59 protein-coding genes and 1 tRNA gene (2 of these 60 only partly in view) are annotated in these 55,146 nt (G+C 69.6%); 35 read left to right on the top strand and 25 right to left on the bottom strand.

From position 1 onward, the window contains the following. Together AB4078_RS05775 and AB4078_RS05770 are read right to left on the bottom strand one after the other, a co-directional pair. A protein-coding gene (locus AB4078_RS05775) for a CU044_5270 family protein (RefSeq protein WP_441976314.1) crosses the window boundary here: on the bottom strand, nt 1-652 show its 5' portion. 353 nt of this gene lie to the left of the window's left edge; 652 of the gene's 1,005 nt are visible here — the first part of the coding sequence; it begins with the start codon at nt 650-652; its stop codon lies off the left edge, out of view. Further along, on the bottom strand, nt 618-1,184 hold the full coding sequence (locus AB4078_RS05770; protein ID WP_440734633.1) for an RNA polymerase sigma factor: 567 nt from the start codon (nt 1,182-1,184) through the stop codon (nt 618-620). Before AB4078_RS05770 ends, AB4078_RS05775 begins: the two co-directional genes overlap by 35 nt. A 107-nt stretch (nt 1,185-1,291) precedes the next feature. On the opposite strand from AB4078_RS05770, the gene AB4078_RS05765 reads away from it, so the two are divergent. From AB4078_RS05765 to AB4078_RS05750, 4 genes are read left to right on the top strand one after another with little or no spacing between them, the layout of a single operon-like run. Then, nucleotides 1,292-1,924 (top strand): class I SAM-dependent methyltransferase, encoded by a 633-nt coding sequence (locus tag AB4078_RS05765; RefSeq protein ID WP_441976313.1) that lies wholly within the window; start codon nt 1,292-1,294, stop codon nt 1,922-1,924. 57 nt (nt 1,925-1,981) lie between these two features. Continuing rightward, nucleotides 1,982-3,577: a methionine--tRNA ligase gene (gene metG, locus AB4078_RS05760; RefSeq protein WP_441976312.1), complete on the top strand. Its 1,596-nt coding sequence runs from the start codon at nt 1,982-1,984 to the stop codon at nt 3,575-3,577. A gap of 54 nt (nt 3,578-3,631) precedes the next feature. Continuing rightward, nucleotides 3,632-3,952, top strand: a complete 321-nt coding sequence (locus AB4078_RS05755; protein ID WP_441976311.1) for a hypothetical protein — start codon at nt 3,632-3,634, stop codon at nt 3,950-3,952. 26 nt (nt 3,953-3,978) lie between these two features. Continuing rightward, nucleotides 3,979-4,860 (top strand): TatD family hydrolase, encoded by an 882-nt coding sequence (locus AB4078_RS05750; protein WP_441976310.1) that lies wholly within the window; start codon nt 3,979-3,981, stop codon nt 4,858-4,860. On the opposite strand, the gene AB4078_RS05745 is transcribed toward AB4078_RS05750, so the two are convergent. Continuing rightward, nucleotides 4,842-6,122, bottom strand: a complete 1,281-nt coding sequence (locus tag AB4078_RS05745; protein ID WP_441976309.1) for an MFS transporter — start codon at nt 6,120-6,122, stop codon at nt 4,842-4,844. The genes AB4078_RS05750 and AB4078_RS05745 overlap by 19 nt on opposite strands. 36 nt (nt 6,123-6,158) lie before the next feature. Between AB4078_RS05745 and rsmA the strand changes: the two genes are divergently transcribed. After that, nucleotides 6,159-7,007: a 16S rRNA (adenine(1518)-N(6)/adenine(1519)-N(6))-dimethyltransferase RsmA gene (rsmA, locus tag AB4078_RS05740; RefSeq protein ID WP_441976308.1), complete on the top strand. Its 849-nt coding sequence runs from the start codon at nt 6,159-6,161 to the stop codon at nt 7,005-7,007. A gap of 133 nt (nt 7,008-7,140) precedes the next feature. Here the strand turns inward: rsmA and AB4078_RS05735 are convergent, their stop codons facing one another. Further along, complete coding sequence (locus AB4078_RS05735) at nt 7,141-7,824, bottom strand: hypothetical protein (protein WP_441976307.1); 684 nt, start codon at nt 7,822-7,824, stop codon at nt 7,141-7,143. A 224-nt stretch (nt 7,825-8,048) separates the two neighbouring features. On the opposite strand from AB4078_RS05735, the gene mgrA reads away from it, so the two are divergent. The 11 genes from mgrA (at nt 8,049) to AB4078_RS05680 (ending at nt 20,732) form a co-directional block, all read left to right on the top strand. Continuing rightward, nucleotides 8,049-9,116 carry an L-glyceraldehyde 3-phosphate reductase gene (gene mgrA / locus AB4078_RS05730; RefSeq protein WP_441976306.1) on the top strand — a complete coding sequence of 356 codons (1,068 nt, stop codon included), beginning with the start codon at nt 8,049-8,051 and terminating at the stop codon, nt 9,114-9,116. Nucleotides 9,117-9,120: 4 nt separating this feature from the next. Then, the gene (locus tag AB4078_RS05725; protein WP_441976305.1) at nt 9,121-10,107 is read left to right on the top strand and encodes a 4-(cytidine 5'-diphospho)-2-C-methyl-D-erythritol kinase; all 987 of its coding nucleotides are present in this window, start codon (nt 9,121-9,123) and stop codon (nt 10,105-10,107) included. Nucleotides 10,108-10,186: 79 nt separating this feature from the next. Then, nucleotides 10,187-11,200, top strand: coding sequence for a LacI family DNA-binding transcriptional regulator (locus tag AB4078_RS05720; protein WP_441976304.1), 1,014 nt, complete (start codon nt 10,187-10,189; stop codon nt 11,198-11,200). 164 nt (nt 11,201-11,364) lie between these two features. Beyond that, a complete protein-coding gene (gene mmsA / locus AB4078_RS05715; RefSeq protein ID WP_441976451.1) occupies nt 11,365-12,885 on the top strand; it encodes a multiple monosaccharide ABC transporter ATP-binding protein in 1,521 nt (506 codons plus the stop codon). Nucleotides 12,886-12,890: 5 nt separating this feature from the next. Further along, complete coding sequence (mmsB, locus tag AB4078_RS05710; protein ID WP_440734741.1) at nt 12,891-14,210, top strand: multiple monosaccharide ABC transporter permease; 1,320 nt, start codon at nt 12,891-12,893, stop codon at nt 14,208-14,210. A gap of 74 nt (nt 14,211-14,284) precedes the next feature. Then, nucleotides 14,285-15,400, top strand: a complete 1,116-nt coding sequence (locus AB4078_RS05705) for a substrate-binding domain-containing protein (RefSeq protein WP_441976303.1) — start codon at nt 14,285-14,287, stop codon at nt 15,398-15,400. 162 nt (nt 15,401-15,562) lie between these two features. Beyond that, nucleotides 15,563-16,843, top strand: coding sequence for a phosphopyruvate hydratase (gene eno, locus AB4078_RS05700; RefSeq protein WP_441976302.1), 1,281 nt, complete (start codon nt 15,563-15,565; stop codon nt 16,841-16,843). Nucleotides 16,844-16,898: 55 nt separating this feature from the next. Further along, on the top strand, nt 16,899-17,429 hold the full coding sequence (locus AB4078_RS05695; protein ID WP_441976301.1) for an FtsB family cell division protein: 531 nt from the start codon (nt 16,899-16,901) through the stop codon (nt 17,427-17,429). A gap of 34 nt (nt 17,430-17,463) precedes the next feature. Next, entirely contained in the window at nt 17,464-17,985 is a 522-nt protein-coding gene (locus tag AB4078_RS05690; protein WP_441976300.1) for a DUF501 domain-containing protein, read from the top strand. Between the two features lie 10 nt (nt 17,986-17,995). Next, the gene (locus AB4078_RS05685) at nt 17,996-19,303 is read left to right on the top strand and encodes a S8 family serine peptidase (protein ID WP_441976299.1); all 1,308 of its coding nucleotides are present in this window, start codon (nt 17,996-17,998) and stop codon (nt 19,301-19,303) included. Between the two features lie 13 nt (nt 19,304-19,316). Next, nucleotides 19,317-20,732, top strand: coding sequence for an NAD(P)/FAD-dependent oxidoreductase (locus AB4078_RS05680; protein WP_441976298.1), 1,416 nt, complete (start codon nt 19,317-19,319; stop codon nt 20,730-20,732). Between the two features lie 161 nt (nt 20,733-20,893). Here the strand turns inward: AB4078_RS05680 and AB4078_RS05675 are convergent. The 6 genes from AB4078_RS05675 to AB4078_RS05650 all read right to left on the bottom strand — a co-directional run bounded on the left by AB4078_RS05675 (nt 20,894) and on the right by AB4078_RS05650 (nt 24,007). After that, nucleotides 20,894-20,966: transfer RNA gene (locus AB4078_RS05675), tRNA-Leu, on the bottom strand. A gap of 40 nt (nt 20,967-21,006) precedes the next feature. Continuing rightward, a complete protein-coding gene (locus AB4078_RS05670; RefSeq protein ID WP_441976297.1) occupies nt 21,007-21,174 on the bottom strand; it encodes a hypothetical protein in 168 nt (55 codons plus the stop codon). Between the two features lie 33 nt (nt 21,175-21,207). Continuing rightward, nucleotides 21,208-21,372 (bottom strand): hypothetical protein, encoded by a 165-nt coding sequence (locus tag AB4078_RS05665; RefSeq protein ID WP_441976296.1) that lies wholly within the window; start codon nt 21,370-21,372, stop codon nt 21,208-21,210. Beyond that, complete coding sequence (locus tag AB4078_RS05660; RefSeq protein WP_441976295.1) at nt 21,369-22,460, bottom strand: fatty acid desaturase family protein; 1,092 nt, start codon at nt 22,458-22,460, stop codon at nt 21,369-21,371. Before AB4078_RS05660 ends, AB4078_RS05665 begins: the two co-directional genes overlap by 4 nt. A 98-nt stretch (nt 22,461-22,558) precedes the next feature. Beyond that, nucleotides 22,559-23,296, bottom strand: a complete 738-nt coding sequence (locus tag AB4078_RS05655) for a GAF and ANTAR domain-containing protein (RefSeq protein ID WP_441976294.1) — start codon at nt 23,294-23,296, stop codon at nt 22,559-22,561. A 36-nt stretch (nt 23,297-23,332) separates the two neighbouring features. Next, entirely contained in the window at nt 23,333-24,007 is a 675-nt protein-coding gene (locus AB4078_RS05650; protein WP_441976293.1) for a GAF and ANTAR domain-containing protein, read from the bottom strand. Between the two features lie 229 nt (nt 24,008-24,236). Here AB4078_RS05650 and AB4078_RS05645 point away from each other — a divergent pair, with 229 nt between their 5' ends. The 4 genes from AB4078_RS05645 (at nt 24,237) to AB4078_RS05630 (ending at nt 27,685) form a co-directional block, all read left to right on the top strand. Continuing rightward, a complete protein-coding gene (locus AB4078_RS05645) occupies nt 24,237-24,377 on the top strand; it encodes a hypothetical protein (protein WP_441976292.1) in 141 nt (46 codons plus the stop codon). A gap of 86 nt (nt 24,378-24,463) precedes the next feature. After that, nucleotides 24,464-25,714 carry an alanine racemase gene (locus tag AB4078_RS05640; protein ID WP_441976291.1) on the top strand — a complete coding sequence of 417 codons (1,251 nt, stop codon included), beginning with the start codon at nt 24,464-24,466 and terminating at the stop codon, nt 25,712-25,714. Then, nucleotides 25,711-27,024, top strand: coding sequence for a D-arabinono-1,4-lactone oxidase (locus AB4078_RS05635; RefSeq protein WP_441976290.1), 1,314 nt, complete (start codon nt 25,711-25,713; stop codon nt 27,022-27,024). Before AB4078_RS05640 ends, AB4078_RS05635 begins: the two co-directional genes overlap by 4 nt. Nucleotides 27,025-27,106: 82 nt before the next feature. Continuing rightward, complete coding sequence (locus AB4078_RS05630) at nt 27,107-27,685, top strand: LemA family protein (protein ID WP_440734609.1); 579 nt, start codon at nt 27,107-27,109, stop codon at nt 27,683-27,685. A gap of 112 nt (nt 27,686-27,797) precedes the next feature. On the opposite strand, the gene AB4078_RS05625 is transcribed toward AB4078_RS05630, so the two are convergent. Beyond that, nucleotides 27,798-29,126 carry a winged helix-turn-helix domain-containing protein gene (locus AB4078_RS05625; RefSeq protein ID WP_441976289.1) on the bottom strand — a complete coding sequence of 443 codons (1,329 nt, stop codon included), beginning with the start codon at nt 29,124-29,126 and terminating at the stop codon, nt 27,798-27,800. 139 nt (nt 29,127-29,265) lie between these two features. Between AB4078_RS05625 and AB4078_RS05620 the strand changes: the two genes are divergently transcribed. Beyond that, entirely contained in the window at nt 29,266-30,462 is a 1,197-nt protein-coding gene (locus AB4078_RS05620; protein WP_440734607.1) for an AI-2E family transporter, read from the top strand. Further along, the gene (gene ilvA, locus AB4078_RS05615; RefSeq protein WP_441976288.1) at nt 30,459-31,712 is read left to right on the top strand and encodes a threonine ammonia-lyase; all 1,254 of its coding nucleotides are present in this window, start codon (nt 30,459-30,461) and stop codon (nt 31,710-31,712) included. The genes AB4078_RS05620 and ilvA overlap by 4 nt, the downstream gene beginning before the upstream one ends. Before the next feature lie 78 nt (nt 31,713-31,790). Here the strand turns inward: ilvA and greA are convergent, their stop codons facing one another. Together greA and AB4078_RS05605 are read right to left on the bottom strand one after the other, a co-directional pair. Beyond that, entirely contained in the window at nt 31,791-32,279 is a 489-nt protein-coding gene (gene greA, locus AB4078_RS05610) for a transcription elongation factor GreA (RefSeq protein ID WP_440734740.1), read from the bottom strand. Nucleotides 32,280-32,373: 94 nt separating this feature from the next. Beyond that, nucleotides 32,374-32,760 (bottom strand): DUF4307 domain-containing protein, encoded by a 387-nt coding sequence (locus AB4078_RS05605; protein ID WP_441976287.1) that lies wholly within the window; start codon nt 32,758-32,760, stop codon nt 32,374-32,376. 93 nt (nt 32,761-32,853) lie between these two features. Here AB4078_RS05605 and AB4078_RS05600 point away from each other — a divergent pair, with 93 nt between their 5' ends. Then, a complete protein-coding gene (locus AB4078_RS05600) occupies nt 32,854-33,114 on the top strand; it encodes a hypothetical protein (protein ID WP_441976286.1) in 261 nt (86 codons plus the stop codon). 73 nt (nt 33,115-33,187) lie between these two features. Here AB4078_RS05600 and trhA read toward each other — a convergent pair whose 3' ends face one another. Then, nucleotides 33,188-33,925, bottom strand: a complete 738-nt coding sequence (gene trhA / locus AB4078_RS05595; protein ID WP_441976285.1) for a PAQR family membrane homeostasis protein TrhA — start codon at nt 33,923-33,925, stop codon at nt 33,188-33,190. A 93-nt stretch (nt 33,926-34,018) separates the two neighbouring features. Here trhA and AB4078_RS05590 point away from each other — a divergent pair, with 93 nt between their 5' ends. The 3 genes from AB4078_RS05590 to AB4078_RS05580 all read left to right on the top strand — a co-directional run bounded on the left by AB4078_RS05590 (nt 34,019) and on the right by AB4078_RS05580 (nt 37,534). Beyond that, nucleotides 34,019-34,804 (top strand): isoprenyl transferase, encoded by a 786-nt coding sequence (locus AB4078_RS05590; protein WP_440734602.1) that lies wholly within the window; start codon nt 34,019-34,021, stop codon nt 34,802-34,804. 60 nt (nt 34,805-34,864) lie between these two features. After that, on the top strand, nt 34,865-35,989 hold the full coding sequence (locus AB4078_RS05585; protein ID WP_441976284.1) for an aminotransferase class V-fold PLP-dependent enzyme: 1,125 nt from the start codon (nt 34,865-34,867) through the stop codon (nt 35,987-35,989). A gap of 201 nt (nt 35,990-36,190) precedes the next feature. Beyond that, on the top strand, nt 36,191-37,534 hold the full coding sequence (locus AB4078_RS05580; RefSeq protein WP_441976450.1) for a PhoH family protein: 1,344 nt from the start codon (nt 36,191-36,193) through the stop codon (nt 37,532-37,534). Between the two features lie 47 nt (nt 37,535-37,581). Here AB4078_RS05580 and AB4078_RS05575 read toward each other — a convergent pair whose 3' ends face one another. Together AB4078_RS05575 and AB4078_RS05570 are read right to left on the bottom strand one after the other, a co-directional pair. Further along, complete coding sequence (locus AB4078_RS05575; RefSeq protein WP_441976283.1) at nt 37,582-37,905, bottom strand: hypothetical protein; 324 nt, start codon at nt 37,903-37,905, stop codon at nt 37,582-37,584. Between the two features lie 2 nt (nt 37,906-37,907). Further along, nucleotides 37,908-39,875 (bottom strand): hypothetical protein, encoded by a 1,968-nt coding sequence (locus AB4078_RS05570; RefSeq protein ID WP_441976282.1) that lies wholly within the window; start codon nt 39,873-39,875, stop codon nt 37,908-37,910. Nucleotides 39,876-40,051: 176 nt separating this feature from the next. Here AB4078_RS05570 and AB4078_RS05565 point away from each other — a divergent pair, with 176 nt between their 5' ends. Continuing rightward, nucleotides 40,052-40,465 carry an ASCH domain-containing protein gene (locus AB4078_RS05565; RefSeq protein WP_441976281.1) on the top strand — a complete coding sequence of 138 codons (414 nt, stop codon included), beginning with the start codon at nt 40,052-40,054 and terminating at the stop codon, nt 40,463-40,465. 121 nt (nt 40,466-40,586) lie between these two features. Here AB4078_RS05565 and AB4078_RS05560 read toward each other — a convergent pair whose 3' ends face one another. The 5 genes from AB4078_RS05560 to xseA are packed head-to-tail and all read right to left on the bottom strand — an operon-like array spanning nt 40,587 to nt 44,992. Then, nucleotides 40,587-41,981, bottom strand: a complete 1,395-nt coding sequence (locus tag AB4078_RS05560) for a class II fumarate hydratase (protein WP_441976280.1) — start codon at nt 41,979-41,981, stop codon at nt 40,587-40,589. Between the two features lie 40 nt (nt 41,982-42,021). Continuing rightward, nucleotides 42,022-42,675, bottom strand: coding sequence for a carbonic anhydrase (locus AB4078_RS05555; protein WP_441976279.1), 654 nt, complete (start codon nt 42,673-42,675; stop codon nt 42,022-42,024). Further along, on the bottom strand, nt 42,672-43,325 hold the full coding sequence (locus AB4078_RS05550; RefSeq protein ID WP_441976278.1) for a DUF4245 family protein: 654 nt from the start codon (nt 43,323-43,325) through the stop codon (nt 42,672-42,674). The genes AB4078_RS05555 and AB4078_RS05550 overlap by 4 nt, the downstream gene beginning before the upstream one ends. Beyond that, a complete protein-coding gene (locus AB4078_RS05545) occupies nt 43,322-43,606 on the bottom strand; it encodes an exodeoxyribonuclease VII small subunit (protein WP_441976277.1) in 285 nt (94 codons plus the stop codon). Before AB4078_RS05545 ends, AB4078_RS05550 begins: the two co-directional genes overlap by 4 nt. A 9-nt stretch (nt 43,607-43,615) precedes the next feature. Beyond that, nucleotides 43,616-44,992, bottom strand: a complete 1,377-nt coding sequence (xseA, locus tag AB4078_RS05540) for an exodeoxyribonuclease VII large subunit (RefSeq protein WP_441976276.1) — start codon at nt 44,990-44,992, stop codon at nt 43,616-43,618. Between the two features lie 131 nt (nt 44,993-45,123). Between xseA and AB4078_RS05535 the strand changes: the two genes are divergently transcribed. Then, nucleotides 45,124-46,137 carry a 4-hydroxy-3-methylbut-2-enyl diphosphate reductase gene (locus tag AB4078_RS05535; RefSeq protein ID WP_233312104.1) on the top strand — a complete coding sequence of 338 codons (1,014 nt, stop codon included), beginning with the start codon at nt 45,124-45,126 and terminating at the stop codon, nt 46,135-46,137. Continuing rightward, the gene (locus AB4078_RS05530; RefSeq protein ID WP_441976275.1) at nt 46,134-46,688 is read left to right on the top strand and encodes a DUF6264 family protein; all 555 of its coding nucleotides are present in this window, start codon (nt 46,134-46,136) and stop codon (nt 46,686-46,688) included. Before AB4078_RS05535 ends, AB4078_RS05530 begins: the two co-directional genes overlap by 4 nt. 71 nt (nt 46,689-46,759) lie before the next feature. Here the strand turns inward: AB4078_RS05530 and AB4078_RS05525 are convergent, their stop codons facing one another. Further along, the gene (locus AB4078_RS05525) at nt 46,760-47,353 is read right to left on the bottom strand and encodes a DUF4822 domain-containing protein (protein WP_441976274.1); all 594 of its coding nucleotides are present in this window, start codon (nt 47,351-47,353) and stop codon (nt 46,760-46,762) included. 219 nt (nt 47,354-47,572) lie between these two features. Here AB4078_RS05525 and AB4078_RS05520 point away from each other — a divergent pair, with 219 nt between their 5' ends. Then, entirely contained in the window at nt 47,573-48,076 is a 504-nt protein-coding gene (locus tag AB4078_RS05520; RefSeq protein WP_440734591.1) for a sigma-70 family RNA polymerase sigma factor, read from the top strand. Beyond that, nucleotides 48,073-48,726 (top strand): anti-sigma factor family protein, encoded by a 654-nt coding sequence (locus tag AB4078_RS05515; RefSeq protein ID WP_441976273.1) that lies wholly within the window; start codon nt 48,073-48,075, stop codon nt 48,724-48,726. The genes AB4078_RS05520 and AB4078_RS05515 overlap by 4 nt, the downstream gene beginning before the upstream one ends. Before the next feature lie 98 nt (nt 48,727-48,824). Here AB4078_RS05515 and fbaA read toward each other — a convergent pair whose 3' ends face one another. Further along, nucleotides 48,825-49,853, bottom strand: a complete 1,029-nt coding sequence (gene fbaA / locus AB4078_RS05510) for a class II fructose-bisphosphate aldolase (protein WP_440734589.1) — start codon at nt 49,851-49,853, stop codon at nt 48,825-48,827. 183 nt (nt 49,854-50,036) lie between these two features. On the opposite strand from fbaA, the gene glpX reads away from it, so the two are divergent. After that, nucleotides 50,037-51,029 (top strand): class II fructose-bisphosphatase, encoded by a 993-nt coding sequence (glpX, locus tag AB4078_RS05505; protein WP_441976272.1) that lies wholly within the window; start codon nt 50,037-50,039, stop codon nt 51,027-51,029. A 162-nt stretch (nt 51,030-51,191) separates the two neighbouring features. After that, nucleotides 51,192-51,404 carry a UDP-N-acetylmuramyl pentapeptide phosphotransferase gene (locus AB4078_RS05500; RefSeq protein WP_440734587.1) on the top strand — a complete coding sequence of 71 codons (213 nt, stop codon included), beginning with the start codon at nt 51,192-51,194 and terminating at the stop codon, nt 51,402-51,404. Here AB4078_RS05500 and AB4078_RS05495 read toward each other — a convergent pair. Both AB4078_RS05495 and AB4078_RS05490 read right to left on the bottom strand, forming a co-directional pair. Then, nucleotides 51,379-52,734 (bottom strand): DNA recombination protein RmuC, encoded by a 1,356-nt coding sequence (locus AB4078_RS05495; RefSeq protein ID WP_441976271.1) that lies wholly within the window; start codon nt 52,732-52,734, stop codon nt 51,379-51,381. The genes AB4078_RS05500 and AB4078_RS05495 overlap by 26 nt on opposite strands. 65 nt (nt 52,735-52,799) lie before the next feature. Further along, nucleotides 52,800-53,402, bottom strand: a complete 603-nt coding sequence (locus AB4078_RS05490) for a 3'-5' exonuclease (RefSeq protein ID WP_440734585.1) — start codon at nt 53,400-53,402, stop codon at nt 52,800-52,802. Between the two features lie 79 nt (nt 53,403-53,481). On the opposite strand from AB4078_RS05490, the gene AB4078_RS05485 reads away from it, so the two are divergent. Next, nucleotides 53,482-54,222, top strand: coding sequence for a class I SAM-dependent methyltransferase (locus AB4078_RS05485; protein WP_441976270.1), 741 nt, complete (start codon nt 53,482-53,484; stop codon nt 54,220-54,222). Nucleotides 54,223-54,253: 31 nt separating this feature from the next. Continuing rightward, nucleotides 54,254-55,146 carry the 5' portion of a redox-regulated ATPase YchF gene (gene ychF, locus AB4078_RS05480; RefSeq protein WP_441976269.1) on the top strand. The gene runs 181 nt beyond the window's last position, so only the first 893 of its 1,074 coding nucleotides appear in the window; its start codon is at nt 54,254-54,256; its stop codon lies beyond the right edge, outside the window.

The following is a 55,146-nucleotide window of genomic DNA, read 5'->3' as shown; positions in this document are numbered from 1 at the left end:
CCTCTTCGCGGCTCGCCGATCCGCCCTGGTACTGCGCATCGAAGTACGCAAGCGTCTCCGCCCCGGATCCGGTCGGGATCGCGCTCAGATCCTGGCGCGCCCAGGGGCCGCCGTAGAACTCACCGCGTGGCGCGTGGATAGTCTCGGTCTTGAAACCGCTGTCGCCGGCCTCCCCGTGCTCCCAGTCCCGGTACAGCGCCCAGTCGGCGCCCGCGTCGGACGGGATGTAGACGTCGATGTTCTGGATGTTCGAGGGCATCCGCGTGGTCGTTCCGTCGCCCCCGCCCTGGTAGCCGGCCCAGTCCGCCCGGATGTGGAACTTCAGGTACTGCCCCGGCCCCGCCGCAGGGTCGCTATATGTGATCGCCTCGGCCGCCGCCTTGCGCAGCACGATCGCGGCGGCGCTCGCCGATTCCGGATGCGGCGGGGCGAGCACGCCGCCCACCACGACCGCCGCGGCGACGGCGGCTGCGGCGGTGAGGCCGACGGCAGCCCAGCGGATCGGGTGCCGACGACGCGGCGCGCGGGACGCCGGCGTCTTCTCGGCGGCGTGGATCGCGGTCTCGAGCTTCAGGTACGCGGGAGCGAGTCGAACCGCGTCGGGCTCGGCGACGTCGTCACGCAGACTGCGGAGCAAGGTCAGGTCGTCCATTTTCACCCTCCTCAGGTGTGGAGCGGAGCAGGCGCCGGGCGCGGTTCAGTCTCGACTTCACCGTGCCGACAGGGATGTGCAGGGCTTCGGCGATCTCGTCGTACGAGAGCTCGGCCCAGGCGAACAGCAGCAGGCAGTCGCGGTCCCCGGCGGAGAGCCGGCGGATCCGCCCGGCGAGACGTCCGACCGCGAGCTGCGCGTCCAGCGCCTCGTCGGGATGGTGTGTCGTCGCCGGCTCAGGCGCGCTGCGCTCCATCGCCTTCAGCACGCGCGCGGTGGCGATGCGGTGGCGGTGGATGAGGTTCGTCGCGATGCCGAACAGCCAGGGTCGGGCATCCTCCCGTGCGGGGTCGAACCGGGCGCGGCGCTGGAACGCGATCAGGAAGGTCTCGCTCGTGACGTCGTCGGCGACGACGTCACCGGCCCGTCGGGCCGCGTAGCGGTGCACCGATCCTGCGTAGCGGTGGAAGATCTCGCCGAAAGCCGACGGATCCGTCACCGATCTCGCGATCACCGTGTTGTCGTTGTTCACATCCTGTATTCCTCGGAGGGGTCGATCGTGTTCACGATTCTTCCGGTTTCGCGCTCGACCGGGTGGCGAACACCGTGAGACGGCACGTGAGAGGCAGGATGCTCGTCGTGGATGACGAGACGGTGGCCGCCGCCTACGACGCACGCGCAGCGGAGTACATCGCGCTGATCGGGAGCATCGACCAGATGGAATGCGCCGATGTCGCGATGATCGGCCGGTGGCGGGATGAGACCGCGGGCGGGTTGCTCGACGCCGGATGCGGACCGGGGCTGTGGACGGCGTTCCTGGCCGAGCCGGGGTCGCGACCGGGATCCGGCCGCGATGTCGTCGGCGTCGACCTGTCAGCGGAGCTCCTCACCGCCGCCCGCGAGCGGCATCCCGGGGTGCGATTCGAGTCGGCGTCGTTCCGTGACCTGCCTTTCCCGGACGGATCCTTCGGCGGAGTGCTCGCCTGGTATTCGCTCATCCATCTGCCGCCGGACGAGCTGCCAGCGGTGCTCGGCGAGCTCGCCCGCGTGCTCGCGGTCGGCGGCCGGATCCTGATCGGCTACTTCGACGGCGAGCCGCGGGAGCGGTTCGCACACGCGGTCGCCCCGGCGTACTACTGGTCCGCGGAAGCCCTGGGCGTCCTTCTCCGGGATGCGGGCTTCGCGGTGACCGACGTCGAGCGCCGCGAACGGGAGCCCGGCACCGCCGGCAGCGTGCGCCCGCACGGCGCGATCATCGCCGAGCGGTGCTGAGGGCCTGCCGTCGTCATCGTCCGAACCGGCCCTCGCATCCCGCCTAGAATCGAACGCATGCCCGCAGGCGAGTCCTTCTACATCACCACGCCGATCTACTACCCGTCGGACGTGCCCCACATCGGGCACGGCTACACCAGCGTCGCCGTGGACACCCTCGCGCGCTGGCACCGCCAGTCGGGTGACGACACCTGGATGCTCACCGGCACCGACGAGCACGGCCAGAAGATGCTGCGCGCGGCAGCGGCGAACGGCGTGACCCCGCAGGAGTGGGTGGACAAGCTCGTCAGCGAGAGCTGGTTCCCGCTGCTGACGACCCTCGACGTCGCGAACGACGACTTCATCCGCACCACCCAGGAGCGGCACGAGACCAACGTGCAGGTCTTCTTCCAGAAGCTCTATGACGCGGGCTACATCTACGCCGGCGAGTACGAGGCGCTGTACTGCGTGGGCTGTGAGGAGTTCAAGCCCGAGTCCGAGATCGTCGACGGCACCGGTCCCTTCGAGGGCCTCAAGGTCTGCGCGATCCATTCCAAGCCGCTCGAGCTGCTGCAGGAGAAGAACTACTTCTTCAAGCTCAGCGAATTCCAGGACCGTCTGCTGGAGCTGTACAAGACCGAGCCCGACTTCGTGCGCCCCGACTCGGCGCGCAACGAGGTCGTCTCGTTCGTCTCGCAGGGGCTGAAGGATCTGTCCATCTCGCGTTCCACGTTCGACTGGGGCATCCCGCTGCCGTGGGACACCTCGCACGTCATCTACGTGTGGGTGGACGCGCTCCTGAATTACGTCACCGCGGTCGGATACGGTGCTTCGACAGGCTCAGCAACCGGGTCGGCGGAATTCGATCGCCGCTGGCCCGCCTACCACGTGGTCGGCAAGGACATCCTGCGCTTCCATGCCGTGATCTGGCCGGCCATGCTCATGGCTGCGGGCCTCGAGGTGCCGAAGGGCGTCTTCGCGCATGGCTGGCTGCTCGTCGGCGGCGAGAAGATGTCGAAGTCGAAGCTCACCGGTATCGCCCCGACCGAGATCACCGACGTGTTCGGATCCGACGCGTACCGGTTCTACTTCCTCTCCGCGATCGCCTTCGGGCAGGACGGATCCTTCTCCTGGGAGGATCTGTCGGCGCGCTACCAGGCCGAGCTGGCGAACGGCTTCGGCAACCTCGCCTCGCGCACGATCGCGATGATCGAGCGCTACTTCGACGGCGTCGTGCCCGCGGCAGGGGAGTACACGGCGCAGGACCTCGCGGTGCAGCAGCTCGTCGCGAAGGCCGCCGCCGATGCGGACGCTGCCGTCGAGCGATTCCGCATCGACGAGGCCATCGCCGACGTGTGGACCATCGTCGACGCGCTCAACGGCTACATCACGGAGAACGAGCCCTGGGCACTGGCGAAGGACGAGGAGCAGCGCGAGCGCCTCGGCACCGTGCTGTACACCTGCGCGGAGGGTCTGCGCGCGCTCGCCGTGCTGCTGTCGCCGGTGATGCCGCAGTCGACCGCGAAGCTCTGGAACGCTCTCGGGGCCGAGAGCGGCCTCGGCGCGCTCACGGCGCAGCCGCTGCGCGAGGCGGGACGCTGGGGCCAGCTGCCGGCGGGCACCACCGTGCAGACGCTCGCGCCGCTGTTCCCGCGCATCGAGGCCACGGCCTGATCCGGAGGACGCAGCGGATGCGCGCCTCGGGCGTGCGTCGGACAGGGGGATGAGATGGGATTCGAAGCGCAGGAGAGCGTTGAGGTGGCCTCGGCCGCGCCCGTCGTCGGCCAGCGGATCGCCGAGGTCCTCGGCGCCGAGAAGGCGACTGTCACCGCGGCCTCGCCGGACGGGCTGACCGTCGACTTCACGACGCGCAAGACGCTGCTGTCGTGGGAGCTCGAGGGCCGGATCGCGGTCACCCCGCTCGCGCAGGGCAGCCACATCGGCCTTGTGCTCAACACGCATCACAACCGTCCGGCGGCGGCGCTGGACGGCGTGAAGAACGCGAAGAGCGCGAAGAAGCTGATCGACAAGATCACCGCCGGGCTCTGACCCGGCGCCGAAGGGCGGAGGCCGCAATGGGCGAACCGGACACCTACGTGCGCGAGCGCGCGACCGAGGGGCGCAAGGACCTGCGCTATCCGGCCGCGCCCGAGCCGCTCGCAATGCCCGTCTACGACAACCACTGCCACCTCGAGATCACCGATGGGGAGTACTCGCTGACGCTCGTCGAGCAGTTGGACCGGGCGCAGGCCGTGGGCGTCGTCGGCGTCGTGCAGGCCTCGGGCGACATCGAGTCGTCGCGCTGGGCCGTGGAGGCCGCGGAGTCGGATCCGCGCGTGCTCGCCGCCGTCGCGATCCACCCCAACGACGCCCCGGCCTATGCCGAGGCCGGACGCCTCGACGAGGCGATCGCCGTGATCGATGAGCTCGCTGCACGCCCGCGCACCCGGGCGATCGGCGAGACCGGGCTCGACTACTTCCGCACCGAGGAGCCGGGGCGCGCCGCCCAGCACGCCTCGTTCGAAGCGCACATCGCGCTCGCGAAGCAGCACGGGATCGCGTTGCAGATCCATGACCGCGACGCGCACGACGACGTTCTGGAGACGCTGCGCCGCGTCGGCGCACCGGACCGCACGGTGTTCCACTGCTTCTCGGGCGACGAGGCGATGGCGCGGATCTGCGCCGACGCCGGTTACTACCTGTCGTTCGCGGGCAACGTGACGTTCAAGAACGCGCAGAACCTGCGCGACGCGCTCGCGGTCACGCCACGGGACCGGATCCTGGTCGAGACCGATGCGCCGTTCCTGACGCCGGTGCCGTTGCGAGGGCGCCCGAACGCGCCGTACCTGATCCCGCTCACCCTGCGCTTCATGGCTGCCGAGCTCGGTGCGGGCGCCGACGAACTCGGCGCGCAGATCGCCGCGAACACCGTCGAGGTCTACGGCTCGTTCGCCTGAACCTCGTCCAGAACGGGGCGCGCGGAGACGATCTGCGAGATCGGGCGCCAGACGAACAGCAGGGTGAGCGCCGCACCCGCGAAGGCGAACCACCACGGCGCCGTGAGGCCCCAGGTCTGCGCGATCACGCCGCCCAGCGCCTGCCCGATCACCATGCCGCCGAACACGCCCACCGAGTTCACCGAGGACACCCTGCCCTGCAGTTCGTGCGGCACGAGCCGCTGCCGCACGGTCGTCGAGATCGTGCCCCAGACGAACGCGTAGAACCCGAACACGAACATGATCAGCAGCGCGATCCAGCCCTGCGTCGTCAGTGCGAACGCGAGGTGCATCATCACCTCGAGCGACAGGCAGACCCGCATCATCGTGGCGAAGGACACGTGGCGCTCGAGCCAGCCGAAGCTCAGAGTGGCGAGCAGACCGCCGGTCGCGGAGGCCGTGGTCAGCATGCCGTAGCCGACGGCGCCCATGTGCAGGTGCTCGGTCGCGTACAGCACCAGCACTCCCCACGGCGCTGCCCAGGTCACGTTGAACAGCAGGATGATCAGCACGAGCATCCGCACCGGAGGATTGCGCCACAGCCAGCGCAGGCCCTCCGCGATGTCGGTGTGCACCTTCGTGCCGGCGGCGGAGGATCCGGTCGTGCCGGTCGCGTCCCGCGGCGGTATCGGCGTGCGCGCGATGCGGGAGATCAGCACGATCGCCAGGCTCACGCACACCGCCTCGAGGAGGAAGGGCCACGCGTGCCCGGCCGCGAACAGGAACGCGCCGAGCGGGGGGCCGGCGAACTGGTTCGCGACGAGATACCCGGCCTGCAGGCGGGCGTTGCCGAGTCCGAGATCGGCGGGCTTCAAGAGCATCGGCAGCAGCGTGGATCCTGCGGTGTCGACGAACACCTCGGCGGTGCCGTAGAGGAACGCAGAGGCCAGCACGATCCAGATGTTCGCGACGCCGGTGATCAGGAACGCGCATAGCGCGAGCAGCACCACGGCACGCGCGGCGTTCGCGACCATGACGAGCCGGCGGCGGTCGAAGCGGTCGGCGATCGCCCCGGCGTGCAACCCGAACACCAGCCAGGGCAGGAACTGCAGGATCGCACCCGCCGCGACGAGGATCGGCGACGACGTCATCGACGCGATCAGCAGGGGAGCGGCGGCCAGGGCCACTCCGTCGCCGACGTTGCTGGTCCAGCTGGAGGCGAGCAGCCAGCGGAAATCCCTGCCCATGCGCCGAGGCGCGACGAGTTCACCGATCGAGGGCATCCGAGAAGACTACCGACGGTAGGGGACAATGGTCAGATGACCGTCTCCCTGCTCGGCGCCGCCGACATCCGCCGGCTCGCGGCCGAACTCGATGTGACGCCCACCAAGAAGCTCGGCCAGAACTTCGTCGTCGACGCGAACACGGTGCGCAAGATCGTCCAGGCCGCCGATGTGCAGCCGTCCGAGCGCGTGGTGGAGATCGGGCCCGGCCTCGGATCCCTCACCCTTGCGATCCTCGAGACGGGGGCGACGGTTACGGCCGTCGAGATCGACCACCGTCTCGCCGCGCGCCTGCCGCAGACCGCCCTCGAACGTGGCGTGCCCGAGGGGGCGCTGACCGTGGTCGATGCCGACGCGATGCGCGTGACGGCACTGCCGGGGGAGCCGACGGTGCTCGTCGCGAACCTGCCCTACAACGTGTCGGTGCCCGTACTGCTGCACTTCCTCGAGACGTTCCCGTACCTCCAGCGCGGCGTCGTGATGGTGCAGGCCGAGGTCGCCGAGCGGCTGGCCGCGAAGCCCGGCTCGAAGATCTACGGCACGCCCAGCGTCAAGGCCGCCTGGTACGGTCCGTGGAAGCTCAGCGGCACGGTCTCCCGGCAGGTGTTCTGGCCGGTGCCGAACGTGGACAGCCTGCTCGTCGGGTTCCACCGGGATCCGCAACCGCGCGGATCCGAAGAGGAGCGCCGTCGCACATTCGCGATCGTCGACGCCGCATTCAACCAGCGTCGCAAGATGCTGCGTCAGGCGCTGTCCGGCATCTTCGGCAGCTCGGCCGAGGCATCGGCCGTGCTCGAGGCGGCGGGCGTCGCACCGACCGCGCGTGGCGAAGACCTCACCGTCGACGACTACCACCGCATCGCGCTGGCGGCGCCGGTCGCCTGACCTTGTCGAGGTCGCCCCAGGGCAAAGTTGTGCCCTCCCGGGATCGGGTTCCCGAGAGGGCACATTCACTTCGACTGGAGGTACCTTCATGTCGGCCGAGTCCCCAGTCCCGGTCGACATCCTCAGCTGAGGACTAGACAGTAACACCGGATGGCCTTGTCCCCCAAATGGGGGACAAGAACAAATGCTGAGAATTTGCCGTGAATGGCGCGGCGGGCACGCTCGGGAATCGCTTCGCGCGTGTCTCGAGGGCATGCAGCCAGGTGATGACCGAGCCGAAGGCGAGCGCTTCGAACACCGTCAGAGTGAGCAGGCCCGCGACCAGACCGGCCATGCCGAGGGACAGCACGACGACCGCTCCGATGGCGATGCGGTCCAGACTCCGCGACAGACCCCGCAGGTAGCGGCGATGCAGGAGCAGCAGGCCCGCGGAGGAGGCGAGTGCTCCGTTCGCCGCGCGCTCGTGCGCGAAGATGTTGAACGAGAGCGGCAGCGCCCCGATCAGGATGAGGCTGAGACCGAGGGTCGCGATGAGCAGCGGCACGAGGGTGGGAGCAGCACTGTGCGCCCGGAATCCCGCGGCGGAAGCGGCACGGAGGCCGCGCATCACGGGCAGCGCGGAGAGCGCGATCACGATGCCGGTCAGCACCATGCCGCCGTTGAACAGCAGGCTGGAGGCGTCGTCCATCGCGCCGAGTCGGCTGAAGCAGGACAGCCACCAGCGCGGGTCGGACGTCGTCACCGCGGCCGCGGGGATGCTCGCGCAGAGCACGCCTGCCGCGATGAGGACGAGCGGTAAACGCCGGTGCCGGTGCATGACGATCCTGTCGCCGCACGCTCGGGCGAATGCACTGGCCGGGTTTGGATCCGCACTCGGGCGAGCGTGATCGGACGCGGATCGGGCTCGGTCCGCGGTTGGCGGATCATCATAGCGATCCTGGGATGCCACGGCGAGCGGTGCGGCCGCGGGGAGGCGTCGTCTCCTGCGCCCCCTCGCGTCGGACCAGCGTCGAGAAGGACCGGCGACGCTAACCTGGGACGGTGACCGAGCCGCGCTTCCGCCCAGACGTCCTCGACATCCACCGCCCTTACACGGCCGCGGCGGACCGCTATGAGGGAGCCCATTTCCGGCAGGTCGGAACCTCGGGTCTCTACTTGCCGGCGATCTCGCTCGGGCTGTGGTGGAACTTCGGCGACAACATCCCGCTGGACGACCAGCGCGCCCTGTTGCGGCACGCCTTCGATCGGGGCATCACGCACTTCGACCTGGCGAACAACTACGGTCCGCCCTACGGATCCGCGGAGAAGAACTTCGGCCGCATCTTCGCGGAGGACTTCCGGCCCTATCGCGACGAACTGATCATCTCGTCGAAGGCCGGCTGGGACATGTGGCCGGGACCCTACGGCGACCTCGGCAGTCGCAAGTACATCCTGGCGAGCGCCGAGCAGTCGTTGACGCGGATGGGACTGGACTACGTCGACATCTTCTACTCCCACCGCGTGGATCCGGTCACCCCGGTCGAGGAGACCATCGGCGCCCTGGACACCCTGGTCCGCCAGGGCAAGGCCCTCTACGTCGGGATCTCCTCGTACAGCGCGGAGCGCACCGAGGCCGCGATGGACATCGCCCGGGAGCTCGGCACGCCGCTCGTGATCCACCAGCCCTCGTACTCCATCCTGAACCGCTGGATCGAGGACGGCCTCACCGAGACGCTCCGCGAGGAAGGGATGGGTGCGATCGCGTTCACGCCGCTCGCACAGGGGCTGCTCACCGACAAGTACCTGGGCGACGGCACCGCCGCACGCGCCCAGAAGCGCGGCTCGCTGCCGGACAAGCCCCTCAGCGATGAGGGGCTCGCCGTCCTGCGCGCCCTGAACGACCTCGCGAGAGAACGCGGGCAGAGCCTCGCCCAGCTCGCGCTGCAGTGGGTGCTCCGCGACGGCGTCGTGGCCTCGGCGCTCATCGGCGCCTCGCGTCCGGCGCAGCTCGACGAGAACCTCGCCGCCCTGGACGCGCCCGAGCTGACCGCGGCGGAGATCGCCCGCATCGACAGCATCGCCGGCGCGGGCCTCGACGTGAACCTGTGGTCGGTCTCATCGGAGCTGTGAGCCGATGAGCATCGCAGAGGAGCAGTCGGACGAGCAGCCGCTGCAGCGCGTGCACGTGCGCGCACCGGGGAAGGTCAACCTCTTCCTCGGAGTCGGAGATCTCGACGAGGACGGCTATCACGAGCTCTCCACGGTGTTCCAGGCGGTGTCGCTCTACGAGGATGTGATCGCGACGCACGCCGACGACTTCACGATCAGCGTGTCGGGCGTCGCGGATCCGTCCACGGTCCCGCTCGACGACCGCAACCTCGCCATGCGCGCGGCCAAGGTGCTCGCCGCGGCCACCGGCTACGACGGCGGTGTGCATCTGGACGTGCACAAGACCGTGCCCGTCGCGGGCGGCATGGGGGGAGGGTCCGCCGACGCCGCCGGCGCTCTCGTGGCCTGCAACGAACTGTGGCGCACGGGGCTCGACCACGGTCGCCTGCACGAGCTGGCGGCCCGCCTGGGCGCTGACGTGCCCTTCTCGCTCATGGGCGGCACCGCCGTCGGCTCGGGGCGCGGCGACGTGCTGACGCCGGCGCTGTCGCGGGGCCGGTACGAGTGGGTGCTGCTCCTCGACGACGAGGGGCTGTCCACGCCGGCGGTGTACCGCGCCTTCGACATGGTCATGGCCGAAGACCTGCAGAGCGACCCGGAGGGCCACGCTCAGCGGCGCCGGCTGGACCCCGTGCAGGTGCCGCCGTCATTCTTCGAGTCCCTGCTGTCCGGCGAGGCGTTCGAGCTCGGGCAGAGTCTGCGCAATCAGCTGGAGGCCGGATCCTTCCGGCTGCGGCCGTCGCTGGAGGAGCTCATCGACGAGGTGGTCGGCGGGGGCGGCGCGCCGGTCGTCGGAGGGATCGTGTCGGGTTCCGGCCCCACCATCGCCTTCCTCTGCGAGACCGCCGAGGGCGCGGACGCCACGGCCGAGCGACTGCGCGGATCGGGGCGCACGGCCCTGCGCGCGCACGGGCCGGTGCGCGGGGCGCACGTGGTCTCCGCTGACGACTGAGCCGGGCAGCGTGCGCGCCGAGGGCTGCGACCCCATAATGGACTCATCCATGTGACCGTGCACATCGAGGAGGCTATGCATGTCGACCTCCTCCGAGCGTGCCCGGATGCCCAGCATCCGCGACGTCGCGCGGCTGGCCGGCGTCTCGCATCAGACCGTCTCCCGCGTGCTGAACGATCACCCCAGCATCCGGCCGGAGACCAAGGACCGGGTTCTCGACGCGATCCGCGTGCTGGATTACCGGCCGAACATCGCGGCGCGAGCGCTCGCCACGAGCCGGTCGAACCTGCTGGGCATCCTGTCCGCGACGACGGGGGAGTTCGGCCCGACGTCCTCCATCGCGGCGATCGAGGATGCCGCGCGGGCCGAGGGCTATTCGGTGAGCACGCTCAATCTGCCCGACACGACGCCCGAGGTCATCGGCGCGGCGGTGCGCCAGCTGGTGCGGGAGTCCGTCGACGGGATCGTCGTGCTCGCGCCGCAGGTGCGCGTGTTCAACGTGCTGCGGGGGATGGCGGTGTCGGTGCCGTTCGTCAGCCTGCAGACCGCGTCCGGCTCCGACGGGTTCAGCCACTCCGCGGATCAGCTCGCCGGAGCGCGAATGATCACCGAGTACCTGATCCGGCTCGGGCACAGCGACATCCTGCATCTGGCGGGGCCCCAGGACTGGATCGAGGCGGAGTCGCGCATGCGCGGCTACCTCGACGCGATGCGCGATGCCGACCTGCCGACGATCCCGCCCATCCGCGGCGACTGGACGGCCGACTTCGGATACTTCGCGGGCCAGGAGCTCGCCCGGCGACGCGACTTCTCGGCGGTGTTCGCCGCGAACGACCTCATGGCGATCGGGCTCATGCACGGCTTCCGAGACGCGGGGTTGCGGGTGCCGATCGATGTGAGCGTCGTCGGTTTCGACGACATTCCGGTGGCCGCACATGTCGCGCCGCCGCTGACCACGGTGCATCAGGACTTCGCCGAGCTCGGCCGACGTGCGGTGCAGATCCTGCTGGCGCAGTTGCGCGGGGAGACGGTGCCGACGTTCGGACCGGTCGTCCCGGTGCTGTGCGGACGCGAATCCGCCGCGTCACGGTAGGGACACGAAATGGGCGGTGTGACTTGACACTGTCCGCCCGGGCGGTGCACGATGTATCCCGATGTGAACGGTAACATTGACCGTAACATCACCGGACCTGGTATCGAAGGAGATCCGTGAGCGAGACGACGACGCTGCCCACTGTGGCCGGACCGATCCTCGAGATGCGCAGCATCACGAAGGAGTTCCCGGGTGTGAAGGCCCTCTCCGATGTGTCGATCACTGTTCGCACCGGCGAGGTGCACGCCATCTGCGGTGAGAACGGCGCGGGGAAGTCGACCCTGATGAAGGTGCTGTCGGGCGTGTACCCGTACGGCAGCTACGACGGCGAGATCCTGCTCTACGGACAGGAGCAGCGCTTCAAGGACATCGCAGCCAGCGAACATGCCGGAATCGTGATCATCCACCAGGAGCTCGCGCTCATCCCCGAGCTGTCCATCACCGAGAACATCTTCCTCGGCAACGAGATCCGCCGCGGCGCCCGCATCGACTGGACGGCGCAGAAGCAGCGCACGGTCGAGTTGCTGGCCCGCGTCGGCCTCCGGGAGGACCCCGACGTCGCGATCAAGCACCTCGGCGTCGGAAAGCAGCAGCTCATCGAGATCGCCAAGGCGCTGAACAAGGACGTCAAGCTGCTCATCCTCGACGAGCCCACCGCGGCGCTCAACGAGAACGACTCGCAGCACCTGCTCGACCTGATCCTCGGCCTGAAGGCGAAGGGGATCACGTCGATCATCATCAGCCACAAGCTCAACGAGATCGAGCAGATCGCCGATGAGATCACGATCATCCGCGACGGACGCACGGTCGAGACGCTCGACGTCGGCCGCGGGGAGATCAACGAGGACCGCATCATCCGCGGCATGGTCGGCCGTTCACTCGAGAGCCGCTATCCCGATCGGACCCCGGAGATCGGCGACGTCTTCTTCGAGGTCAAGGACTGGTGGGTGCGCCACCCCAGCGTGTCCGAGCGCATGGTCGTGAAGGGCTCCAGCATCGAGGTGCGCCGCGGCGAGGTCGTCGGCATCGCGGGCCTCATGGGCGCAGGCCGCACCGAGTTCGCGATGAGCATCTTCGGGCGCTCGTACGGCCAGTTTCTCTCCGGCACGATCATCAAGGACGGCCAGGAGATCACGTTGCCGGACGTGCGAAGCGCGATCAGGCATGGGCTCGCCTACGTCAGCGAGGACCGCAAGGTCCTGGGCCTCAATCTGCTGGACACCATCAAGCGCTCGATCGTATCGGCCAAGCTCTCCAAGATCTCCCGCAACGGCGTCGTGAACGACGTCGAGGAGGCGCAGATCGCGGAGCGCTACCGCAAGTCGCTTCGCATCAAGACGCCGACCGTCGACCAGGGGGTCGGGACGCTCTCCGGCGGCAACCAGCAGAAGGTCGTGCTGGCGAAGTGGATGTTCACGGATCCGGATCTGCTGATCCTGGACGAGCCCACCCGAGGTATCGACGTCGGCGCGAAGTACGAGATCTACGGCATCATCAACGAGCTCGCCGCACAGGGCAAGGGCGTCATCGTGATCTCCAGCGAGCTGCCCGAGCTGCTCGGCATGTCCGACCGCATCTACACCGTGTTCGAGGGACGCGTCACCGACTGCCTCCCCGCATCCGAAGCCACCGCGGAGGCGCTCATGCGCAGCATGACCTCCCTGACGCAGAAAGCATCCGCATGAGCACCATGACCACTCAGACCCCGCCGACGACGACGCCGGCGCCCGAGGAGGGCTTCCGCTTCCGCGACCTCGGCAAGATGATGGGCGGCGGCCAGTCCACCAGCCGTCAGTTCGGGATCCTCGGATCCCTGGTCGTGATCATCATCATCTTCCAGATCTGGACCGGCGGGCTGACGCTCTCGCCCGGCAACCTGATCAACGTCGTCAGCCAGTACTCCTACATCCTGATCCTCGCGATCGGCATGGTGATGGTCATCATCATGGGCCACATCGACCTGTCGGTCGGCTCGGTCGCCGCGTTCGTCGGCATCATCGTGGCGCAGTCGATGGCGAACTGGCACTTCCCGTGGTGGGCGGCGATCCTCCTCGGCCTGGCGCTCGGCGCCCTGGTCGGCGCCTGGCAGGGTTTCTGGGTCGCGTTCGTGCGCGTGCCCGCGTTCATCGTGACTCTGGCGGGCATGCTGTTCTTCCGCGGTGCCAACCAGTGGTTCGGCCAGTCGACCTCGGTCGCCGTGCCCGCGGACTTCCAGTGGATCGGCGCCGGCTATCTGCCCGAGCTCGCCGTGCCCCTCGCCTTCAACGTGCTCACGATGGTGCTCGCGCTGCTCGCGGTGGTCTGGGTCGTCGTCTTCGAGGTCTTCCTGCGTCGCTCGCAGCGCAAGGCCGGCACCGAGGTCGCACCGGTCTGGGTGAGCGTCGTCAAGGTCGTCATCCTGTCCGCGCTGATCCTCGTCGCTGGCTGGCTGTTCGCCACCGGCCGTCCGGGCACGAGCTTCCCGATCTCCGGCGTGATCCTGCTGCTGCTGGTCATCGTCTACACGTTCGTCACCCGCAACACCGTGTTCGGCCGCCACCTCTACGCGGTCGGCGGCAACCGTCAGGCCGCGCGCCTGAGCGGTGTGAAGGACCGCTGGACCGACTTCTTCGTGATGATGAACATGTCCGTGCTCGCCTCTGTCGCCGCCATGATCTACGTGGCCCGTGCGACGGCCTCCGGCCCGCAGGACGGCAACGGCTGGGAGCTCGACGCGATCGCCGCGGTGTTCATCGGCGGCGCGGCCGTCTCCGGCGGCATCGGCACCGTGATCGGATCCATCATCGGTGGTCTGGTCATGGCGTTCCTCAACAACGGCATGGCGCTGCTGGGCTTCGGCGCGGACGTCGTCTCGATGGTGAAGGGCCTCGTGCTGCTGCTCGCGGTCGCCGTCGACGTCTGGAACAAGCAGCAGGGCCGCCCGTCCCTGACCGGTTTCATCACCCGACGGTTCTCCCGCGCGGAGGAACCTTTCAGCACCACCGCTCCCGGCAGCGCGAGCGGCAAGTAAAAGAGGTCCGGGCCGTTCGCGGCACGATCCTGCATTCACCTGAGATGCACACACCAAGAGAGAAAGAGATCCCAATGAAGAAGATCCTCCTTTCGGCGACAGCGGTCGTCGTCGCGGGTGCCTTCGCCCTCACCGGCTGCTCGTCCGAGCGCGGCGGAACCCCCGCTTCGAGCGGTGCGGCAGCGAAGGGCTTCGCCGCCGACGCCAAGATCGGTGTCGCCCTGCCGGACAAGACCAGTGAGAACTGGGTGCTCGCGGGCAAGCTGTTCACCGACGGTCTGACCAAGGCAGGCTTCAAGCCCGACGTGCAGTACGCGCCGGCCAGCAACACGGTCGCCGAGCAGCAGAACCAGATCCAGGCCATGGTCACCGGCGGTGCGAAGGTCATCATCATCGGGGCGAAGGACGGCAAGCAGTTGTCCACCCAGGTCAAGGCGGCGCACGATGCCGGCGCGACCGTGATCGCCTACGACCGCCTGATCGAGAACACCGACGCGGTGGACTACTACGTCGCGTTCGACAACTTCAAGGTCGGCCAGCTGCAGGGTCAGGCCCTGCTCGACGGTCTCGCCAAGCGCGCGGGTCACCCGGCGCCGTACAACATCGAGCTGTTCTCCGGATCCGCCGACGACGCGAACTCGGCGGTCTTCTTCAAGGGCGCGATGGATGTGCTCGAGCCGAAGATCAAGGACGGCACGCTCAAGGTCGTCTCGGGTCAGACCGAGATCACCCAGACCGCGACCGACGGCTGGAAGGCGGAGAACGCGCAGCGCCGCATGGACGCGCTGCTCACCGCCAACTACAGCTCCGCCACGATCGACGGCGTGCTGAGCCCGAACGACACCCTCGCCCGCGCCATCATCACCTCGGTGCAGCAGGCCGGCAAGCCCGTCCCGGTGGTCACCGGTCAGGACTCCGAGGTCGAGTCCGTGAAGTCGATCATGGAGGGCGTGCAGTACTCCACGATCAACAAGGACACGTCGCTGCTCGTCGCCCAGGCGATCAAGATGTCGCAGGAGCTGCAGAAGGGCGACAAGGTCGATGTCAACGACACCAAGTCCTACAACAACGGCGTCAAGGTCGTCCCGTCGTTCCTGCTCGCGCCGGTCATCGTGACGAAGGACAACGCCGCCGAGGCGTACGCCAACGTCCCGAACCTGCTCGATGTCGTGAAGTCGTACAACAAGTAACACCCGCACCACGAGGGGCCGCGCGGACAGCACCGCGCGGCCCCTCGCCGTCTCCGGGAGCGGTGCGTCATCCTCAGCGGGCCGAGGGCGGCTCCGACTAGACTGGGCCGCGGATCGACGTCGCTCCACCACCCCACTTCCCTCTTGAACAAGGAGCACCCTGTGGCACTGATCGAGGCTGTAGGCGCACGCGAGATTCTCGACTCCCGTGGCAACCCGACCGTCGAGGTGGAGGTGCTCCTCGACGACGGCATCGTGCAGCGCGCCGCCGTGCCGTCCGGTGCGTCCACCGGTGCCTTCGAGGCGTACGAGCTGCGTGACGGCGACAAGAGCCGCTACGGCGGCAAGGGCGTGCTGAAGGCCGTCGAGGCGGTCATCGACGAGCTCGGGCCCGCGATCGAGGGGGTCGAGGCCAGCGAGCAGCGCATCATCGACGAGATCCTCATCGAGGTCGACGGCACCGAGAACAAGGGCCGCGTGGGCGCGAACGCGATCCTCGGCGTGAGCCTCGCGGTCGCCAAGGCTGCGGCCGACTCGGCGGATCTGCCGCTGTTCCGCTACCTGGGCGGTCCGAACGCGCACCTGCTGCCCGTTCCGCTGTTCAACGTCATCAACGGCGGCTCGCACGCCGACAACGGCATCGACATGCAGGAGTTCTTCCTCGCCCCGATCGGCGCCGACAGCTTCTCCGAGGCGCTGCGCTGGGGCACCGAGGTCTACCACGTGCTCAAGGGCGAGCTGAAGGCCGCGGGCTTCGCCACCGGCCTCGGCGACGAGGGCGGTTTCGCCCCCGACCTGCCGAGCAACCGCGAGGGCCTGGAGTTCCTGGTCAAGGCGATCGAGAAGGCCGGCTTCACGCCGGGCGCCGACATCGCGCTGGGGCTCGACGCCGCCGCCACCGAGTTCTACAACGACGGCGTGTACCGCCTCGACGACAAGGACTGGGATGCGGCCTCGCTCACCGACTACTACGTGGGCCTGGTCAAGGACTTCCCGATCGTCACGATCGAGGACGCCCTCGCCGAGGACGACTGGGACGGCTGGAAGGGCCTCACCGAGAAGCTCGGATCGCAGATCCAGCTCGTCGGCGACGACCTGTTCGTGACCAACCCGGAGCGTCTGCAGAAGGGCATCGACCTCGGTGTCGCGAACTCGTTGCTGGTCAAGGTGAACCAGATCGGCACGCTGTCCGAGACGCTCGACGCGATCAGCCTGGCGCACCGCTCCGGCTACACCACGATGCTCTCGCACCGTTCCGGAGAGACCGAGGACACCACGATCGCCGACCTCGTCGTCGCCGTCAACTCGGGCCAGATCAAGAGCGGCGCGCCCGCTCGGTCGGAGCGGGTCGCGAAGTACAATCAGCTTCTGCGCATCGAGGAGGAGCTGGGCGACGCGGCGGTCTTCGCCGGGCGTTCCGCCTTCCCGCGCTTCAAGGGCTGAGCGGCACATCCGCACATTGCCGGTCCGGTCGGCTGATCGATACGGAGGAGGAGTCATGACGACACGTCGGACTCCTCCTTCGTCGTCTGCGCCCGTCGCACCGGGAGCCCGGTCGGCGGGGCGCGCCGACCGGGCCGCCCCCGCCCGCGCCGTCGACGTGCGGAGCTGGGTCGGCGGCATCCGGCTCAGCGGCTTCATGGTCATCATGCTGTCGCTCGTCGTCCTCGGCGCGTGGGTGCTCGTGCCCACGCTCGGCACCTATCTCGACCAGAAGCAGCGGATCGCGGCCCTGGAGCACTCGGTGCAGGTCACACAGAAGCAGATCGACGATCTCACCGCGGAGCGCGAGCGCTGGAACGACCCGGCGTACATCACCGCGCAGGCCAGGGAGCGCCTGTTCTACGTCAAGCCGGGCGAGGTCGTCTACCTCATCGACAACGACATAGATCCGGCCGCGCAGCCCGTCGAGCAGGCCGCCGTCAGCGACACCGCGCAGGTGAAGTCGTCCGACTGGGCGGGCCAGTTGCTGCGCAGCGTGACCGGGGCGGGCCTTGCCAAGACCGCCGCGGGCTCGGCCGCGCGCTGACGCGTCCCGGAGGCGGACCCCGTACCCTGGAGGGGTGACCACGCCGCCCTTCGCCCCGCCCACCGACGCCGAGATCGCGGTCGTCTCCGCACAGCTCGGCCGCGACGCCAGGGGAGTCGTCGGGATCGCCGCGCGCTGCGTCTGCGGCAACCCCACCGTCGTCGCGACGCTGCCGCGACTGGCCGACGGGTCGCCGTTCCCCACGTTCTACTACCTCTCGCACCCGGCCGCGGCCGCCGCGATGTCGACCCTCGAGGCCGAGCACGTGATGCCCGAGCTCGCCGCGCTGCTCGAGGAGGAGGACGCTGCAGTCGCCTACCTGCGGGCCCACCAGGCCTACCTCGCCGACCGCGCGCAGTACGGCGACGTCCCCGAGATCGCCGGGGTCTCCGCCGGCGGCATGCCGACCCGCGTGAAGTGCCTGCACGCCCTGGCCGGCCATGCCCTGGCCGCAGGGGAGGGCGTCAACCCGATCGGCGACGAGGCCTTGCGGCGGGCGCGATGGTCGCCCGAGCGCTGCGAGTGCCTGGAGCCGGGAGCCGCCCTGGGGCGGTGATCCGAGACCGATGACGTCGACCACACGCATCCTGAACGCCCGGCGGATCCGCTCCGCCGTGGCGGTGCTCGCGCTCGCGCTCGTGGCGCCGCTCGCGATCGGGGCGACCCCGACGCCCAGTCCGACGGACACCGAGCGCACCGCGGAGTACTGGCTCGAGGGCGCGCACATCGACGCCGCGTGGAAGACCACCCGTGGTGCAGGTGTCACCATTGCCGTCATCGACACGGGCATCGCCAAGGGACCGGCCCCGTTCGAGGGGGCCGTCACCGATGGCACCGATGTGTCCGGCATCGGATCCGACGATGGTCGAACGCCGCTCGGGCCGCTGGACAGCGATCACGGATCCCGGGTCGCCTCCTTGGCCGCGGGCAGGCCCAAACCCGACGGCACCGGCATGATCGGCGTCGCACCCGAGGCGAAGCTACTGTCCATCTCGCTCGGATTCGGAACAACGGCACCGGTGCCGTTCACGAAGCAGGTTGCGGAAGCGATGAAGTGGGCCGTCGACCACGGCGCCAACGTGATCAACCTCTCGTTCACCACGAACACCCTGGAATGGGACCGCAGCTGGGACGACGCGTTCCTCTACGCCTTCCAGCACGACGTGGTCGTGGTGGTGGCGGCGGGCAACCGCGGCAGCGGCACGGCCATGGTCGGGGCCCCCGCCACGATCCCCGGAGTGCTCGCGGTCGGGGGAGTCGATCAGCACGGCGTCGCCAGCCGTGCTGCCTCGACGCAGGGCATATCGATCGCCGTCTCGGCGCCCAGCGAATCGCTGCTCGGCGTCGACGCGAACGGATCGATCGAGACGTGGAACGGCACGAGCGGCGCGGCTCCCATCGTGGCGGGCGTGGTCGCGCTCGTGCGTGCGGCGCATCCGGACATGGACGCGAACAACGTGATCAACCAGATCATCCAGACCGCCCGCCCGGCACCGCAGATGACGGCGCATCCGGATCCGCTGTACGGCTATGGCCTGATCGACGCGGCCGCGGCGGTGACCGCGTCGCTGCCGTCGGTCGATCAGAACCCGCTCGGCGACCTGGCCGACTGGATCCGCCTCAACCGCCGCGCCGAGGCTCCCGCGCCCGCGGCGCCGACCTCCACGCCGGTCGCGATTCCGCCTCTGCCGGAGGCCGATACCCCGACGAAGGCCACCTCGCCGCTGATCCCCAGCCCCGATTCGCTGCTGTACGGTACCCTCCCGCTCGTCGCGCTCACCGTGCCTGGTATCCTGATAGCGCTTGGCGTCACCGCTGCTGCCCGGCGCATCCGTTCGGCGCGCGCATCTGCACGCCAAAATCCCGATGACTGAGGAGTAAGCCTCCGTGACTGAGAGCACCGTGGCAAAGAGCGCTGCCGCGCCCAAGATCTTGATCGTGGGCGGTGGTTACGCCGGCTTCTACACCGCGTGGAAGCTCGAGAAGCATCTCCGCAAGGGCGAGGCCGAGGTCACGATGGTGGACCCGCTGCCGTACATGACCTACCAGCCCTTCCTGCCGGAGGTCGCTGCCGGGTCGATCGAGCCGCGGCACGCGGTCGTCGCCCACCGCCGCCACCTGAAGCGCACGAAAGTGGTGACGGCCAAGGTCACCGGCATCGATCACGCGAACAAGGTCGCCACGATCACGCCGTCGCAGGGTGAGCCGTACGAGTTCGCGTACGACCAGATCGTCGTGACCGCCGGTGCCGTCTCGCGCACCTTCCCGATCCCCGGCATCGCCGAAAACGCGATCGGGCTCAAGACCATCGAAGAGGCCGTCGCCGTGCGCGACAAGCTGCTGTCGAACTTCGACAAGGCCGCCTCCATCCCCGCCGGCCCCGAGCGGGACCGCCTGCTCACGGTCGTCGTCGTGGGTGGCGGATTCGCCGGCATCGAGGCGTTCGCCGAGCTGCGCTCGTTCGCGTCGTCGCTGATCGCGAAGTACCCGCAGCTGTCGTTCGAGGACACGCACTTCCACCTCATAGAGGCGATGGGCCGGATCATGCCCGAGGTATCCCTGAAGACCAGCGAGTGGGTCCTGAAGGACCTCGCCAAGCGCGGTGCGAACGTGCACCTGGACACCCAGGTCAAGGGCGCCGTCGCGGGCAACGTCGAGCTCTCCACCGGCGAGGTCATCCCGACCGACCTCATCGTCTGGACCGCGGGCGTTATGGCCAACCCCACCGTCGTGCGCGGCGGCGACCTGCCGGTCGAGGAGCGCGGCCGCATCCAGACCCGCGCCGACCTGCGTGTGGGCACCCCCGACGAGATCGTCGAGGGCGCCTGGGCCGCCGGTGACGTCTCGGCCGTCCCCGACCTGTCCGGCGGCGGCGTGGGCGGCATGTGCGTGCCCAACGCGCAGCACGCCGTGCGCCAGGCCAAGCTGCTCGCGAAGAACCTCGTGGCGGTGCTGCGCGGCGAGACGCCGAAGGACTACTTCCACAAGAACCTCGGCGCCGTCGCCGGCCTCGGCCTTTACAACGGCGTCTTCCAGTCGGGCAACCTCGCTCTGAAGGGCTTCGTGGCCTGGATCGCGCACCGCGGCTACCACGGCCTCGCGATGCCCTCGTGGGAGCGCAAGTGGCGCGTGCTGTGGGGTTGGTGGAACAACCTGTGGCTCGGTCGCGACATCGTCGGCCTCGAGGCCGTGCAGACGCCGCGCGCCGTTTTCGACGAGTTCGCCGCCCGTCCGCGTCCGGCCGCCGAGGCCGCTCCGGCCAAGGTCGAGAAGGCCAAGGAGACGGTCGGCGCCGCCAAGTAGGCCCCGTCTCGTTCGGAACACCCCCGATCCTCTGCGCAGAGGATCGGGGGTGTTTCGCATCTGCCGCGGCGCCGTCGGGCGACGTCGTGCCTGCGAGCGAGGTCGTGGTGCGGATCGGACAAGCCGCGAGCGCGAACGCCCACGCGGAGAGCGCGAGGGGGTGCCCCCGCCGGGATTCGAACCCGGACTGAGGCGATTTTAAGTCGCCTGCCTCTGCCGTTGGGCTACGGGGGCGCCTCTCGAGCCTAGCCGGGAGCGCCCCGCGTCCTGAGCGTCACACGGAATGACGGCGGCCGGACATCATCCGGACGAGCCACATGATGACGGCTACGGCGAGCAGGACGATTCCCACCCAGAGCAGCCATTGCACGGTGGGAACGAAACCGCCGAAGAAGAGCAGAACGATCGCGATCACCGCGACGACCACAAGGAGTGCGTTCATTGTCGATCACCTCCTTCTCGATGAGCAGTGCGCTCAGAGCTTCTGGTTGCGGTTGATCACTCGTCGGGTGATGCCCAGGACGAGCGTGCCCACGAACAGGACGATGCCGACGATCGCCAGCCATAGGAGTCCCTTGAACGCGAATCCGACGATCGTGAGGACCGCCCAGATCACGGCCAGCAGGATGATGACGGTCATATGCTCTGCCTCATTTCCAGGAGGGGGCAGGCGAATGGGTCGTGTTCGCCCAGGCCTACCCGGTTGATGTAGCGCAGGACGATCCCGTACGACGCCCAGAGGCCTGTCTGCGTGTACGGCACGTCGTGATCGGCGCAGTAGGCGGCGATCATCGGTGCGGCGTGCTTCAGATACGGCCGCGCCATCGAGGGGAACAGGTGGTGCTCGATCTGGTAGTTCAGCCCGCCCATCGCGGTGTCGACGAACCAGTTGCCACGGATGTCCCGGCTCATCATCACCTGCCGGCTCAGGAAGTCGAGACGGGCGTCGTGCGGGACCAGCGGCATGCCTTTGTGGTTCGGGGCGAACGAGACGCCCATGTAGAAGCCGAACAGGCCGAGTTGCACGGCGAGGAAGACGGCGGCCTTGTCCGGCGAGAGCACGAGGAACACGAGTGCGAGGTATCCGAGGATGCGGATCATCAGGAAGCCGATCTCGATCGGACGGCGTGCGAGCGGTTCGCGGTGGAACACGCGGTACAGGCTCGACGCGTGCAACGAGATTCCCTCGAGCAACAGGATCGGATAGAAGAAGACGCCCTGGTGGGAGATGACCCAGCGTGCCAGCGGCGGGCGATCCCTCGCTGCCTGCTCCGGGGTGAATGCGATCACGGGCAGGTCGATATCGGGATCCGAGCCGATCATGTTGGGATTGGCGTGATGCCGGGTGTGCTTGTGCTGCCACCACCCATAACTCATCCCGACGAAGAGGTCCCCGAGGATGAGGCTGATCCAGTCGTTCCAGCGCCCGGATCGGAAGATCTGGCGGTGTGCGGCATCGTGTCCGAGGAACGCGATCTGGGTGAACAGGATCGCGAAGGCGGCGCCGGTGAACATCTGCCACCAGGTGTCGCCGATCACGATGAACGAGACGGTCGCGGCGGCGACGACGATGGGTACGCAGATCAGTTTCGTCCAGTAGTAGCCGTATCTGCGGCGCATCAACCCTGCGGACTTCACCATCCGTGCCAGATCGGTGTAATCGCTGTTGCCGGCCTGCCGCACCGGACCGAGGCTTGATGCCCCCGGACGGGTCGTATTAGAAGTCATGATCCCGCTCCTCTCGGCGTTGCGCCGGGGTCTCGAGCGGATCTGTGTTCAGACTACGCCCGTTCGGGGGCGATGGCCCCGAACGGGCCGAATCGTTCTCAGCGGCGGTGCGATCCCGTCAGTGCGGAGACGGGGAGCGATCGGTTCGTGATCGCCTCCGCGAGAGCATGGAGCGTGAGATTGTGCTCGCGGGCGTAGCGGCGCAGGACAGCGAAGGACTCGTCCATCGAGGTGCCGTTCGTCTGGGCGATCGCCCCCTTGGCCTGCTCGATGAGCACTCGGCTGTCGAGGGCTCTCTGCAGCTGTTCTGCGACGACCTGCGCATGCGCGGAGATGCGCTGCTGCAGGATGCCGATCGTGGCGACGTCGGCGAGCGCCTGAGCCGCGGCCGCGTCGCGATCGCTGAGCGCGCCGACCGATTCGCCGAAGAGGTTCATCGTGCCGATCGTGTCGCCGCGCAGCCGCATGGGGATGGCGTGCGCGGAGTGGAATCCTCGGCGCAGGGCCTCCTGGGTGAAGGCGGGCCATCGGTCGGTGGCGGCGACATCGGGCACGGAGACCTGTTGGCCGGTGGCGAAACAGTCCAGGCACGGTCCGACCCCGGCCGCGAGCTGCAGGACCTCGACGAGTTCGGCGCTCTCGGTGGTCGATGCCACCACCTGGAGATCGCCGACCGCGTCGAGCAGCATGAGCCCGCCCGCCTGCGCATCGACGATCGCGGTGCACTCGCTGACCAGCGTGTGCAGCAGCTCGACCACGTCATAGTCGTCGGTGAGCGTGTCGGCGACCATCACGAAAGCGGCGTTGAGGCGGCTCTCTCTGGATGTGCTGGTCATGATCGACCCTTCCTTGTCTGGCATCGTATGCCGGGATCAGCCGGACAGATCCCGGAAATCGATGCGCCTCTGCACGACGTCCCGGGCGACGTCCTCCAGTGGGCGGTTCCTCGAGAACGCGTACGCGCGCAGGAGTGCGAGAGCTTCGAGCGTGCTCACCTCGAGCTGCACGAAGACCATCCCCACGGCCTGATGCACCTCGCGTCGGAGCGTGGGCGCCTTCGGCGGCGGCTCCTCCCCGTCGGCGGCGGAGCGCAGCGCTTCCCGCACAGCCGGGGCGGCGACCTTCCTGGCGAGGGAGAGCGCCTGGGCTGTCGCCTCGCGATCGAACGGACCCGGCGTTCGGCGGTACAGATCGACGACGCCCAGCATGACCGGACCGGTCAAGATGGGAAAGGCGAAGAGTGCTCCCACCTCGAGCGCGGCGAGGCCGACGCCGAACACGGGCCAGTCGGGGTGGCTCTCCCGGGCGACGTCCGCGCAGATCGACGGCTTTCCGGTGCGTGCGACCACCCAGCGCGGGCCCTCACCCAACTCGAACTGCATGGCATCCAGACGCCGCGCGAGCGGATCGCTCGTGCACACTGTCGTGGAATCGCCACTGCGTCGGAACACCGAGACCGACGCTCCGGATACGGGCAGCAACTCCACGAAGGGCGCGCAGAGATCGTCGCCCCACTCCCATTCGGGAGTACCCGCAGGGGACGGCATGCCCCCAGCTTGGAATGCGTCTGTCATGAACCACTCGCCGTCGCCCTCGACAGGATCGGCTCACGAGACGCGTGCCGATCATACGCGCAGGGCGTACTACGCGCTTCACCACTCTACTCCGGGCGTGACGCGGTCCGGCGGGTCTTGACGCCCTCCCGTCACCAGCGTAGGTTTGCGGCATTGCCCCGGACCCTGGCAGCCATCATCAGTGCTGCACCCGGGAGACCTCATGGACGTCCTGCAACCTCCGCGACTCGCCGTGGTCCGCGTCGCCACCATCCACCCCGCGGATCTGGACCTTCCGGATATCTGCTCCATCGACCTCAGCCACCTCGTCATCGTGGAAAGCGCGAGCGCGGGTTCCGGCTGACCGCACTCCTGCGGATCGGAGGGGTTCGGGGTCCGAGCCGGCCGGGTGGCGCAGCTCCTGGGGAGGGCACACCTTAGGCTGGGGGAGTGCTCGAGCTCACCGCCGATCAGGGCCGCGCGCCGGCGCCCCGCCGATCCGCAGGACTTCCCTGGCAGACCCCGGCTTCGTGGTGGCCGCGCCTGACGGAGGCCACCGCGCACCTGCCCGCGCCGGTCGCCGTGATCGATCTCGACGCGCTGCGCTACAACACGATGGACATGGTGGTGCGCGCGGGCGGGCTGCCGATCAGGATCGCCACGAAGTCGGTGCGCGTGCGCGAGGTCATCGATGCCGCGCTCCGAGTGCCCGGGTACCGAGGCCTCCTCGCCTTCACACTGGCTGAGGCGCTCTGGCTCGCCGAGGACCACGACGACATCGTGCTGGCTTACCCGACCGCCGATCGTCCAGGGCTCGAGCGCCTGCTCGTCGACGAGCGCGCGGTCGCCCGGATCACGTTGATGGTCGACGACGAATCGCAGCTCGACCTCATCGACGCGGTCGCCGCACCCTCGCGCAGGCCTCGGGTGCGCATCGCGATCGACGCCGACGCCTCCTGGCGCGCCCCGGCCCTCGGCCACATCGGCGTCTTCCGCTCGCCGCTGCACACGCCGGAAGAGGTGGCGCGCTTCGCCCGCAGGGTCGCCGAGCGCGACGGCTTCCGCCTCGTCGGACTGCAGATGTACGAGGCGCAGATCGCCGGCCAGGGCGATGACACCGGCAGCGGCGACACGCTGATCCGCACCGTGCAGGCGCAGTCCCGGCAGGAGCTGCGCGAGCGGCGTGCGCGCATCGTTGAGGCGGTGCGCGCGCTGGTGCCCCTCGAGTTCGTCACCGGAGGAGGCACCGGATCCCTGGAGTACACCGGATCGGATCCGGCGCTGACCGAGATCACGGCCGGAAGCGGGCTGCTCGCGGGGCACCTGTTCGACGGCTACCGTTCCTTCGCGCCGGCGCCCGCCAGTGCCTTCGCATTCGACGTGGTGCGCCGTCCTGCGTCTGACATCGCGACGATCCTCGGCGGCGGGTGGATCGCTTCCGGACCGCCGGTCGCCTCGCGTCAGCCACTGCCGGTGTGGCCGCAAGGCTTGCAGACGGCGCCGCGGGAGGCCGCGGGTGAGGTGCAGACGCCGCTGCGCGGTGAGGCCGCCCGCACGCTCCGAGTGGGGGATCGCGTCTGGCTGCGGCACGCGAAGAGCGGCGAGCCCGCCGAACGGATCCTGAGTTATCACCTCGTCGACGGCGATCGCGTCGTCGACGAACTGCCCACCTATCGCGGTGAGGGAAAGGCGTTCCTGTGACACGCATGGGCGGAACCTGGCAGAACTGGGGCCGTTCGGCCTCGATCCGACCGATCCGCGTCGAGCGCCCGCGCTCCCCGGAGGGTGTGCAGCGCGCCGTTCTGGCTGCGGCCGCCCAGGGACTGCGCATCAAGGCGGTCGGCGCCGGTCACAGCTTCACAGAGGTGGCGGTCGCTCCCGATGTGCTGCTGGAGCTCGACGACCTGCAGGGGCTCGTCTCGGCCGATGAGGCACGGGGCCGCGTCACGCTGCTCGCGGGGACACGTCTGCACCGCATCCCCGCGCTGCTGGCGCCGTACGGCCTGGCCATGGAGAACCTCGGCGACATCGACCGGCAGTCGATCTCCGGCGCGATCTCCACGGGCACGCACGGCACGGGCGCAGCCTTCCGCGGCATCGCGGCCCAGGTCGTGGGCGCGACCCTGATCACGGCGGCGGGCGAGTTCCTCCGCGTGGACGAGGAGCACAACGCCGAGCTGCTTCCGGCCGTCGCACTGGGACTCGGCGCGCTCGGCATCCTCGTCGAGGTGACTCTGCAGTGCGTGCCCGCGTTCGTGATGCACGCGGTCGATGAGCCGGCTCCGCTGGACGAGGTGCTGGAGAGCGTGCACGAGCGTGTGGCCGCGGCGGACCACTACGAGTTCTACTGGTTCCCGCACACGGACGTGGCGCTCACGAAGACCACCGAGCGGCTTCCGGAGTCGACGGTGCGGCGCCCGTTGCCGAAGGTCGGCAAGTGGATCGACGAGACACTGCTCTCGAACGGCGTGTACCGGGCCGTGTGCGCGGCCGGTGTCGCCGTGCCCGCGATCACCCCCTCGTTCAGCCGTCTCGCGGTGAAGCTCACGGGTGACCGCGAGTACACCGATCTCTCTCATCGCGTGCTCACGCAGAGCCGCACGGTGCGGTTCCGCGAGATGGAGTACGCGCTGCCGCAGGATCAGATCGTGCCCGTGTTCCGCGCGGTGCAAGCCCTCATCAAGAAGCGCGGCTGGCGCATCGAGTTCCCGATCGAGGTGCGCTTCGCGGCGGCCGACGACCGCTGGCTGTCCACGGCGCACGAGCGCGATTCCGCGTACCTCGCGGTGCATCGCTACTGGCGCCACGACCCGCGCGAGTACTTCGAGGCCGTGGAGCGGATCTGCCTCGCGCACGGTGGCAGGCCGCACTGGGGCAAGCTGCACACGCTGGGATCCGACGAGCTCCGGGAGCGCTATCCGCGCTTCGACGACTTCCTCGCGGTGCGCGACCGGCTGGATCCGGAGCGCCGATTCGGCAACGGCTATCTGGAGCGCGTGCTCGGTGCCTGACGGTTCCCTGGCAGCCCGGCCAACACGGAGCATGCCGGGATAGGATGGGCCGAAACCGCGTCTGCAAGGGGGGTCGTCGTCCGTGGATGTTCTTGTTCCAGTACTCGTCGTCGTCGGAGTGATCGTCGTCCTGATCATCGCCGTCGGCATCTATCTGTGGGCCACGTACAACTCACTCGTGCAGCTGGGGGTCCGCGTCGACGAGGCGTGGAGCGACATCACTGTGCAGCTCAAGCGCCGGGCCGATCTGATCCCCAACCTCATCGACACGGTGAAGGGCTACGCCGCGCACGAGAAGGCGGTGTTCGAGAACGTCACGCGCGCCCGCGCCGAGACGTTGTCGGCCTCCAGCCCAGGTGAGGCAGGGGCCGCTGAGGGGCACCTGCAGCAGGCGCTGAAGAGCCTGTTCGCGGTCGCCGAGGCGTATCCGCAGTTGCAGGCCAGCCAGAACTTCCTGCAGCTGCAGGCCGCTCTCGTCGACACCGAGGACAAGATCCAGGCCTCGCGCCGGTTCTACAACGGTGGTGTGCGCGAGCTGAACACCAAGATCAAGGTGTTCCCGAACAACCTCTTCGCCCGCAACCTCGGATTCACCGAGCGCGAGTTCTTCGAGGTGGCCGACGGCGCCGCCATCGCGGAGCCCCCGCGCGTCCAGTTTTGATACGGAAGGGCTCAATGCCGCGAAGCGGCATTGAGCCCTTCGCGTATCAAGGTTGAGCGAGGACGCCGAAGGCGACCGAGCCGAAACCCTCACGTCCCTCTCGGGCTGACGATCAGATCCCGAGCGGCACCTGATCGGATCGTCCTACGTCGTGCCGGTGGACCCGCTCCGGATGCCCGTCCAGCACATCGGCGAGGGCTGCGGAGGCGTCACCCCAGCCGGACACTGAGACGTGCTCGAGGCCCTGCCACTCGGCGGCGATGCGCAGCTCAGCGGCGATGGGCTCGAGGTCGTCCGTGGGGCGGGCCTGCGGTTCCCACCATGCGGACTGCACGCGCAGCGTGCCCGCGGCGCGATCCGCTTTGAGATCCAGCCGGGCGGCGATCCGATCGCCGACCAGGACCGGCAGCGAGTAGTAGCCGTAGCGGCGCTTGGCGGCAGGCGTGTAGATCTCGATCCGGTAGTCCAGCGAGAACGCCCGCAGCGCGCGGTCACGGAACCACACGACCGGATCGAACGGCGTGAGGATCGCGGTGGTCTCGATGCGCCGCGGCAGGACGGCCTCGACGTGCCGCCAGGCCGGCACGGGGCGACCGCCGCGCTCCCACCCGCGCACCCGGACGGGCTCCAGCTCGCCCTGCTCCACGAGGTCGTCGATCGCGCCGAGCACCCCCGCGCGGTCCTTGATCCGGTAGTAGTCGGCGATATCGGCGGCGGTCGCGACTCCGTGCGCCCGGGCCGCTCGCCGGACGAGTTCGCCGATCGCGGCGGTGCGGTCCAGATCGCGCCCGAGCAGGTCGGCCGGCACCACGTCCTCCGCGAGCGCGTACCGGCGCTCGAAGCCGTCGCGTCCGGCGATCGCCACCTCTCCGATGCGCCACAGGTACTCCAGAGCGTGCTTGACCTCGTCCCACTCCCACCAGCCCGCCTTGCCGCCGGGGGCGTCGCCGCGGATCTCGGCGGGGCGGGAAGCTCCCCGCTCGCGCAGCTCGGACCGGACCCAGTCCAGCGTGCGCGCCGAGGAGGTCCGCCCCCAGAACTCGCCCCGCTTGGCGCGGAACGCGTCGCGGCGGAAGCCCCACAGGGGCCAGTCCTCGACGGGCAGGAAGGTCGCCTCATGAGCCAGGTACTCGGTGTACCGGCCGGATCGCGCGGCGGTCGGGCGGGACAGGAACGCGCGCTCCAGCAGGGCGGGGTCGTATGCGCCCAGGCGCGAGAACAGCGGCAGGTAGTGCGAGCGCGCGAACACGTTCACCGAATCGATCTGAAGTACGCCCATGCGCGCCATCGCCGTGTGCAGGTGGCGCACGCCCGGCTCCGCGGGGCGCCGCCGGGAGAAGCCCTGCGCGGCCAGCGCGATCCGCCGGGCCTCGCCGGCGCTCAGCGTGGCGGTCGCGGGGCGTGCGGCTGTCCGGCGGGCGATGGCGGGGGGGTCGGTCACGTCGGTCAGCGTACCGACAGCCATCGACATCGGACGTGCCCGGACACCGCCGCACGGACGAGGCGGACGCCGTCGCACGGACGAGGCGCCCGGCGTCGCGCGGACGAGGCGCCCGTCGTCGCGCCCGTAGACTGGGCCGATGAGCGAGGACAGCACCCCCCGGCTGCGCGATCTCATCCGCCAGCGCACCGTCACCGGCCATGTGGACGTACGCGACGACGTGCAGCGATCGCTGCCTCCCGGGTTGCGCATCGCGACCTCCTACGCCTGGCGGCTGCTGGTGATCGCCGCCGCGCTCGGTGTCGTGATCTGGCTGGTCATGCTGTTCAAGATCCTGGTCATCCCGCTGATGGTCGCGATCCTGCTCACCGCTCTGCTCTGGCCCGCGTTCAGCACCATGTTGCGGGCGCGCTGGCCGCGGTGGCTTGCGATCGTCGTGGCGCTCGTCGGCACCCTGGCGATCGTGGGCGGTCTGCTGTGGCTGGCGGTCTGGCAGATCACCCAGCAATGGGACGGCGTCCAGACGCGCACCGTCGCCGCCTGGGGGCAGCTGCAGCAGTTCCTCCTCGACGGTCCGCTGCACCTCACGGCGAAGCAGATCCAGGATCTGCTCGACCAGTCGGTGAAGTTCCTCGGTGAGCAGGGCGAACTGCTGAAGAGCGGAGCGATCGCGGTCGGCACCACGTTCGGGCATGTGGCGACCGGAGCCGTGCTGACGCTGTTCATCCTGCTCTGCCTGCTCGCCGACGGCGGCGGGATCTGGGGCTGGACCGTGAAGCTCTTCCCGAAGGCCTCCCGCCCGGCCGTCGACGCTGCCGCGCGCAACGGCTGGGCCACCGTCATCAACTACGCGCGCACGCAGATGCTGGTCGCCTTCATCGACGCGGTCGGCATCGGTCTCGGCGCGTTCCTGCTGGGCGTGCCGCTGGCCGTGCCCGTCGCCGTGCTGGTGTTCCTCGGATCCTTCATCCCCATCGTCGGCGCAGTCGTCACGGGCACCCTGGCGGTCTTCCTGGCGCTCGTCTACAACGGACCGTGGATCGCGCTGTGGATGCTCGTCGTCGTGCTTGCGGTGCAGCAGATCGAGGGCCACATCCTGCAGCCGATCCTGATGGGATCCGCCGTCAAGGTGCACCCGCTCGCGGTGGTGCTCGTGGTGGCCGGCGGCGCTCTGATCGCCGGCATCCCCGGAGCCCTGTTCGCGGTGCCGCTCGCGGCGTTCGTGAACGTGGCCGCCGTGACCGTCAACTCCGGTGCGTGGCGCACCGGCGCCGCCCCGAACGGCGACTACATCTGGCAGACCGTGCCCCGGGCGCGGAGAAGGAGCAAGCGATGACGAACGACACGATCCCGACCGGCGCCCACGTCCCCACCCTGGCGGAGATCCAGCAGGCGGCGGACGGCCTGGACGGCGTGATCGTGCGCACCCCGACGCTGCCCTCGGTCGCGCTCACGAAGGTGCTGGGCTCGCCCGTCCTGTTGAAGATGGAGAACCTGCAGCGCACGGGGTCGTTCAAGATCCGTGGCGCCGTGCACCGGCTCTCCACGCTCACGGCGGAAGAGCGCGGCCGCGGCGTGGTCGCGGCCTCCGCCGGCAACCACGCGCAGGGCGTGGCCCTCGCGGCGCAGGCGCTGGGCATCCCCGCCACGATCTTCATGCCCATGGGCGTGCCGGTGCCGAAGCTGCTCGCCACCCGCGGATACGGCGCGGAGGTCGTGCTCGAGGGCGAGACCGTGGCCACGTCGCTGCGCCTCGCGGCCGAGTTCGCCGAGCGCACCGGTGCGGTGCTGATCCCGCCCTTCGACCACCGCGACATCGTGACCGGCCAGGCGACCCTCGGCCTCGAGCTCATCGAGGACGTGCCGGACGTCGACACGATCCTCGTGGGCATCGGCGGCGGCGGCCTCATCGCCGGCGTCGCGGCGGCGGTGAAGGCACGTGCGGCGGAGCAGGGACGCACGGTCCGGGTGATCGGCGTGCAGGCGGAGAACGCCGCGGCCATGGGCCCGTCCCTCGCTGCCGGGCACCCGGTCGAGATCACCACGCACCCGACCATCGCCGACGGCATCCTCGTGGCGCGCCCCGGCGACGTTCCGTTCGCGATGATCGCCGAGCTCGTCGACGAGGTCGTCACCGTCAGCGACGACGACATCGCCCGCGCGCTGCTCCTGCTGCTCGAGCAGGCCAAGGTCGTGGTGGAACCCGCGGGTGCGGTCGGCGTCGCGGCGATCCTGGCGGGCAAGGTTCACGAGAGCGGCACCACGCTGGCCGTGCTCTCGGGCGGCAACATCGACCCGCTGCTCCTGCAGCGCGTGGTCTCGCACGGCCTCGCCGCCTCGGGGCGCTACCTCACGCTGCGCATCCCGCTGCCCGACCGCCCCGGCCAGCTCGCCCGGGTGTCCGAGCTCATCGCGCACGCCGGCGCCAACGTCATCGAGGCGATGCACACGCGGCACGGCCATGGACTTCAGATCAACGACGTCATCCTCGAGCTCAGCGTGGAGACGCGCGGTCCCGAGCACTCCGAGCTCACCCTCGACACGCTGCGGGCGGCCGGCTTCGAGCCGATCGTGGTGCAGGACTGACGGCTCGAGGAGTCCTCTGCATACGACGAACCCGCCGGCCCTCGATGGCGCGGCGGGTTCGTCGTCTGCGGGATGCGATCAGCCCGCGAAGGTCTCGACCTTCAGGATCTCGACCTCGATGGAGCGGCCGTTAGGCGCCTCGTACGAGGTCTTCTGACCGACCTTGAGGCCCTGGATCGCGGATCCGAGAGGGCTCGCCTCGCTGTAGACGTCGAGGTCGGTGCCGCCGGCGATCTCCCGGCTGCCGAGGAGGAAGACCTCCTCGCCGCCCGCCACTGTCGCGGTCACGACGGTACCCGGCTCGACGATGCCACGGCTGGCCGGGGCCTCGCTCACCTTGGCGGTCTTCAGCAGCGTCTCGAGCGTGCGGATACGGGCCTCGATCTTGCCCTGCTCGTCCTTGGCGGCGTGGTAGCCGCCGTTCTCCTTGAGGTCGCCCTCCTCGCGCGCGAGCTCGATGCGCTTGGCGATCTCCTCGCGGCCGACCGTGGAGAGGTTCTCCAGCTCCGCGACAAGACGGTCGTAGGCCTCCTGCGTGAGGAAGGGGACCTGTGCGTCGTTCGACACGGTGAACTCCTTGCGAATCGGATCCGGGAACAGCCGGTCCCGGATATGCCAAGACGCCCCGGCACGTGCCGGGGCGTCGCTCAACACGATGAGCCTAGGACACCCAGCAGGAGTTCACCAAACCCGTTGTCGCAGCCGAGACGACCGGCACATGCTCGGTGAACGCCCGGGCGTGCTGCTCGGATGCAGGGTAGGTGACGAGTCGCCAGCCCACGATCCCGAACTCCTCGTCCTGCGCCTCCACGATGCAGTGCACAGGCCTGTTCGTGGGCGCCGAGATCTGGAATGACACCGTCACGGTGTGATCGTCGCCGAGGTGGAAGCCCGTGCCGGTGACGTCGACGGTGTCGGCGGATCCCTGCCATGTCCAGCAGCCGAAGACGCCGACGACGACCGCGGCAGCGGCGATCGTGAGGATCATCGGCAGGCGCCGTCGGGGTCCGCGGCCGTAGCGCTCGTCGAGCTGGGCGGGGGTCGTCACGGCGGGGTGCATCCGATCGTTAGGCTGGTGGTTCCAGGTTATCCCGATCCAGGCCTGGGGCCCGAACGGGGCCGTGCCCAGAAAGGCTGAGACATGATCGAGGCGATCCTTGCCGCCGTGACGGCGACTCCCACCCCGACCCCGACGGTCGACCCGAACCTGGTCACCCCGGGACCCGTGGGATTCGTGATCGTCGCGGTGATCGTCGTGTTCGCGGCTCTGCTGATCTGGGACATGCAGCGACGGATCCGCCGGGTGCGCTACCGCGAGGAGGTGCGCGCCGAGCTCGACGCCGAGGAAGCCGCGCACGGTGATGACGCGGGCGAGGGCGAGCGGGACGCTCCCCGGTCCTGACTCCGCCGGATCCTGACTCCGCAGGCAGGGCGGATCCGCCCGGCCAAATCGGCTGCAGGAAGGCGGGCCCGGTTCAGCCGGGCAGGCCCAGTGACGGCTGCAGCGGCGCCAGCGAGATGAGCAGGCACGCGGTCCAGTGGCAGAGGAAGGCCAGCACGGTGCACACGTGGAAGATCTCGTGGAATCCGAACCTCCCGGGCCACGGGTTGGGCTTCTTCATCGCGTACACGATCGCGCCGCCGGTGTAGAGCAGTCCGCCCACGCAGACCAGCACCATCATCGCGACGTTGGCGTGCAGCAGGTCGACGATGTACATCATCGCCGCCCAGCCGAGCAGCAGGTACAGCGCGACGTACAGCCAGCGGGGGGCGTTGATCCAGAAGACGCGGAACAGGATCCCGAGGATCGCCCCGGACCACACCAGGATCAGCAGCAGCGTGCCCTTTTCCGGCGCGAGTGCGAGCGTCGCGAGCGGCGTGTAGGTTCCGGCGATCAGCAGCAGGATGTTGGCATGGTCGATGCGCTTGAGGATCGCCTTCGTCTTCGGCTTCCAGTCGAAGCGGTGGTACAACGCGGAGTTGCCGAACAGCAGCAGCGACGTGACCGTGAAGACGACAGCCGCCCATTTCGCGGGGGCGCCGTGCGCGAGCGCGATGAGCACGATGCCCGCCACGATCGCAACAGGGAAGGTGCCGGCATGGATCCAGCCCCGCCAGGTCGGCTTGATGTCGAGCTGTGCGTCGGCGGCGGCCGCCTCCATGAGGGGCAGCTCCGGCACATCGGGGGCAGCGGGTCGGCTCGCTCTGCGCATGGTTGAACTCTAGGCGTCCGCCCATGCCGCAAGCCGCACATATCCCGTGGGCGACATGGCGGCCGGGCCCCCTCCGCGCGGTAGCGTAGGGGAGTGAGCGCACGGTCCGAACAGCCAGGGAGTGGCCCCCTCTATCGGCTGTACTCCCGACGCCTTCGGCGACGGATGGACCCGGCCACCATGCCGCACCACATCGCGATGATGATCGACGGCAACCGTCGCTGGGCGCGGCAGCTCGGCTACGCGACTCCTGCGCACGGCCATCGCGCGGGAGCCGCGAAGATGCGCGAGTTCCTGGGCTGGTGCGACGAGCTCGGCATCCGGGTGGTGTCGCTCTACCTGCTCTCCGCCGACAACCTGCTCAAGCGGGATTCGGCGGAGCTCGCCGACCTCATCGAGATCATCGGCGAACTCGCCGACGGCCTCTCTCACGAGGGCAACTGGCGGGTCAAGCACGTGGGGCGCGCCGACATCCTGCCCGCGGAGCTCGCGCGCGTGCTCGCCGAGGCAGAGGAGCGCACCCGCGACCACACCGGGCTGCACGTGAACCTCGCCGTGGGCTACGGGGGACGTAACGAGATCGTCGACGCGGTGCGCTCGATCATCGCCCAGCACGAGGCCTCGGGCGGCACGCTGGAGGACCTCGCCGCGCACCTCACCCCCGAGATGATCGGCGAGCATCTGTACACCGGCGGCCAGCCGGATCCGGATCTCGTCATCCGCACGAGCGGCGAGCAGCGGCTCAGCGACTTCCTGCTCTGGCAGAGCGCGCACAGCGAGTTCTACTTCGTCGAGGCGCTCGGACCGGATCTGCGACAGGTCGATTTCCTGCGCGCGATCCGCGACTACGCCGACCGCGACCGCCGCTTCGGCCGCTGAGCGACGGGCGGAGCCGGGAGCCGGCCGCTGAGCCGCTCCGCTGCGTGTCAGACTGACGGGATGCGTGCCATCGACGACTACATCGCATCGTTCGACGAGGATCCGGGATATCTGAACTGGGCGGCATTCGGTCCGCTGTCTCCGGCCGCGCGTGCCGCTCTGGTCTCCGACGCCGAGCTGCTCGCCACGGGGCGACCCGAAGGCATCGCCGCGACGGCGGGTCGGACGACCGAGGCGCAGACGGCGGTCGCCGGGCTGCTCGGTTCGCGTCCGGACGAGGTCACGGTGCACCCGTCGTCCACGCACGCGCTGCAGCAGGCACTGGCGGGGCTCAATGGCGCCGTGATCGCCTCGGCGGCCGAGTTTCCCAGCGTCACGATCACGCTCGAGCGAGCTGCGGCCGCGTCCGGCGGACGGCTGGCACCCCGCTGGATCGCGCCCGCCGGCACCCGGGTCACCGCCGATGCCGTCGCCGAGGCGCTGGACCCCGCCGCGACGGCGCTCGTGGTGAGCCATGTCGACTTCCGCTCCGGGTACCGCGCCGATCTCGCAGGCCTCCGCGAGGTGCTCGGCGACGATCGGCTGCTCCTCGTCGATGCCGTGCAGTCCTTCGGCGTCGTGGAGGAGGACTGGGCCGCCGCCGACGTTGTGGTGGGCCATGGCTACAAGTGGCTGCGCACAGGGCGGGGCACCGGATTCGCCCGGTTCACGGATCGTGCGCGGGAGCGGATCCGCCCCGTGCTCAGCGGCCGGATCGCGACCTCTGCGGCGGGTCTGCCTGCTGACGTGCTGCCGGATCCGGCGCTGTCGGCGCAGGCGTACGCGGTCAGCGCGCCGGATCCCTTCGCCGCCGCACGTCTCGCAGCGGGCGCCGCCGAGATCCAGGCGGCCGGAGTCGGCACCGTCGCGGAGCGCCTGTCCCGCAACGTCGACGCCCTGCTCGCCATTGCGGACCGACACGGGGTCGACGTGGTGTCCGCGCGCGAGCCCGCGCAGCGCGCCGGCATCGTGGTGCTCGCGCCTGCGGATCCGCAGGCGCTCGGCGACGCGCTCGCCGCAGCCGGCATCCAGGTGACGGTGAGGTCCGGAGCGGTCCGGGTGGCGCCCCATGCCGGTACGACGGCGGAGACGCTCGGCCTGTTCGATGCCGCCCTCGCCGGCGCCCGAGAGTTCACACGTTCTTAATCGGACAGAGGGCGTGTCCCTCCTGCGCGATGTCGGTGGGGAGTCGTACGTTCATGGCATCGGACACGGCGTCCGATCGAGTCGGCCTCAAGGATCGCGACTCGTGGCCCTGGCCGACTCGCCTACTACCGGGAATCCCCGGGTCGGGAGAGGGTTGTGGCCGCACGTACCGCACTGAAGAGCAGCACCCGCACCAGCGCCGTGAACGCCGCCAACGAAGCGGCAGGACCGAACGGAGGTGCAACGCCCGATCAGGATCTGAAGACGTACGTGCTCGACACGTCCGTGCTGCTGTCTGATCCGCAGGCGTTCTTCCGCTTCGCCGAGCATTCCATCGTGCTCCCGGTCGCCGTGATCGGCGAGCTGGAGGGCAAGCGGCACGACCCCGAGCTCGGGTACTTCGCCCGGCGAGCGCTGCGCCACCTCGACGAGCTGCGCGTCGAGCACGGCCGCCTCGACTTCCCGGTCCCGATCGGCGACGGCGGCACCCTGCGCGTCGAGCTGAACAACTCCGACCAGACCGTGCTGCCCAGCGGCATCCGCCTCGGCGACAACGACAGCCGGATCCTCGCCGTTGCGATGCACCTCGCCCAGGACGGTCAGGACGTCACGGTCGTCTCCAAAGACCTGCCGATGCGCGTCAAAGCGGCCTCCCTCGGGATCAACGCCGAGGAGTATCTCGCCGAGCAGGCGGTGGACTCGGGCTGGACAGGGATCAGCTCGATCTCGCTCTCGGGCGATGAGATGAGCGACCTCTACGAGAGCGAGGTCGGCACGAGCGAGGAAGCGATCGGGCTTCCGGTCAACACGGGGCTCATCATCCACTCGGAGCGCGGATCTGCGCTCGGACGGGTCACGGGCGACGGCGAGTACACGCTGGTCCGCGGAGACCGTGAAGTGTTCGGCCTGCACGGCCGCTCGGCCGAGCAGCGCATCGCGATCGACCTGCTGTCGGATCCCGAGGTCGGCATCGTCTCACTGGGCGGCCGCGCCGGCACCGGCAAGTCGGCCCTCGCCCTGTGCGCGGGCCTGGAGGCGGTACTCGAGCGGCAGCAGCAGAAGAAGATCATCGTGTTCCGGCCGCTGTTCGCCGTCGGAGGGCAGGAACTCGGATACCTGCCCGGCGACAAGGACGAGAAGATGAGCCCCTGGGGACAGGCGGTCTTCGACACTCTCGGATCCGTGGTCTCCGGCAACGTCGTGGAAGAGGTCGTGGAGCGCGGCATGCTCGAGGTGCTCCCGCTCACGCACATCCGCGGACGCTCGCTGCACGACGCCTTCGTGATCGTCGACGAGGCGCAGTCGCTCGAGCGCAATGTGCTGCTCACGGTGCTGAGCCGCATGGGGCAGAACTCGCGGGTCGTGCTCACCCACGATGTCGGCCAGCGCGACAACCTGCGAGTGGGCCGCCACGACGGCATCGCCAGCGTGATCGAGACGCTGAAGGGGCACAGCCTCTTCGGCCACGTCACCCTGCAGCGCTCCGAGCGCTCCGCGATCGCCGCGCTCGTGACCGAGCTCCTGGAGGGCGGCGAACTCAGCTGAACCACGCGCCGTGGACGAGCCTGGATGCTCGTCCACGGCGCGGCTCGCTAGCGGGCCGCGCGCCGCCGCGGGACGCGACGACCACGGTGGAGGGCGAGCAGAAGGATGAGCGCCCCGGGGAGGCTGAGGGCGCCCGCGATCCACAGCGCCGTCGCCGGCGAATCCCCGCCCGTTGCGGCGAGTCGGGCACTCGGAGCGTCGCTCGCCTGCGGCACCGGCATGCTGACTTCCTGGGCCGCTCCGCAGGCTCCGCGATGGTAGTCGACGGGAAGCCCCGAAGACTGGATCCAGGTGGCGATCTCCTGCCACACGACGGGGAAGCGGATGTCGTGGACGGCCGGGCTCAGGTACTCGCCCGGACTCGAGGTCACGGTCACCGGTGTGCGTCCAGCGGGAGCTGGTTCTCCGCGGTGCAGACGGTGCTCAGATCCGCCGGGCCTTCTGGTCCCCGGAACGCCTCCCACCGCACCGTGATCGCGCCTGTTCCCGGCAGGGGGCCCGCGACGTGCGCCGTATCCGTGGCGCTCCCGCCCCACGGGAGGTCGGTCTGGGCGACGGTGGTGACGGTCGGCAGCTGTATGCGCTGCGTCTGTTCCGGCAGCCCGAACTTCTCGTTCGACGGGATCACGAGTTCGGGAGACGTCTGCGCCGCGAGTGGGATGGACCACTGCCAGGACATCGCTCCCTCGGCGACCTCGGGTGCGGATATCTCGCCGGAGAGGACCTCGAGTGACGTCGTGTCCTGCGTGCCGGCCGTCGTGAAGACGGCCTTCACGGTTCCGCGCACCTCGGCGCCCGCGGGAAGCTCATCGCTCGGCTCGGTCGTGCCGGCCGGGAGATGGACGTAGGAGCCGATCGCGACGACCTCGATGGGCCGGCCGGAGGCATCGTTCAGCCACGGTCCGTCCGTCTGCACGGTCACCGCGTCATCCCCGCGTCCGCCGGGCCCGATCGCGTCCGCGAGGATCCTCGACGAGAGCGTGAATCGCATCGGCACGGCGGTCGTCTCGGTCGCCATGCCATAGGCGTGCGACCAGGAGTATCCGGGCGGGAGCCATGACCGGGTCGGGGGAGGTGTGCCCGCCTCGTCATAGGCGGCCACGAAGGTATAGCGCCCCTGCGGGTGGGTTCCGGGGATCGCGACCGTCTGCGACGTTCCGGGGCCCATGGCGAGTACCGCGACGGTGCCGACGGCTTCGGCATCCGCAGGGATGTCCGGGCTCTCCGTCGGGGCGGAGGCGCCCGCGGCATAGGCCGTGACGGTAAACGAGACGGGCCGATACCCGCCTCCCTCGTGCCGCGGCCAGGCGTTGTTCACGCCGTCCCCACCCGGAGCCGTCGTGAACGTCAGGGTGTCGCTGAGCTCGCCGTCGGGGCTGATCGGCGCCGTCAGGCTGGTGAGCGCCGGCCGGAAGACGGTGCTGCGGTCGCGCGCATCCTCACCCCGCACCGGGAACTCCACGGCGACGGGCCCGATGCCGGTGATCACGCGCTGGAAGCCGGATCCGTAATCCAGCGCCCGGATGCGCCCCGGCCAGGTGCTGCCCGCTGAGAAGCCACCGATGCTCATCGCACTGACGCGGTAGGGCGCGCCATCGGCGGTCGGAGGAACGCCTTCGATGGCATAGTCCACGCCGGTTCGCACGTCGGAGAGCGTGTCGGTCCCGCTGTCGACGAAGATCCCGTTCGTCAGTGCGAGCGTGCCGGTCGCCGGAACGGTGGCGTTCACGCTCAGCGAACCCCGGTACTCGTCCGACGAATCGATCGTCAGCGCGACCTCCCCGTGCGCCGCCTCGTCGATCGCCGCGGCGATCACGCTCTGCGCCTGGTCGTACATGCGCCGTGCCTGTTCGATCACGTCGCTGCGGCTCGCGTACGAGGCTGCGGTCGCGAATCCTCCTGCCTTGACGAAGGCCGTGATGGCGATCTCGACCGCGGCGGCCGTGACATCATCACCCGTGCCGCCCCAGGTGCTGGCGATGAAGTTCATCCCGCGCACCGCGTCCTCATCGGCATCGATGGCGTTCACCACGCCGGGACGCGCCGCGAGGGATGACACGATCGTGTCGCTCTGGATCCCGCGTCCGAACGAGATGTCCAGGCTGCTGTCGATGCAGTACACATTGCCGACACCGGGCTCGATCGTCGCGCCGATATGGCCGTGAGTGCCTCGAACGCCGGGGCCGAGCGCGGACACCGCGGATGCCGCGGGAGCGAAGGCCGCTCCGGTGATGATCATCGCCAGGCTCAGGCTGACGGCGGCAGCCGTGCGCCATCGCTGCGGTCTTCTCGGCGCCTCGGTCCCGCTGTCGTCGGTGGCGTTCTTCTTCTTGCGTGGCATCTCCGCGCTCCTCTCGGGTAGGAACGAGGATGCCGAAGCGAGCATGTGCGCACCGAGCCGGATACGGAACCGGTGCGGAACTCGCTGAGATCCCTTGATGTGCGGGACGTCTTCGCCGGCACTCGGCGGAGTTCGCGCCCGACTTCGCGTCGTGCGGCGCCGCCTAGGCTGGACGCATGCTCGACGATCTCCCCGTCTCCGAATACGCGTTCCCCGGACCTCTGCGCGATCAGCTGATTGCCGCCATCCGGGCGGGAGAGAAGACAACGACGACGAGCCTGTTGCTCGACTACGAGCGAGAAAATGATCCGCTGCCCTCGGTCGGCGACCGTGCCGTCGTGATCGATTCCGAGGGCGAGCCCATCGGAATCGAGGAGATCGTGCACGTGCGCCTGGCGCGACTCGCCGAGGTCGATCTGCCGCACGCGATCGCCGAAGGCGAGGGCTTCACGACGGTCGCCGAGTGGCGCGAGGGGCACGAGGGGTTCTGGCACGGCACCGAGTACCGCGCCTCGATCGAGGATCCGTCCTTCACCGTCGATGACGACACGCTCGCGGTTCTGGTGCGCTTCCGGTTCGAGCCGATCTGAACGCCGCCGCCGTACGGCGCACGGCGGTGCGCGCCGGCAGGCGCGCACACCGCACGAGCCCGGGAACGACGGATGCCGCGCCCCCGAGGGGACGCGGCATCCCCGAGGCAGGGATCCGGTGTCAACCGGCGTGCGTCATCGAGAGCAGGTCGAGCTTGGCGTCGAGCTGCTCGAGGGTGAGCTCGCCGCGCTCCACGTAGCCGAGATCGATCACGGCGTCGCGGACGGTGATGCCCTTGGCGACGGCGTGCTTGGCGATCTTCGCCGCGGCCTCGTAGCCGATGAGCTTGTTCAGCGGCGTCACGATGGACGGGCTCATGCCGGCGAACGCGGCGGCGCGCTCCAGGTTCGCCTGCAGGCCGTCGACGGTCTTGTCGGCCAGCACGCGCACGGCGTTGGAGAGCAGGCGGATCGACTCGAGCAGCGCGGTGCCCATGACGGGGATCGCCACGTTCAGCTCGAACGAGCCGGAGGCGCCGGCCCAGGCGACGGTCGCGTCGTTGCCGATCACGCGGGCGCACACCATCAGCACGGCCTCGGGGACGACCGGGTTGACCTTGCCCGGCATGATCGAGGATCCGGGCTGCAGGTCGGGGATGTGCAGCTCGCCGAGACCCGTGTTCGGCCCCGAGCCCATCCAGCGCAGGTCGTTGTTGATCTTGGTCAGCGAGACCGCGATCGTGCGCAGCGCGCCCGACGCCTCGACGAGGCCGTCGCGGTTGGCCTGCGCCTCGAAGTGATCCTTGGCCTCGGTGATCGGCAGCTCGGTCTCCGCCGCGAGAAGCTCGATGACCTTCTGCGGGAAGCCGAGCGGAGTGTTGATGCCGGTGCCGACCGCGGTGCCGCCCAGGGGCACCTCGGCGACGCGGGGGAGGGCCGACTGCACGCGCTCGATGCCGAGGCGGATCTGGCGGGCGTAGCCGCCGAACTCCTGGCCGAGGGTGACCGGGGTGGCGTCCATGAGGTGGGTGCGGCCGGACTTGACCGCGTCCTTCCACAGCTCCGCCTTCGCCTCGAGCGCAACCGCGAGGTGGTCGAGCGAGGGGATGAGGGTGTCGATGAGCGCCTGGGTGACGGCGATGTGCACCGAGGTCGGGAAGACGTCGTTGGACGACTGTGAGGCGTTCACGTGGTCATTCGGGTGCACGGTCGCGCCCAGGATCCGGGTCGCGAGGGTCGCGAGCACCTCGTTCATGTTCATGTTCGAGGAGGTGCCGGATCCGGTCTGGTAGGTGTCGACCGGGAACTCGCCGTCGTGCTTGCCCGCGGCGACCTCGTCCGCCGCCTGGGCGATCGCGTCGGCGATGGCGCCGTCGAGCGTGCCGAGCTGCTTGTTGGCGAGGGCGGCGGCCTTCTTGATCCGGGCGAGGGCCGCGATCTGCGTCGACTCCAGACCCTTGCCGGAGATCGGGAAGTTCTCCACGGCGCGCTGCGTCTGCGCACCGTACAGAGCGTTCACGGGCACGCGCACCTCGCCCATGGTGTCGTGTTCGATGCGGTACTCGATTTCAGCCACTGCTGTTCCTCCAGATGTGACGGTGTGTTGAGGGGGATGTTCAGGCGTGGGCGTCGCTGAGGCCCACGGTGACGACGGGCACGGCCGTGCCCTCGTTCAGTCGGTAGTTGGCGCCGACGATGCCCAGTGCGCCGTCGGCGACGGCCTGGGCGATCAGCTCGGAGGACTGCAGCAGATCGCGCACGGTGTTGCGCAGGTGCTCCTGGCCGACGAGCTCGGCGTCGATGTCGGCGACGGTGGACCCGCCCTGTTCGGCGAGCACTTTGCGGGCGGCCGGCACGATCGGGGCGATGAGCTTCCAGATGTGCGGCGGAAGGGGCGCGGCGTCGATCGCGGTGCCGTCGATGGCGGCGCGCACGGCGCCGCAGCTGTCGTGGGCGAGCACCACGATCAGCGGCACGCCGAGAACTGCCACGGCGTACTCGAGGCTCGCGACGATCGACTCGCCGAGGACCTGCCCGGCGTTGCGCACGACGAACAGGTCGCCGAGGCCCTTGTCGAAGATGATCTCCGCGGCGAGGCGCGAGTCGGAGCAGCCGAACAGCGTCGCGAGCGGCGCCTGCCCGTCCACGAGCTCGTGACGCTTGCCGACGTCCTGGTTGGGGTGCTCGGGGTCGCCGGCCACGAAGCGCCGGTTGCCCTCGCTCATGAGTCGCCAGGCCTCATCGGGGCTCAGTGTCGTCTTGTCGGTCATCGTCCGCTTCCGAGTTGGTCGATCTGCGGGCTGATCTTGGCGACCAGCTCCGCCGTGCCCGCCTTGCCGAGGGCGCCATAGACGAGGACATAGTCCTTGCCGATCTGGGTGCCGAGCGCGTAGTTGATGTTCGCCGCCGAGTCGGGGTTCGGGATCACGTATTCGTCCCAGGTGCGCCCGCCGATCTTCACGGAGCCCTTCGAGGAGGTCCCGCGCAGCGGCGTGGCCGCCCAGTCGGCGTCGGCGTCGAACGCCTGGGCGATGTGCGCATAGCCGCGGGCGTCGTCGGCCTGCGGTGCCACCGTGATGTCCCACACGACCGGCTTGCCGTCGACCAGCACGGCCTTGTTCACGCGCCAGTTGTTGGGCGGCGTCGGCAGCAGCACCGGGCGGTCCAGGGTGCTCTGCGCGTTCTTGGCGGCCGTGGGAAGATCCACGGCGTTGGCTCCGGTGAAGTCACCGCGCGGCACGATGAGCACGATGAGCAGGACGACGCCGACGGTCGCGATCAGGGCCGCGATCAGGCCGCGGAACGTCTGGCTGGACCGGTACGCGGCAGAGGAAGCGGCCTTGCGGTCGGCCGTCTCCGCGGCGGTCTCCGGACGGCCGAGCTCGGCGACGACCGGCGGCTGCTTCGGGGTGCGGCTCATCGTGCGTCCTCCTCGGCGGGACGCGAGGCGGCACCGGCTTCCGGACGCGAGGCATCCAGGCGGCGCTTGGCGCCCAGCAGCCACTCCTCGCAGCGGGCGGCGAGCGCCTCGCCGCGCTCCCACAGCATGAGCGACTGCTCGAGGGTGGGTGCGCCCTGCTCGAGCTCGGCGACGACACGGACCAGCTCGTCCCTGGCCTGCTCGAAGCTGAGGCCCGCGGGATCGGCGACGGTCGGCGCAGAACTCCCTGCGGAGGCGGACGGCTCGTTCGACACAGTCACGCCTCCATCCTACCGGCGCGCGTCGGAGCCCTCGGCCGGAGCGGGGTCGGATGCGCCGGCCTTCAGCGGCGCGGCGGATTCCGGTCGCGCAGGGTTCGTGGCGTCTGTGGCGTCCGACTCGGCGATCTCGCCCTCGGACAACGCGCGCAGTGAGCCGCGGTCCACCGTGAGGGTGAGCGCGGTGCCGGCCGGGGCGTCGGCGGCGTCGCGCACGATCACGCCGTCGTCGCGGTGCGCGATCGCGTAGCCGCGCGCCAGGGTCGCCGCCGGCGACAGGGCGCGCAACGAGGCGCGCAGCTCGGCCGTGCGCCGGCCCGCGGCATCGACGGCGCGGCCGAGCGTGTCACGGGAGCGTGCGGCGAGCAGCCACACCTCCTGCGCGCGGCGCTCGATGAGCGGATCCGGATCGCGCAGCACAGGACGCGAGCGCAGCTGCTCGAGCTGGGCGATGTCGTGCGCCACGCGCTGCGACACGCGAGTCGTCGCTCGTGCGCGCAGCTGGGCGACGAGCGCCCGCTGCTCACCGACGTCGGGCACCACGCGCTTGGCCGCGTCGGTGGGGGTCGAGGCGCGCAGGTCCGCCACGTCGTCCAGCAGCGGATGGTCGTTCTCGTGACCGATCGCGCTGACCACGGGCGTGGCCGCGGCCGCGACCGCGCGCACCAGCCGCTCGTCGCTGAAGCCGAGGAGGGTCTGCGGATCTCCGCCGCCGCGTGCGATGACGATGACGTCGACATCGGGATCCGCATCGAGCTTCTTGAGCGCGGCGAGCGTCTCCGGCACGCAGCGGTCGCCCTGCACCGCGGCATGCACGGTGCGGAAGCGCACCTGCGGCCAGCGCAGTTCGGCGTTGCGGTGCACGTCCTTCTCCGCGTCGGAGTTCTCACCGGTGATGAGCCCGATCACGTGCGGGAGGAACGGGAGCGGCTTCTTGCGGGACGGGTCGAACAGCCCCTCCTGACGCAGCTGCACGCGCAGACGCTCCAGGCGCTCGAGCTGATCGCCCAGGCCCACGTGCTTCATCGCCGAGACGGTGAAGCTGAAATCGCCCGCCTTGACGAAGTAGTCGGCCTTGACCGCGGCGACCACGTGATCGCCCACGGCGAGATCGGCGGGGATCCGCGCACGCACGCTCGACCACAACCGGATCGAGATCTGCGCGTCGGAGCGGGTGTCCTTGAGTCGCGCGAAGACGTTGCCGGCGCGCACGTTCCAGCTCGTGATCTCGCCCTCGACCCAGACCGTGCCCCACTGCGCCACGAAGTCGCGGATCGTCGCATTCAGCCGTGCGATCGAGGTCGGGGCGTCCGCGGAGGACTCGCGTGGCGCGACGGAGTCGGCAGGCGGGGCCTCGCCAGGGACGGAGGCGGCTTCGAAGACGGTCATCGCCTCCCCAGCGTAGCAATGGGCTTCCGCCCGATCTCGGCCTGCTGTCAGGACGCCGCCGGTAGAATCGGGGGGTGAGTTCACCCGTCGCGCTGCCCGTGCCGCAGATCCCTCGTCGCCGCCCCACGGCCGTGCGCGAGCCGCTCCAGGACCGTCCCGTCGACGGGCGCAAGCGCGTGCTGCTCGCCGCCCCGCGCGGCTACTGCGCCGGTGTCGACCGCGCTGTGGTCGCCGTCGAGAAGGCCCTGCAGCGATACGGCGCCCCCGTGTACGTGCGCAAGCAGATCGTGCACAACATCCATGTGGTCACCGAGCTCGAGGCTCAGGGCGCGATCTTCGTCGACGAGGTGGACGAGATCCCGGAGGGGTCGCACGTCGTCTTCAGTGCGCACGGCGTCTCGCCGATGGTCGTCTCCGCCGCCGAGGACCGGCACCTGCACGCGATCGACGCGACCTGCCCGCTGGTGACCAAGGTGCATCGCGAGGCCGTGCGCTTCGCCCGCGACGACTTCGAGATCCTGCTCATCGGTCACGACGGGCACGAGGAGGTCGAGGGCACCGCCGGTGAGGCCCCGGATCACGTGACCGTCGTGAACTCGCCGGCGGAGGCCGACACCGTCGAGGTGCGCGATCCTTCCAAGGTCGTCTGGTTGTCGCAGACGACGCTCTCGGTGGACGAGACCATGGAGACCGTGAACCGGCTGCGCACGCGCTTCCCCGAACTGCAGGATCCGCCCTCCGACGACATCTGCTACGCCACGCAGAACCGCCAGGTCGCGATCAAGAAGGTCGCCGCCGATGCGGATCTGGTGATCGTGGTCGGATCCGCCAACTCCTCCAACAGCGTCCGCCTCGTCGAGGTGGCGCGCGAGTACGGCGCGAAGGCGGCCTATCGTGTCGACTACGCCGACGAGGTGCAGCAGGAGTGGCTGGACGGCGTCGCGACGGTCGGCGTGACCAGCGGCGCGTCCGTGCCCGAGGTGCTCGTGCAGGAGGTGCTGCAGGTGCTCGCCGAGGCTGGATACGGTGACGTTGAAGAGGTGCGCACCGCGGAGGAGGACCTGATGTTCTCGCTGCCCAAGGAGTTGCGCCAGGACATCTCAGGCCAGCGCGACGAGCGGGCACTGGGCGGACGCAGCCGATGACCGATTCCGGCTCCGCGGAGCAGTCGCGCAGGCCGGCCTTCGGCGAATATGCGACGCCCGAGGAACAGAGCAGACGGGCGGGACGACCGCTGCCGCCGCCCGTCGTGCACACGCCACCCGCAGCCGTGCCCGGCGCGCAGCCCGCGGCTCCCGCGGAGGTGGTGGAGGAGCGTTCGGCGCACCCTGTCGATCGCATGGCGTCGATCGCGCTGCTCGCCTACGGGCTCTGGAACGTCATCACCTCGACCTTCGCGTTCCTGAACCCGTCGTCTCTGATGGCGACGATGATGCAGGCCGTGGGGATCTCCAGCACGTTCTCGAACTACTCCCAGGCGCGGACCTGGGGCATGGTCGCGGGGATCCTCCTGATCGTGGGGTGGGTCATCACCGCCGCATGGTCCGTGGCTCGGCTGCGGCGCGGCAAGCTCACGTGGTGGCTCCCGGTCACCGGCGGTGTCGTGTTCGTCACCCTGACGACGCTCTGCATGATGGTGCCGTTATTCACGGATCCGGCGGTCATCGCCTACCTGAACCAGCAGCTGCAGAAGTAGCGCCCTGAGAGGGCGAGAGCCCGGCCCCCATCGGGTGCCGGGCTCTCGCGTTCTGCGGGGCCGTCGCGGGATCAGCGCGCGTTGCCGTTGTTGAAGTGATAATCGCCGTTGCCGGTAGTGCCGTTGCCGTTGGCGCCCGGACCGCGGCCGTCGGTGCCCGGCTCGACGTGGTTGGTCTTGGTGTGCACGATGTCGTAGTAGACGGTCTGGTCGGCCGCGTTCGGGAACACGCGGTAGGTGAACACGTTCTTGTTCAGCTCGACGATCGGGACGATGCGCTGGAACAGCACGTTGCCGTTCGCGTCCTTCGCCGCGATCCAGCGTGAGGAGCCGTCGGCGGGGACGGACCAGTCGCCGTGCATCTTCGGGCTGTTGTCGAGGTTGTACATGGTGAACGTGCCGTCGGCCTTGAAGTACGCCCAGCCCACGAAGTTCGACACGGCAGGGTTGTCCAGCGCCACGCGATTGCCCTGGGCATCGCGCGCGCTCGTCGTCTTCCACGGTGTGGAGGCCAGCGTCTCGGACGGGGTCAGGACCTGCTTCGAGAAGGACACGGAAGCGGTGGTGGTCGGAGCTGCGGCCGCGGCGGTCGTCGGGACGACCGCGACGGCGGCGAGGGCGATGGTCGACGCGGCGATGAGCTTGCGGGAGAAGGAGATGTTCATGTCCTCCACGTTAGGAATCGAGGCGCATCGTCCACATCAGCCGATCGGCTACTTCCCGCATCGCCGAGCGGATGATCGGCTTCCCGGATCCGGGGAGGCGACGCGACCATACTGAGGGGACGACAGGTCGGGATCCGGGTTCATCGATGGTCGGATCCGGGATCCGCCCGCCGATGAACCTTCGGGGCGCGGGCCTCGTTTCCCACTGAGGAGGCGACTGTGGATGACGACGACGAGCGGCTGACCGCGCTCTACGACGTGCACGCGGGTCCGATCCGTCGCTACGTCGTGCACCTCACGGGGAGCAGCGCCTCGGCGGACGACGTCGTGCAGGAGACACTGCTGCGCGCCTGGCGCACGCCGCGGATCCTGGAGCAGGAGGTGACGACGACGCGGGCCTGGATGTTCACCGTCGCCCGGCACCTCGTCATCGACGAGGCGCGCAGCGCCCGCCGCCGCCACGAGCATCCGGTCGCCGAGCTTCCCGAGCGAGCATCGGGCGATGTCACGGACCGGCTGTTCGACGCGATCCTCATCGAGGACGCGCTCGCCGAGCTCAGCCCGGAACACCGCGCGGTGATCGTGGCGGCCTACTACGGAGGACACAGCGTCGCCGAGATCGCGACCGAGCTGGGGATCCCCGGCGGCACGGTGAAATCCAGGATGCACTACGGACTGCGGGCCCTCCGGCTCGCGCTGCAGGAGAGAGGGGTGATCCGGTGAGCGCTGATCCGTTCGCGACGTGGGATGCCGCCTACGTGATGGGCGCGCTGTCCGCCGCGGACCGAGCGCGGTACGAGGCGCACCTCGCGGAGTGCGCCGAATGCCGGGACGCCGTCGCCGAGCTCGTGCCGGCCGTGGGGCTCCTGTCCCGGGTGCACGCGGACGACGCAGCCCGCATCGGCGCTGGAGCGGCGGACCCCGCCGGGCCGAAGCTGCTGTCGATCGCGCGCGCCCGAAAGCGCTCCCGGCGCCGCGCACTGTGGACCGGCGTCGGCATCGCCGCGGCGCTCGCCGTCGCCGTCCCCGTCACGATCGTCGCCGTCGCCCCTCGGCCCGCGGTCGAGGTGGCGTTGCAGGGGGCGGCCACGGTGCCGGTGAGTGCGACGGTGTCCCTGACGCCGGTCGCCTGGGGGACCAGGATCGACATGGCGTGCCTGTACGGCGCGGATGCCCCCGACGCCGGCTGGACATACGTCCTCACCGTCGTGGACCGAGACGGCACGACGACGGATCTGTCGACGTGGAAGGCCCAGCCCGGGCGCACCGCGACGCTGTCGGCGGGAACGGCCGCCGCGCTGACGGACATCCGCACGGTGGAGATCCGCACCGCCACGGGAGATGTGATCCTGCGTCACGACATCGGCGGCTGATCCGCAGACGACAGGAGCGCCGCCGGGACGGATCCCGACGACGCTCCTGGACGCTGCTGCGGCTGTGCCGCTGGTCAGCTCTGCGGCGGTGCTGGTGGTCAGCTCTTGGACTGGCCGTACGAGCCGAGCTGGCGGGTCGACTCGATGACACGCTGGGCCATCGCGGTCTCGGCGACCTTGCCCCAGGCGCGCGGGTCGTAGACCTTCTTGTTGCCGACCTCGCCGTCGACCTTCAGCACGCCGTCGTAGTTGCTGAACATGTATCCGGCGATCGAGCGGGTGAACGCGTACTGGGTGTCGGTGTCGATGTTCATCTTCACCACGCCGTTCGCGACCGCGAGGGCGATCTCCGCGTCCGTCGAGCCGGATCCGCCGTGGAAGACGAGGTCGAGCGGCTTCGCGCCCGTGCCGTACTTCGCGGCGACCTGCTGCTGGATCTCGCCGAGCAGCTCGGGGCGCAGCTTCACGCCGCCGGGCTTGTACACGCCGTGCACGTTGCCGAACGTGAGTGCGGCGATGTAGCGGCCCTGCTCGCCGAGGCCCAGCGCCTGCACGGCCTGGTCCACGTCGGCGAAGGTCGTGTAGAGCGCCTCGTTCGAGCCCTCGTGCGCGACGCCGTCCTCCTCGCCGCCGACGACGCCGATCTCGACCTCGAGGATCGCGTTGATCGCCTTCATGCGGGGGAGCAGGTCGCGGGCGATCTCGATGTTCTCCGCGAGCGGCACGGCCGAGCCGTCCCACATGTGCGACTGGAAGATGGGGTTGCGGCCCGCCTTGACCTCTTCCTCGGAGGCGGCGATGAGCGGCTCCACGAAGCCCGCGAGCGCGTCCTTGGGGCAGTGGTCGGTGTGCAGCGCGACCGTGATCGGGTAGTTCTTGGCGACCTCGGTGGCGAACTTGGCGAAGGCGAGGGCGCCGGTGGCGCGGGCCTTCACGGTCTGGCCGGCGAAGTAGTCGGCGCCGCCGGTCGTGACCTGGATGATGCCGTCGGATCCGGCTTCGGTCAGACCCTGCAGCACGGCGTGGATGGTCTGCGAGCTGGAGACGTTGAACGCCGGGTAGGCGAAGCCGCCTGCCTTCGCGCGGTCGAGCATCTCGGCGTACTGATCCGGGGTGGCAACGGGCATGGCATCTCCTGTGCTGGATGACGGGGGTCGGTGCCACTCTAGCGCCGCAGGATCGGCGATTCAGAGCGCGTGACGGCGGCCTCGGGAGGGCGGATCTTCGGCCTGGTAAAGAAGCGCGTATCTTTCGGTTTCGCAGCGCAGAAATCTGCGGATCCGTAACCGTCCCGCCCCTACGCTGGGGGCATGGTGAGCCTCACAGCCGATCTCAGCCCCCTCCACCCCGACCGCAACCTCGCACTGGAACTCGTCCGTGCGACGGAGGCCGCGGCGATCCGCGCCGTCCCGTTCATCGGACGCGGCGCGAAGGAGGCCGCTGACGGTGCCGCTGTCGATGCGATGCGCGCCTTCCTCGGAACCGTCGACTTCGACGGCCTGGTGGTGATCGGTGAGGGCGAGAAGGACAACGCTCCGATGCTCTTCAACGGGGAGCACGTCGGCAGCGGCGTCGAATGGGCGCAGCAGTACGACATCGCCGTGGACCCGATCGACGGCACCACCCTCACCGCGGACGGTCGGCAGAACGCGGTCTCCGTCATCGCGGTGTCCGACCGTGGCACGATGCTCGACGCCTCGAGCGTCTTCTACATGGACAAGCTCGTCACGGGCCCTGCCGGTGTCGGCGTCGTCGACATCCGCCTCCCCGTCGCGGAAAACATCAAGCGCCTCGCCGGCGTTCTCGGCAAGCCGGTCGACGAGATCGTCGTCTCGGTGCTGAACCGTCCGCGTCACGAGAAGCTCATCCAGGAGATCCGCGCTGCGGGAGCGGGCACCCGCCTGATGAGCGACGGCGACGTCGCCGGCGGCATCAACGCGGCCCGGCACGGGGCGCGCACCGACATGTGCATCGGCATCGGCGGCAGCCCCGAGGGCATCGTCACGGCGTGCGCGATCAAGGCGCTCGGCGGGCACATCCAGGGCCGGCTGTGGCCGCGCGACGATGACGAGCGCCAGCGCGGCATCGACGCCGGGCTCGACATGGACAAGGTCTACGAGGCCGACGACCTGGTGAGCGGCAACAACACGATCTTCGTGGCGACCGGTGTGACCGACGGCCAGCTGGTCGCCGGCGTCCGGCGCGAAGGCGACTACCTCTACACCGAGAGCGTGGTGCTGCGCAGCGCCTCCGGCACCCTGCGCCGGATCGCCTCGGAGCACCTCGTCTCCAAGTGGCTCTGAGCGGGTATCCCGTCGCACCGGCTTCCTGAGCGAACCCGGTGCGATAACGACCTGATCGCATTCCGTGTCTTCACGGCCTCACCTGTCACAATGGAGGGGCGCCGATCGGCGTGCACGGCGCATTCAGCGCGGTTCGGAATGCGGAGCAGGGGAGCGTGGACGATGGCTGCGGAGAACATCTACCGCCAGGAGACGGTCACCGACACCGGTTCGGTCAAGATCGTCGAGATGGATGCTGCGCGCCGTACCGACGTGCTGTTCCGCGTCCGTCGCGACGAGGGTCACGAGATCAGCGCCTGGTGGATGATCGGCGCCTTCGTGCTCTTCTCCGCCACCGTGGTCTTCCTGCTCAGCGCGGTTCCGGGGAGCGCGTGACCTCCCGCTCGGCCTGATCGTTTCGCTCCGCACGATCGTTCGGCTCGGCGTGGTCCGGATCCTGACCGCTCAGGCGCGCACGCAGCTCGCCGAGGTCTGCGCGGATCCCCTCAGGATGGCCCTCAGCCGCGGAACGCCCCTCGTCATCGGATGAGACCAGATCGTCGGCGGACGAGACCAGCTCGTCGGCGGTGAACCGTCGCGTGGCACTGGTCAGGGCCGGAGGCGCGATGAGTGCTCCCGCATCGACGCCGGGGAAGCGGCGAGCCGTCACCAGCACCCTGCTTTCCAGGGATCCGGCGAAGCGGTTGTAGCTGTCGACGGTGCGCTCGAGCGCGCGACGCAGGTCGTCCGCATGGCCGGCGAGTACGCCGAGCCTGTCGTACAGCTGCGTGCCGAGGTCGAGGAGCACGGCCGCCTCGGCCGACAGCTCCTGCTGCTTCCAGGTGTACGCGACGGTCTTCAGCACCGCCCACAGGTTCACCGGGGTGGCCAGTGCCACTCGCTTGCCGAATGCGTAGTCGAGCAATGCCGGATCCTCGTCGAGCGCCGCGGACAGCAGCGACTCCGTGGGCAGGAAGCAGATCACGAACTCGGGGCTCACATCGAGGCCCGACCAGTACGCCTTCTTCGCGAGTGCGTCGACGTGCGCACGCACAGCCTTGACGTGCTGCTGCATGAGCGACCGTCGCTGCGGATCCTCGGACGCGAGCGCGCCGGCCGCCAGGAACGCGTCGAGGGGAGCCTTGGCGTCCACCGCGATCGACGCGCCGCCGGCGAGGCGGATCACCATGTCGGGACGGCCGTGGCCCGCATCGGAGTGGATCGTGGCCTGCAGGTCGAAATCGACGTGTCGGGTGAGGCCCGCGGCCTCCACCACGCGGCGCAGCTGGGTCTCGCCCCACACGCCGCGCGCGGAGGTCGAGCGCAGCGCGCCGGCCAGGGACTCGGTCGTGGAACGCAGCGCCTCGCCGTTCTCCTCGGAGCGCCGCAGCTGCTCGCTCAGCTGTCCGAACTGCGTCTGGCGCTCGCGCTCCAGCACGGTCACCGTCTGCTGCATCCGGTGCAGGCTCTCCCGCACCGGCGCGAGCGCGGTGAGCACGGCGTTCTCCTGCCGCACGCGCTCCGCGGCGTCGTGCTGCTCGCGGCGGGCGTGCTCGACGGCATCGCGGTACAGGTCGTGCTGACGGTCGCGGTCCTCGCGCACGACGGAGAGTTCCGCATCGGCGCGGGCGAGATCGGCGGCGCCGCGGCTGCGGCCGAGGAACCAGCCGACCGCAAGGCCCGCCACAGCGGTGAGTGCGGCGATGAGCAGTGCGAGCGCGTCCATGCGTCCATCATGGGCGCGGCCACCGACATCGCCGGAGAGCGCGCCCTCGGAACGCAGAAACCGCGTCAGGCGGCGGCGCGCACCTTCGCGGGTGCGGCCGGGGCGAGAGGGGCGCCGAGGCGCACTCCGATCGCGTCGGCCAGCTGCTGCACTGAGCCGGATGCGGTGCGCCGGGCTGCGTCGATCACGATCTGCGCGCAGGCGCGTGCGTCGGCCAGGGCATCGTGGTGCGGGAACGCGCCGAAGCCGGCGGCTGCCGCGGCCACAGGGAGCTTGTAGGAGTCGAGGTCGTACACCTTGCGCGCCACGCTCAGACTGCACAGCGACTGGTACGGCGGGCACTCGTCGCCGGTGGCCTCGCAGGCACGACGGATCACGTTCAGGTCGAAGCCCGCGTTGTGCGCTACGAGCACGTCGGCGCCGGCGAACGCGCAGAGCCGGTCGAGCTGCTCGCTCCAGCCGTCGGCGTTCACGACCTCGTGCGGCTGGATGCCATGGATCCGCACGTTCCACTCCTGGAAGGCATCGTGCCCCGCGGGCGGCCGGATCAGCCATCCGGTCTGCGCGACGACGATGCCGTCCCGCACCCGCACCAGGCCCACCGCACAGGCGGAAGCAGGGGAGGAGTTCGCCGTCTCGAAGTCGATTGCGGTGAAGTCCAAGGCCACGCATCAACCCTCCGTCGCGGAGGGGCCGGCATCGTCCAGGCGCGCCGATCCTGGGCGGATCCGAGCGTAGGCTCGGGCCATGGTCGAACGTGCGACGAGCTTCGGGTCCGAGACGGGCAGCTACGAGAAGGGACGTCCGGAGTACAGATCCGACGCGGTGGCCTGGCTGCTGGAGCCGCTGCCGGGCCCCGACGCGGCGGTCGTCGACATCGGCGCGGGGACGGGCAAGCTCACTCGCGCCGTGCTCGCCCTCGGCGGCACGAGCGTCGTGGCCGTGGATCCCGATCCGCAAATGCTGGAGGCGCTGCGGCAGAAGACGCCAGGAGTCGAGGCGGTCACAGGAACCGCGGAGTCGCTGCCTCTGGCCGACGGGAGCGTCGATGCCGCCACTCTCGGCCAGGCCTGGCATTGGGTGGATCCGGTTGCGGCATCTGCCGAGATCGGACGGGTGGTGCGCCCGGGCGGCGTGCTCGGACTGATCTGGAACGTGCGCGATGACCGCACCGACTGGGTGCGCCGGCTGACGGCGATCATGGGCGGCAGCGCCGCGGAGGAGATGATCGCCGACAACGCCGTGCGGGTCGCGGCGCCGTTCGGCCCCCTCGAAGAGCGGCGCTGGGAGTGGAGCCGGGAGATGACGCGCGCCGAGCTGCATGCGATGGCCAGCTCGCGCAGCCTCATCATCACGTCGTCCGACGAGGAGAAGGCGCGGATCGCCGCTGCCATGGACGAGCTGTTCGACGAGTTGGGGCTCATCGAGGGCGAGACGCTGTCGATGCCGTACGTCACCGCGGCCTACCGCGCGATCCGCGGATCCTGAGTCGACGCGGGCCCCGGTAGACTCGTACCCCGTGGCTCTCACCATCGGAATCGTAGGACTGCCCAACGTCGGCAAGTCCACCCTGTTCAACGCCCTCACCAAGAACGACGTGCTCGCGGCGAACTACCCGTTCGCGACGATCGAGCCGAACGTCGGCGTGGTGAACCTGCCCGACGTGCGGCTGAACAAGCTCGCCGAGATCTTCGGCAGCGAGCGGATCCTGCCCGCGACGGTGTCGTTCGTCGACATCGCCGGCATCGTGCGTGGCGCCAGCGAAGGGGAGGGCCTGGGCAACCAGTTCCTCGCGAACATCCGCGAGGCCGACGCCATCGCGCAGGTCGTGCGCGGCTTCGCCGACGACGACGTGGTGCACGTCGAGGGGGCGATCGACCCGAAGAACGACCTCGAGACGATCAACGCCGAGCTCATGCTCGCCGACCTGCAGACGCTCGAGAAGGCGATCGTGCGGATCGAGAAGGAGGTACGCGGCCGCAAGACCGACGCGTCGGTGCTCGAGGCCGCGAATGCCGCCAAGGACGCGCTCGAGCGCGGCCAGCTGCTCTCCACGAGCGGGATCGACCTGGCCCCGATCAAGGAGCTGGGCCTGCTCACCTCGAAGCCGGTCATCTTCGTCTTCAACGTCGATGAGGCCGTGCTCACGGACGCCGCCCGCAAGGCGGAACTCGCCGCTCTCGTCGCCCCGGCGCAGGCGATCTTCCTGGACGCCAAGATCGAGTCCGAGCTGATCGACCTGGATCCGGAGGACGCCGCCGAGTTGCTCGCCTCCACCGGTCAGGACGAGTCGGGCCTGGATCAGCTCGCCCGCATCGGCTTCGACACGCTGGGCCTGCAGACCTACCTCACGGCAGGCCCGAAGGAAGCCCGCGCCTGGACGATCCACAAGGGCGACAAGGCTCCTCAGGC

Origin of the sequence: Microbacterium sp. 2MCAF23 (genome assembly GCF_052115565.1) — a bacterium.
Classification (GTDB): Bacteria; Actinomycetota; Actinomycetes; order Actinomycetales; family Microbacteriaceae; genus Microbacterium.
Note: the sequence above shows the minus strand (reverse complement) of the source record. Positions and strands in the feature narration are given on the sequence as shown.

What these genes read in the sequence shown, in the direction of transcription:
- metG (WP_441976312.1), top strand. Translation starts at nt 1,982, where the DNA reads ATGCCCGCAGGCGAGTCCTTCTACATCACCACGCCGATCTACTACCCG.
- AB4078_RS05755 (WP_441976311.1), top strand. Translation starts at nt 3,632, where the DNA reads ATGGGATTCGAAGCGCAGGAGAGCGTTGAGGTGGCCTCGGCCGCGCCC.
- AB4078_RS05750 (WP_441976310.1), top strand. Translation starts at nt 3,979, where the DNA reads ATGGGCGAACCGGACACCTACGTGCGCGAGCGCGCGACCGAGGGGCGC.
- AB4078_RS05745 (WP_441976309.1), bottom strand. Translation starts at nt 6,122, where the DNA reads ATGCCCTCGATCGGTGAACTCGTCGCGCCTCGGCGCATGGGCAGGGAT.
- rsmA (WP_441976308.1), top strand. Translation starts at nt 6,159, where the DNA reads ATGACCGTCTCCCTGCTCGGCGCCGCCGACATCCGCCGGCTCGCGGCC.
- AB4078_RS05735 (WP_441976307.1), bottom strand. Translation starts at nt 7,824, where the DNA reads ATGCACCGGCACCGGCGTTTACCGCTCGTCCTCATCGCGGCAGGCGTG.
- AB4078_RS05725 (WP_441976305.1), top strand. Translation starts at nt 9,121, where the DNA reads ATGAGCATCGCAGAGGAGCAGTCGGACGAGCAGCCGCTGCAGCGCGTG.
- AB4078_RS05720 (WP_441976304.1), top strand. Translation starts at nt 10,187, where the DNA reads ATGTCGACCTCCTCCGAGCGTGCCCGGATGCCCAGCATCCGCGACGTC.
- mmsA (WP_441976451.1), top strand. Translation starts at nt 11,365, where the DNA reads ATGCGCAGCATCACGAAGGAGTTCCCGGGTGTGAAGGCCCTCTCCGAT.
- mmsB (WP_440734741.1), top strand. Translation starts at nt 12,891, where the DNA reads ATGACCACTCAGACCCCGCCGACGACGACGCCGGCGCCCGAGGAGGGC.
- AB4078_RS05705 (WP_441976303.1), top strand. Translation starts at nt 14,285, where the DNA reads ATGAAGAAGATCCTCCTTTCGGCGACAGCGGTCGTCGTCGCGGGTGCC.
- AB4078_RS05695 (WP_441976301.1), top strand. Translation starts at nt 16,899, where the DNA reads ATGACGACACGTCGGACTCCTCCTTCGTCGTCTGCGCCCGTCGCACCG.
- AB4078_RS05685 (WP_441976299.1), top strand. Translation starts at nt 17,996, where the DNA reads ATGACGTCGACCACACGCATCCTGAACGCCCGGCGGATCCGCTCCGCC.
- AB4078_RS05670 (WP_441976297.1), bottom strand. Translation starts at nt 21,174, where the DNA reads ATGAACGCACTCCTTGTGGTCGTCGCGGTGATCGCGATCGTTCTGCTC.
- AB4078_RS05665 (WP_441976296.1), bottom strand. Translation starts at nt 21,372, where the DNA reads ATGACCGTCATCATCCTGCTGGCCGTGATCTGGGCGGTCCTCACGATC.
- AB4078_RS05660 (WP_441976295.1), bottom strand. Translation starts at nt 22,460, where the DNA reads ATGACTTCTAATACGACCCGTCCGGGGGCATCAAGCCTCGGTCCGGTG.
- AB4078_RS05655 (WP_441976294.1), bottom strand. Translation starts at nt 23,296, where the DNA reads ATGACCAGCACATCCAGAGAGAGCCGCCTCAACGCCGCTTTCGTGATG.
- AB4078_RS05650 (WP_441976293.1), bottom strand. Translation starts at nt 24,007, where the DNA reads ATGCCGTCCCCTGCGGGTACTCCCGAATGGGAGTGGGGCGACGATCTC.
- AB4078_RS05645 (WP_441976292.1), top strand. Translation starts at nt 24,237, where the DNA reads ATGGACGTCCTGCAACCTCCGCGACTCGCCGTGGTCCGCGTCGCCACC.
- AB4078_RS05620 (WP_440734607.1), top strand. Translation starts at nt 29,266, where the DNA reads ATGAGCGAGGACAGCACCCCCCGGCTGCGCGATCTCATCCGCCAGCGC.
- ilvA (WP_441976288.1), top strand. Translation starts at nt 30,459, where the DNA reads ATGACGAACGACACGATCCCGACCGGCGCCCACGTCCCCACCCTGGCG.
- AB4078_RS05600 (WP_441976286.1), top strand. Translation starts at nt 32,854, where the DNA reads ATGATCGAGGCGATCCTTGCCGCCGTGACGGCGACTCCCACCCCGACC.
- trhA (WP_441976285.1), bottom strand. Translation starts at nt 33,925, where the DNA reads ATGCGCAGAGCGAGCCGACCCGCTGCCCCCGATGTGCCGGAGCTGCCC.
- AB4078_RS05585 (WP_441976284.1), top strand. Translation starts at nt 34,865, where the DNA reads ATGCGTGCCATCGACGACTACATCGCATCGTTCGACGAGGATCCGGGA.
- AB4078_RS05570 (WP_441976282.1), bottom strand. Translation starts at nt 39,875, where the DNA reads ATGCCACGCAAGAAGAAGAACGCCACCGACGACAGCGGGACCGAGGCG.
- AB4078_RS05565 (WP_441976281.1), top strand. Translation starts at nt 40,052, where the DNA reads ATGCTCGACGATCTCCCCGTCTCCGAATACGCGTTCCCCGGACCTCTG.
- AB4078_RS05555 (WP_441976279.1), bottom strand. Translation starts at nt 42,675, where the DNA reads ATGACCGACAAGACGACACTGAGCCCCGATGAGGCCTGGCGACTCATG.
- AB4078_RS05550 (WP_441976278.1), bottom strand. Translation starts at nt 43,325, where the DNA reads ATGAGCCGCACCCCGAAGCAGCCGCCGGTCGTCGCCGAGCTCGGCCGT.
- xseA (WP_441976276.1), bottom strand. Translation starts at nt 44,992, where the DNA reads ATGACCGTCTTCGAAGCCGCCTCCGTCCCTGGCGAGGCCCCGCCTGCC.
- AB4078_RS05530 (WP_441976275.1), top strand. Translation starts at nt 46,134, where the DNA reads ATGACCGATTCCGGCTCCGCGGAGCAGTCGCGCAGGCCGGCCTTCGGC.
- AB4078_RS05525 (WP_441976274.1), bottom strand. Translation starts at nt 47,353, where the DNA reads ATGAACATCTCCTTCTCCCGCAAGCTCATCGCCGCGTCGACCATCGCC.
- fbaA (WP_440734589.1), bottom strand. Translation starts at nt 49,853, where the DNA reads ATGCCCGTTGCCACCCCGGATCAGTACGCCGAGATGCTCGACCGCGCG.
- glpX (WP_441976272.1), top strand. Translation starts at nt 50,037, where the DNA reads ATGGTGAGCCTCACAGCCGATCTCAGCCCCCTCCACCCCGACCGCAAC.
- AB4078_RS05500 (WP_440734587.1), top strand. Translation starts at nt 51,192, where the DNA reads ATGGCTGCGGAGAACATCTACCGCCAGGAGACGGTCACCGACACCGGT.
- AB4078_RS05495 (WP_441976271.1), bottom strand. Translation starts at nt 52,734, where the DNA reads ATGGACGCGCTCGCACTGCTCATCGCCGCACTCACCGCTGTGGCGGGC.
- AB4078_RS05485 (WP_441976270.1), top strand. Translation starts at nt 53,482, where the DNA reads ATGGTCGAACGTGCGACGAGCTTCGGGTCCGAGACGGGCAGCTACGAG.